This window comes from Citrobacter sp. Awk 2 (genome assembly GCF_028069815.1).
Lineage (GTDB): Bacteria > Pseudomonadota > Gammaproteobacteria > Enterobacterales > Enterobacteriaceae > Citrobacter.
In genome coordinates this window covers 1-47,011 of the sequence record NZ_JANEWL010000029.1, presented here as the reverse complement: position 1 = coordinate 47,011, position 47,011 = coordinate 1, and the positions used below count along the sequence as shown (strand labels likewise).

Sequence of the window (47,011 nt, the reverse complement as noted above, 5' to 3'; positions counted from 1 at the left end):
TGTAATTATGTATGGATTAATTTATAAACAGAATATGGATTAAAATAACTTAAAACCAAAAAAAACCCTGCCATTGGCAGGGTTTGTTGATGCTGGACGATAAATTAACGCGCCAGCCAGCCACCGTCGACCGCAACGGTATAACCGTTAATGTAGTCAGATGCGCTGGAGGCCAGGAACACAACAGGCCCCATCAGATCGCTTGGCAGACCCCAACGACCCGCTGGGATACGATCGAGAATTTCGGCGCTACGCTGCTCATCAGCACGCAGCTGCTGCGTGTTATTGGTCGCCATGTAACCCGGTGCGATCGCATTCACGTTGATGTTATGTTTTGCCCACTCGTTGGCCATCAGACGCGTTACGCCCATTACGCCGCTTTTTGACGCGGTATAAGACGGAACACGAATGCCGCCCTGGAAGGAGAGCATGGAGGCGATATTAATAATTTTACCGCCGTTACCCTGGGCAATGAAGTGCTTCGCCGCCGCCTGAGACATAAAGAACACGCTCTTAATGTTCAGGTTCATCACGTCGTCCCAGTCTTTTTCACTGAAGTCGATAGCATCTTCACGACGGATAAGACCGGCGTTGTTCACCAGAATGTCGATATGACCGAATTCTGCAACCGCACGCTCCAGCAGTGCCGGAATACCATCAATCTGACGCAGATCGGCGGTCAGGCTTAAAAAACGGCGGCCCAGTGCAGTAACACGTTCGATGGTTTCAGTCGGCTCAACAATGTTGATACCCACGATATCACAACCCGCTTCCGCCAGACCCAGTGCCATCCCCTGACCCAAACCGGTGTCACAACCCGTCACAACGGCGACTTTACCTTCAAGAGAGAATGCATTCAAAATCATTGTAAATCCTTATTTTTTATAATGCCCGTCACAGACAGGCTGAGTAGCCGCCCGCGACTAGCGCAGATCTTTGACTGCAACGTGGTCCATATCATCAAAGACCTGATTTTCGCCAACCATACCCCAGATGAAGGTATAGGCTTTCGTACCAACGCCAGAATGGATAGACCAGCTAGGGGAAATTACCGCCTGCTCATTGTGCATGACGATATGACGCGTTTCCTGAGGCTGCCCCATCATGTGGAAGACACAGGTGTCTTCTTCCATATTGAAGTAGAAATAGACTTCCATACGGCGTTCATGGGTATGGCACGGCATGGTGTTCCACAGGTTGCCTGGCGCCAGTTCGGTCAGGCCCATGCTCAGTTGGCAGGTTTCCAGTACGTCCGGCACAAAATACTTGTTGATGGTACGGCGGTTACTCGTGAGATCATCACCCAACGTCACTGGCGCAACGTCGGCTGGGGTCACTTTTTTGGTTGGATAAGTCATGTGTGCCGGCGCGCAGTTATAATAGAACTTGGCGGGTTTTGCAGGGTCAATGCTTGCAAAAACAACTTCTTTTGCCCCTTTACCGACATACAGCGCATCGCGATGACCAATTTCATAGCACTGGCCGTCAACAGTAATCGTGCCCGGCCCACCGATGTTGATCACGCCTAACTCACGACGCTCCAGGAAGTAGGTTACGCCCAGTTGCTTACCCACTTCGCCACCCACGGATACGGTTTTTCCCACTGGCATAATGCCGCCAACAATAATGCGGTCAATGTGGCTGTAGACCATGGTGTATTCGTCAGCAACAAACACTTCTTCTACCAAAAACTCATTACGCAGCGCCTGGGTATCCAGGGTTTTAGCATGCGCACTATGGATGCTTTGTCTTACGTCCACATTTACCTCCAGTGATAAATTGACCGTGAATTCTTGAGCGATAGCAAAACGCCGTTCCGTTTTACCTAATGCGTTCATGATATCCCTCCCGGAACGGGTTTTCAATTATAACTAAAACGATGTTTCACTTTTTCCGCATCTTATTATCAAAAGTGTAATTGCGATCACGCTAGCCTGGGTAATCTACGAAAGCAGCATCAAAGAAAACAGATAAAACACAAATAAAACAGCAAGTTATAAATAACCAGCAAAAAGTGGATAATAAGAGGTAAAAGAAGCGCTGTGAAAAAACAGCCCTGCTGAAGAGGAATTCACACACCTTTTCTTACAAAGTGCGTTGTGAATCACACGAAATGAAACGACGTTTTGATAAGTTAACGTTGTTTTAGAGTGGATGTTTCTGTAACTGGCCTTGCCCTCCTTGTGGAGGGCTTTTTTACATGAACCGGAACTGCGCGGTGGTGGTGTATCTGACAGGGGATTTTAAAGACTTAATCACGTTCGATGGCAAGGGCGACACCCTGGCCACCACCAATACATAACGTTGCCAGCCCTTTATGCGCACGGCGTTTAACCATCTCGTGGACCAACGACACCAGAATACGGCAACCAGAGGCACCAATTGGGTGGCCGAGCGCAATGGCCCCACCGTTCACATTCACCCGCCGCTCGTCCCATTCCAGCATTTTCCCAACGGATAATGCCTGCGCGGCGAATGCTTCATTGGCTTCAATCAAATCGACATCCGCCAGTTGCCAGCCGACGCGCTCAAGGCAGCGACGCGTCGCGTACACTGGCGCAATCCCCATGAGTGCGGGGTCAACGCCGACGCTGGCAAACGCGCGAATACGGGCCAGTACCGGTAAATTCAACGCCTGCGCTTTGGACTCGCTCATCATCATCACGGCGGCAGCACCATCGTTTATCGATGACGCATTACCCGCCGTTACCGACCCAAGCCTGTCAAAAGTAGGGTCCAGACGCGCCAGCCCTTCGGCGCTGGCATCGGTGCGCGGTTGCTCATCGGTATCCACCACAAAGGATTGCCCGTTTCGCTGGGTCACCACGGGCACGATTTCATCTTTAAAGCGTCCAGCGTCGATTGCCATCCGCGCTTTGTGCTGAGAACTCAGCGCGTAGGCGTCCTGTAATTCGCGGCTGATACCGTATTCCCGCGCCAGGTTTTCCGCGGTAACGCCCATATGGTAGTCGTTGAAAGCATCCCACAGACCGTCGTGCACCAGGCTGTCAACCAGTTGACTGTTACCCAGTTGCGCGCCAGTGCGGCTGTCGGTGAGGACGTGCGGTGCGCGACTCATGTTTTCTTGCCCGCCGGCTATCACGATATCAGCTTCACCACACTGGATAGCCTGAGTCGCCAGGTGCAGCGCTTTCAAACCTGAACCACACACATCATTAATGGTAATAGCGGAAACGGTATTGGGTAATCCACCATTGATAGCAGACTGGCGCGCCGGGTTCTGTCCGGCCCCTGCAGTGAGGACCTGACCAAGGATCACCTCATCAACGGCGTGAACATCCACGCCAGTGCGTTCCAGTAATGCCCTGACCACCATGCTGCCGAGCTCAACGGCAGAGTGGCGCGCCAGCGTTCCCTGGAAGCAGCCAATCGGTGTCCTTAACGCCCCCACTATCACAACCTCTTTCATCACCACCTCAGCGCAAAATAACATCGCAATAGTAGATGATTGTTAAAGATAGTTATCGTAGTTGTTTAAAAATGGTGATTTTTATCACAAAGGAAATAGGTATCATTTATTCGTCATCGCGACGCCACTTTGCTGCAAATGGTCACGTAACCAGCTTCCCGCTACCCCCGGAGGGGATTTCTTATTCCATAACAGATCGATTGAGATAGCTTTTGGCCAACCCGGTATCTTCAACTGAACCAGTGGTTTTTCTGCCGCAAACTCTTCCACCAGCGCGCAAGGTAGTGCGCACCAGCCAAATCCCTGTACCGCCATACTCAGCAACAACAGATAGTTGGGAGCAGACCAGACAGGGCCACGTGCGACGTTGGTCCCACTTTCCAGATAAGTATTCAGACGCAGTTCGCGCCAGGTGTGGAGCTGCTCCCATTGCAGATTTTTTTGCGTCGCCAGTGGATGCGGGGCCGCAACGTACAGTCCCATCCAGGTTTGCATCGGCAAACGCGTGACGCCCATATCTGTCGGATAATTTTCTCGCGCTTCGATCAGCCCAACCTGCGCACGTCCTTTTTGCAGCAAATCAATCACATCTTCATCTTCACCAATCAGACATTCAAATTCTGTGTGGGGGAACTTGCGGTCAAACTGCACCATTAATTCTTCCAGCACATCCGGATGCAGCGTGTCCGAAAGCACAAAGGTCAGACGCGCTTCGGTATCCCCCGACAGCGAAATCGCCGCTTCATCCAGACGCTCGCTGGCTGACAAAATCGCCTGTACGTAGCCAAGCACCCGCTTGCCTTGTTCGGTAAGCGTTGGCTGACGTGACGAACGGTCAAACAACGCAAAGCCAAGATCGGCCTCCAGATGTGCAATCGCCGTGCTGATGGTGGACTGGCTTTTACGTAGCCGCCGGGCCGCCGCAGAAAATGAACCGCAGGACACCGTCTCAACAAATGCCGTTAATGCTTCAGGGGAGTAACGCATGAACTATCTACTTTATCGATGGATACTATCTTTTAGATATCACATAAAACGATAAAATTGCCACCATTCCGTTATCCGGGCATCAAAGAAGGTTTTTAGGTTATGCAACACGATACTGTCCAACGCCGCTCGTTAGTGGAGCGCATTTTTCATGCTGTCTGTTTTGAGGGCATTGCTACCGCGATTCTTGCACCAACCACCGCATGGTTGATGCAGCGCTCGGTACTGGAAATGGGCGGGCTGACCATTCTGCTGGCAACGACAGCAATGATCTGGAATATCATTTATAACGCCCTGTTTGACCGCTTTTGGCCATCACACCTGGTAAAACGTACGGCGAAAGTCCGCGCATTTCACGCCTTAGGCTTCGAGAGTGGTTTTATCGTCATCGGGGTCAGCATCGTGGCGTATGTACTGAACGTTAGCCTGCTTCAGGCATTCACGCTGGAAATAGGTTTCTTCCTGTTCTTCCTGCCATACACCATGTTCTATAACTGGGCTTATGACACATTACGCGAGCGCGTAATGAAGCGTCGTCAGCTGCGCGTTACTGCCTGATAATTCAAAGAATAGTCGGAATTTTCTCAATTCCGGCTATTCATCCATTCACCAGCCCACTTGTTCACACCTCCCCCAGCCCCTCTCATTTGTGGTAAATTGCGCTTCTTTTTGTTTATTTTATAGTTGATACGTTCAAATAATGTCGAAATTTTGGTCAAAAGAAGAGACTCTCTGGAGCTTCGCACTATATGGGACTGCCGTCGGCGCAGGAACCCTCTTCCTCCCCATACAGCTGGGTTCTGCAGGCGCAGTGGTACTTTTTATCACCGCACTCGTCGCCTGGCCTTTAACCTACTGGCCACACAAGGCGCTGTGCCAGTTTATCCTGTCATCAAAAACCTCTGCAGGTGAAGGGATCACCGGTGCAGTCACCCACTACTATGGCAAGAAGATAGGCAGCCTGATCACGACGCTTTATTTTATCGCCTTCTTTGTGGTGGTGCTGATCTACGCTGTCGCGATCACCAATTCACTCACCGAACAGTTGGCAAAACATATCACGATTGATCTACGCGTTCGTATGCTGGTAAGTCTCGGCGTGGTGCTGGTCCTGAATTTAATTTTCCTGATGGGTCGCCAGGCCACCATCCGGGTGATGGGCTTTCTGGTATTCCCACTGATCGCGTACTTTCTGTTTCTCTCGCTGTACCTGACCGGAAGCTGGCAGCCGACGCTACTCACCGGCCAGATGTCTTTCGATCAGCACACGCTGCATCAGGTATGGATCTCGATCCCCGTGATGGTTTTCGCTTTTAGCCATACGCCCATTATCTCCACGTTTGCCATCGACAGACGAGAGAAATACGGCGAGCAGGCCATGGGTAAATGCAAAAAAATCATGAAGGTCGCCTACGTCATCATCTGCCTGAGCGTACTGTTTTTTGTCTTTAGCTGTCTGCTTTCTATTCCGGCAAACTACATTGAAGATGCCAAACATGAGGGTGTAACCATCCTTTCGGCGCTGTCGATGATGCCCAACGCACCGGCATGGTTGTCGATTTCCGGGATTATCGTTGCCGTGGTGGCGATGTCAAAATCGTTCCTTGGCACCTACTTTGGCGTGATTGAAGGGGCGACAGAAGTCGTAAAAACGTCACTGCATCAGGTAGGCGTGAAGAAAAGCCGGGCCTTTAACCGCGCCCTGTCCATTATGTTGGTTTCGGCCATCACGTTTATCATCTGCTGCATTAACCCTAATGCCATTTCAATGATTTACGCGATCAGTGGCCCGCTCATCGCCATGATTTTGTTTATCATGCCGACTTTATCGACCTATCTGATCCCGGCGCTGAAGCCGCATCGTTCAGTGGGTAACCTGATCACCCTGATTGTCGGTCTGTTGTGCGTATCGGTGATGTTTTTTGGCTAAATGACGTTATCAACGGCTCATTCTCCTGAACGGGGGGCAATGTCGTTCAGCTAACGACCCAGTTTCAGAAAGTATCAACCTGTGTTGGCGGAAGTAATGAACATGCTATCTCAGAGAAAAGGTTCCGTTCACTCATGTTCATCGCGTCTCTGAAGCACCGATTCATGTGAACGTGCAAGGGAGGCTCACCGCCGCCTCCCTTGCATCTCTGGCTCCCGGCACGGAAAATCGTCGCTGCGCGATTATTCGCCCCATCCCTGGGGCTCACCCCTTCGGGGCCATCGCAAGCGCTGTTCAAAATTGCTCCGGCAATTTTGTCATTCGTCTTATGCCGTCTGCCTGTCGGGTCGGGGCCGAGCCTGCGTCCCTGCAGGCCGTCCCCTCTGCCCGCATCCCTGCGGGCAGCCCCGGTCAGCCGTCAACGCCTTATCGATTTTCAGCCGGATATGGGCCATCGCTTCAACTCTCTGATTTTCAGTTAAATCTGTTTTGCTGTTCAGATATATTCAAATAAAAATACAGATGGTCAGGCGTGGCTGGTCCGGCTGAAAATTGCCGACGTGTTTCCGTAAGGCCGGGAGAGCCAGCATGGATGCTGGCTCAGGGCGCGCTTTGCAGGGACGCTACCTCGCGCCCGGCCCGATAGCCTGGAGGAATAAGCGGAGGGTATTGCGCAGCAACAATTTTCCCGCCGGGAGCCGGGATTGTAAAGGGCGTGGCGGAAAACGCCCTTTACACGTTCACGGGTATCGGTGCTTCAGATAAATGACACTGCTGAGGTGAACGGAACCCTGAACAAGAATCACATGTTCACCCGACATGCTTAGCTGGACGGTATTGAACGTGGATGAGCCGTTAAACTGACTTATTTGATGTAAGAATCCAATACCTTCAGGACCACATCCAAATCCTCTTCACGCTTTATTTCATCGCCCTGATGCACAATATGCTCGGTCAGATGACCTTTAATCACCTCACGCATTAATCCGTTTACCGCACCGCGGATCGCCGCAATTTGCTGTAACACAGCCGCGCATTCATGCGGTTCATCGAGCATGGTTTTCAACGCCACTACCTGGCCCTGAATCTTACTGGCACGGGCTTTGAGCTTCTGTTTGTCGCGGATCGTATGTGACATAGCATTACCTTAATTAACGTAAATCCGTAGCGACAATACCATCGACATTCTACTGGGGGGTAGTATTTGATACTGGGGGGGAGTAGAATCAAGCGAAATTAGACAACTAAGAATCATTCTCATGGGTGAATTTTCTACGCTTCTTCAGCAAGGCAACGCCTGGTTCTTCATTCCCAGCGCAATTTTATTGGGGGTGTTACACGGCCTGGAACCGGGACATTCAAAGACAATGATGGCGGCGTTTATTATCGCCATAAAGGGGACTATCAAGCAGGCAGTGATGCTGGGGCTGGCGGCTACCCTGTCGCATACGGCCATAGTATGGTTGATTGCACTCGGCGGAATGTATATCAGCAAAGCGTTCACGGCCCAGGCCGTCGAACCCTGGCTACAATTTGTCTCTGCGATCATTATTTTGGGCACTGCATTCTGGATGTTCTGGCGGACCTGGCAAGGCGAGCAGAACTGGCTGACTCAAACACATCACGACCATCATCATGATCACGACCATGACCATGACCACGCTCATCACCATCATCACGAACATGACCACGATCACGATCACCACCATCATCACGAACATGACCACGATCACGATCACCACCATCATCACGAACATGACCACGATCATAACCATGCCGCGTTGGCAGGGCTGAGCGAGGGTTCGAAAGAGTATCAGGACGCGCACGAACGCGCACATGCCAACGATATCCAGCGCCGTTTTCAGGGTAAAGAGGTGACCAACGGGCAAATTTTACTGTTTGGTCTGACCGGTGGCCTGATCCCGTGTCCTGCGGCTATTACCGTCTTACTGATTTGTATCCAGCTCAAAGCCTTTACGCTGGGGGCAACGATGGTGCTGTGCTTTAGCCTCGGACTGGCGATAACGCTGGTAACGGTAGGGGTTGGCGCGGCTATCAGCGTACAACAGGCGGCGAAGCGCTGGAGCGGATTTAACACACTGGCGCGTAAAGCGCCCTATTTTTCCAGCGCACTCATCGGCATGGTCGGACTCTACATGGGGATTCACGGCTATCTGGGGATCGTCGGTTAACAGCCAACAGAGGGAAACGCGCAGCAACCTGTGCCGCTGCGCGTTTAGCAGGACTAGCTTGCGACGCTTCCCCACACTAGCTGCCCTTTGTGGAAGGTCGCGGTACGAGGGGAAATCCTCGCGACCGCTTCCGCAGAGCAGGACGCATCGACCAGCACAAAACTTGCGTCATCCTGTGCTTTCGGCCACACACGTTCGCCTTTATCGTTCAGCGGCAGTACATCACCTGTGGCGAGGAATAGCGCGCGCGACAGGTTGAGTTCGTTCGGGCGAATATACAGCTGAGCATACAGATTGGCTTTCTCCAGCATATCCCCCAGCCCATACGGCGACCAGTGGTCAATCACGCTGTCGGTGCCGGTAATCACCTCCACGCCTTTATCACGCAGCTGTTTCAGCGGCATGTGCAAGGTGCCGATAGGTACCGTCGAGGCAATGGTAATCTGCTGCGCCGCCATACGGGTTGCCAACGCATCAACCTGCTGTTCGTTCAGCGTTGCCAATGCGAAAGCATGGCTGATGGTCAGTTTGCCCTTCAGCTGTGGCGTTTTCTCCACCGTCTCCACCATGTAATTTACCGCCGCCACACCTGCCGGGCTGGTTTCATGCAAATGGATATCCACACCTTTATTGTAATCGAGCGCAATCTGGAACATGGTGTCGAGGGATTTTTCCATGGCCCCATCGACGCTGGTCGGGTCCAGACCGCCCACGTACTGTGCCCCCGCCTGCATTGCTTCACGCATCAGCGGTTCAGACTTCGATAACAGCAGACCATGCTGGGGAAACGCCACGATTTCACAAGCGAAACCGGGCTGACGACGCGCCAGTACCGCCTGCAAGTTCTCCAGATTTTTCAACCCGGAAACTGGCTCAATATTACAGTGGCTGCGGGCAATCGATGTCCCTTTTGATTGCAGTAGATCGATAAGCTTTTCCGCCCGCTCCTGAGTATAAGGCTGCAGTTCAGGCAGCAGCTTTTGTTCCAGGCGGATCATATCCTGAATGGTGGTGCCCGCCGGACGGTTCAATGAGCGCCACGGGCCACCGTAAAAGGTTTTATCCAGATGAATGTGCATATCGCGCATCGCGGGTAGCATGAGCTTTCCGCCCGCATCGTAATGCGGCAGCGCCGCATCCGGATGCTGCTTATTCTCGCGTAGCGCAACAATCTTCCCGTCCTGAATTTCAATGGTTTGCAGTGCAGTACGGGTATGTACCACCACGGCATTTTCGTAATCAAATCCCGCTTCCAGCAGAACGTTATCAAGGTAGTAGTGTTTATCGTTAATCGTCATGGTGTTCTTCGCCCCGCAGGCTGTCCCGACAGGATTAGCAGCATACGCGACTGGTGCTACTGCGCCAAACAGCGCAGCAGCAGTGACCATTTTTCCGCTCTGACTTAAAAATTCGCGGCGGCTGTTACTTTCCTTCATTCGCATCTCCTCTCAGGAATGGACAATGTGGGTACCCGTTTCACCGCGCAGTGCGGCAGGCAGGCATTCCGGCGTGGTGATGATCACCCGCTTACCGCCACGAGCCAGGAACGTCAGGCTGGCGATAATTTTGGGTAGCATGCTGCCTGGCGGGAAGTGACCTTCCTGCATGTAACGGGTCATTGCCGCGATATCCACTGTATTCAGCGCCTGCTGGTTGGGCTTGCCGAAGTGAATACACACTTTCTCTACGCCAGTGGTGATCACCAGAATGTCGGCGCGGATCTCCTGCGCCAGCAGCGCAGTAGAGAGATCTTTATCAATCACTGCGTCCACGCTGTGATAATCCCCGTGCTCGCTACGGACTACCGGAATCCCGCCGCCGCCTGCGCCAATCACCACAAAACCTTGCTGAGTCAGCGTTTTGATAGCCTCTGCTTCAACAATACGTTTGGGTTCAGGGGAAGCCACAACCCGCCGGTAACCGCGCCCGGAATCCTCCACAAACCGCCAGCCCGGATTAACCCGCAGCAGCTCGTCACGCTGAGCTTCACTGAAGAATGCGCCGATAGGCTTGGTTGGATTCGCAAACCCTGGATCGTTCTTGTCGACTTCTACCTGCGTAACCACCGTCACCGCTTTCTGCTCACCGCGTCGCGCCAGACGGTTATTCAGCGCCTGTTGGATCAGGTAGCCAATACCGCCCTGAGTATCAGCGACGCAGTTTGCCAGCGGAGTGAGCGGCAAGCCTTCGCGTTCGTGCGCGATTTCAGCACGCCGTAGATCCAGCCCCACCTGCGGCCCGTTACCGTGTGTCAGCACAATGTTGTAGTCCGATGCCAACATCTCCAGCACCGTGTCCGCCACCGCTTTCACCGCTTCAGCCTGGTGCTCAATAGACTGGCTGGCGTTATCTTTGATAATGCTGTTGCCGCCAATGGCAACGACCACAAGTTCTTTCATCGTATTTTCTTCCGCTTGCAGGCGATTCAGGTTGTTTTCGTCGGTTCCTGCTCAGGCGCAGTAGCCGCTTCACGACTGTCGAGAATATGTTTGACGACGAACATGCCGCTCATCATCAGGTAGGCCACAACAAACATCATCGAGCTGCCTTCGGCAAAACCCACTGCCGGGGAGTGAATCACACCAAACAGCGACAGCAGTGCACCGAAGGCGGCGGCAATCGCCCCACGTAACGGCTTGTTCATAATGGCGAAGATAGCGACACAGCCCCACAGCATACTGGCCAGCGGCGCACCGCTTCCCAGATGCACCAGCCCGTCGTAGTACACGCCTTTACTGTGCAGCAGGTCACTGCCCAGTTTCCCCGCAGAGGTTCCGGCGGCCCCCATCACGCTGTTAACGATGGTCAACGCCCAGTTGGCAATCCACGGGAACAGACAGATGAAGATGACGGGAACCTCGACTTTGGGGGTTTCTCGTACCACCTGGTTGGCGGTTACCACGCCGATAAACACCAGAATCGGCACTATCGCGGTCATCGGAATAATGGCGAGCATAAACGCGCCCAGCCCAAACAGCGGTACCAGGAACATGGTGATACCAGATGCCAGGGTATAACCGATGCTGGCACCCATTGCTTTCCAGCCCGCGTGCCCAACATACACCGTCACCGGGAACGGGTTACCCAACATGCAGCCAAGCATGGAGGCAAAACCGTTCGCCATCATAACTTTACGGGTGTTGTACTCATCGCCCGCGGCGTGCGCACTTTCAATATTCTCGAGGTCAAAAATATAGTTCGCCAGACCCAGCGGAACTGCAGAAGCCAGATACGGCAGCGCATGCGGTAATCCTTGCAGGAAGCTGTCGACATGGATTTCTGGCGGGTTAAAGCCAAAAGACGACATCGAGGCTTTAATCGCTTCCGGGCTTTGCAGACCGGAGATCCATGCCAGGGCCGTACCGGCAATCAGCAGCAGCAAACCGGTCGGAATGCGGGCAAAAATCGGTTTCTTACCGAACCAGTTGATGAAAATCAGCAACAGGACGATGAAAGAAACGGTTGGCGCTTCAAACGCCTGCAGCATGGGGTTCATCGCCAGCAGCAGCAACCCCAGGCCGGACAGACAAGACAGCAGTACCGTACGCGGGATCATCTTGCGGATGGTCTCACCCAGGAAGGAGCCACCCACCAGGATCAACGCTTCCACAAAACACCACACCAGCGCGATTTGGATAGCGAAGTTGGCATCTTTGGTTTGCTGATAAACCGGCATCAGCACCAGGAACGTCACGGTAAAGATTGACGGTGCGCTGGGACCGGACGGCAACGCCGTTACATCATTACGGCCGGTGTGTTTTGCCATCTGCAAACCAAACCAGGCGTAACAGATACTGGCCACCAGCACCGCCAGACCAAAGGCAGGCGCAATGCGGCCGTAAACTATTTCAGTCGGGATGCCGACAACAAAAATGAGCAGCCCCATCATTGTCAGCAGGTTCGTCAGGTTGTTGGTCATCAGCCCGAAGTAAGCCGCCCAGTCACCACGTTTCCATTCTAGTTTTATGCTGTTCATGGAATATCCTTTACAGGTTAAGCATCGTTTGCGATCACGGAGATCGCCCAGCCCTGCAGGTAAGCAACGTTTTTCGCTTCGCTACCGTGGGGCTAACGGTGTTAGCCCCGGTTATTGTTATGAGCAGTAGCGGTCACGCCAGTTGAGGATCGCCTTTTCAAAACAGGCGAACGGCGGGTGTACAATTCCGGCACCGATCATGCCGATCCCGGCATCTTTATGCGCAATCGCGGTATTGATCACCGGCAGAATACCGGTACTACCTACGCGCGTAATGTCGATAGCGGTCGGTACGCCCATAAAACCAAGCAGTGGAATGGTGACGTTGGGGTTTTCGCCGAGAGTGATTTCTCGCATCTGGCGAGAGAAATCAACGGCTTCTTCAACCGTACCGCCCACCAGCGCCACGATGGCCGGTGCCGTCGCCATCGCGAAACCACCAATCCCGTAGGTTTCGGTAATCGCGCTATCGCCGATATCGCGCCCGGAATCTTCCGGCTTATAGCCCGCAAACATCGGACCAATCACCTGCTGCGCCGGACCGGTAAACCATTGACCCGGTAAACCACTGATGCGCAAACCGAACTCAACACCGTTACGCGCCATCGTCGTCACCACGGTGCTGTATTCGATACCGTGTGCAGCGTCCATCGCCGCTTTACACATCGCCATCCAGGTCGGGCCGGAGAAGTAATCGCTGCTGAGGACAAACTCGAACACTTCCCGCTGTTGCTCAACCGGATAGCCGGTCTGAATGATCCACGGCGTCAGCGCCTGAATCAGCAGTGCGGTACCGGCATTGTTGCGGTTATGGCATTCATCCCCCATGTGCAGCGCCTGCGCCAACATCAGACGCAGATCGATTTCACCTGCCAACTTCATCGCGTCACGCAGCATTGGGCCCATCACATCGCGCATCCAGTTCAGACGATCGATAACGCTCTGATCGTTCGCCCCCATACGCAGGATCTTCGCCATCTGCTCGCTCATATTGGTATATGCGCGGTTGCCGTAGGTTTTGTTCTCAACGATGTGCATGAACATTGAGGCAGAGGTGACGCCCGCCATCGATCCCACACAGTCATGTTCGTGGCATGGGGAGAAGATGATTTCACCAGAAGCTGCCAGTTCTGCGGCTTCATCGAGATCTTTTGCCAGTCCTTCAAAAACCAGCGCCCCGGTGACTGCCCCTTTCATCGCACCGCACATTTTTTCCCAACGGATCGGCGGCCCGGCGTGCAAAATGGTGTTACGGGTCATGCCCGGCACCACGTTAATGGCCTGGTCATACCCCACCAGCACCGGATGTGACTGGATAATGCGTTCCAGCGCCAGCTGATTAGCGGCAGCAATTTTGTCTGCCAGCGGAGAATCGGCAATCTGATCCAGCGCCGCGACCACCTGCATGTTACCCTGCCCTGGCGGAGTCCAGTCGAGTTGGGTCACAGGTACGTTCTGCTTTTTCAGGTCATCGCTGAACATCGCGATGCCAACGTTAATCACATTCAGCGGCTGGTTAAACAGTGTCTGGCTCATCAGGCTTCCTCCCCTTTACAGATAAATTCACGCGCCAGCAATCCGGTGTTGGTGCTACTGCTCGCCCAGATAACCCCGGCATCGGTCAGCATCTGGCACTGTTTTTCCAGTGACGGTGTATCCTGATCGGTTCCCAGCACATAGCCGAGAATTTCAAGCGGACGCCCCTCTGCCGCGGCGATCGCTTTGGCTTCAACGATCGCCTCGAGCATCACGCCAACCGGATCTTCGTGCGATCCAAAGCCGAGGACGAAATCCATCACGATCACGCCAACTTCAGGATCGCGCGCTTCCTGCAACAGGCGACTAATGCGGTTGGTGGGATCGATCATCGGATGCGGTTTACCGTTGGTGAAATCATCATCACCGAAATCGAGGAAGGTATGTGCGATACTGCGGTTGAGATCCTGTAGACGGAATGCCGGGTCCGGATGAATGTTGCTGTATACTTCGGCGTGTTTTTCCATGGCGGCAAACATCGCTTCATCGCACAGCGTGCCGCCACAGAACAGCCCACGAATGTACTTTTGCTGTGGCGTCAGACGGGCGCGGACCTCTTCAATCAGCGGCCAGTTCAGCGGATGCAGGTCCAGAGTCTCTTTTTTCACACCCGTCAGCAGTACCGCTTTCAGCGCAGCTTCTTTTGTGCCACGTGCGAACTGCAGCCCCGCTTCATCCGCAGGAGCGGCATCACGTCCGAGGAAACAGACCACGACCGGTTTGCGGCAGGCACGTGCGCGTTCCAGTACCTTGCGGGCCACCGCAGGCGCAGGCGGTTTGGAGATCAGTGCAATGATTTCGGTTTGCGGATCGGCTTCCAACATGCCCATCGCGTCAAGCATCATCAGACCACCAATTTTCTCGCTTAGATCGCGTCCACCCGTACCGATCAGTTGGGAAATACCGCCGCCAAACTCATGAATACGCACGCTCAGTTCCTGGCTACCGGTACCGGATGCCCCTACAATGCCAATGTTGCCGCGACGTACCGCATTACCAAAACACAGCGCCGCGCCGTTAATAATGGCGGTCCCGCAGTCTGGCCCCATCATCAACAGCCCTTTTTCGTGTGCCAGCTGCTTAAGTGCCAGTTCGTCCTCAAGAGAAACGTTGTCTGAGAACAGCATCACATTGAGGTTATTTTGCAGTGCCTGACGTGCCTCACGTGCGGCAAACAGACCGTTAACCGAGATAACCGCCAGGTTGCTGTCAGGTACGTGTTTTTTAGCACTGGCGAGCGTGGCGTAGCGCGCTTCATGCTGACCGCCCTGCTCTTTATGCGTGAACAGATCCTCAATCGCCACCAGCGTCTGCTCGTTCGCCGCTTCACTCGCGCCTTTAATGACAATCATCAGATCGCCACTCTTCGCGTCTTCCAGCTCAGGCGTGAGCAAGCCAAGATTCTTCAGCACGCCCTTGTTCATTTCTGTCGCCATTGCTACGAACGCCTGCTCCACACCATCGAGCTTATTTGCGCGTGTTGAAATAGACATCAGTGAGACAGAATCAAAATACGTATTCTTTTTAACAACTATCCTGATCGACATAATTCCCTCCGGACCTGTGGCTCAGGGCGCAGGCATCCGCCATGCCGTATAGCATGTCGCAGCCAGAACTTGAGCCGATATTTTTAATATCAGTTATATATTGCGTAGAAACGTGTTGTTGCTCATTAATAATATGGTTCAGCAGTCGTGCGACACTTTCCCGATAGCGCTGATGAAAAGCCTCCTCCAGCGTAATTTTACTGAGTAATGTCGTATTATTTCCGTCACGCTGCAAGGCGGCTAAAAACTCTCTCCGATATTTTTCCAGCGGGTGTCCTGGAATAAATAAGATAGTACTTAGACCTACTAAATAATCATCGGATGATGGCGTCAGCCCAATACCCAGACCAATTAAACGGCTGACGGCAGCAGAGATATTTTCTCCTGTGTTCAGCGCCGTCATTAATGTCTGGCGACGCTGTAGTAATTCGCGGGTGATCTCCTGATAAAACGGGTTGTCACCCTGGTACAGAAATAATGTGTCATCGTTTTTAAGCTGTTGGCGGATATCCTCTTCCCAGCGCTGCCACCGAATAGCTGAGAACGCGGTTGCATCTGGCGTCCACTGTGGCATTCGCCACGGCAGGCACCCGGAAATCTCTATCCACTTATCCTTACCAACGACAATCCCTGATTCGGTAAAACTGACCGGCTCACCGGGATGAAACAGGTCTTCACAATGCGTCAGCGCCAGCCGACAGCTATTGGGCGCGTTATCACAGCCTTCACTCAGTAACGTCAATAATCGCTGCTGCTCGGGTATGAACAGATTCACCGCGCGGGAAAATACCTGTTCTACTCGCCCGGTTCCCCGGAATGAAAGAAACGCGCCGTCTGCGGTTAGCGCCCGAATGCATCGCCGTGATGACGTGGCGATAGCGGCGCTCCTCTGTCAGGCTCCGGCGGCAATCAGCAGCTCGGCAATTTCGTGATACCCCTTTTCCCTCGCCAGCTCTAGCGGGGTTTTACCGTATTTATCCGTCATGTGCGGGTTCGCGCCATGGTCGAGCAGCAGCTTGACGATTTCCTGCTGCTTCGCACCACCGTCATTGAGTACGATAGCTTCCAGCAGCGGCGTCCAGCCAACGAAATTAGTGTGGTTGACGTTAATATCGGTATGCAGCAGCAGCTCACGGACGATCTCAACATGACCTTTCTCACTGGCAGGCGTAATGCCGACACCGCCAAAACGGCTCAGGCGCTCAAGATCCGGGTTAGCCGGTAATACCGTGCGCAGCAGTGTTAAATCATTTGTCAGGCAGCTAATCAGAAATGGATTAAAACAGGTTTGATCTTGTTTATTAATATCAGCACCGGCAGCAATCAATAAAGAAACGCAGTCATAATGTTTATTCAGGCTGGCAATAATAATGGCAGTACGGCCCTGGCGGTTGGTGGCATTAATATCCACATTTTTTTCCAGACAGGATTTTAATCCTTCGGCGTTACCCTGTTCTGCCGCCAGCAGAAATTCAGTAATAAGTTCTTTCTCTGACATAATCACTCTCCTGCAGTTTTTTAGACTCTTCGTATTTCCGATAACCTGAGAATAGCAACAGAGTTTAGAGAATAACATCCGCTTAAATTTCATTCATCGTAAGCGTGTCGATTGTTGAATCAAATTTAATAATGAGAGTAAAACGTGCTGTAGTGCAATCTTTCCCTTATGGCTGAAGCCATTTTAGCGGTGAATCAGAGCCTGGGGAAATCAGGCGGCATGCAGCACAAATAGCGGGTCGCAACTAAAATACAGAAGTGTGATTGCCTTCAAATCAAATGTAACTCTAGTGTTAAATTCTGTTCAAAACTGATTGCTCTCGATAAGGATTACAAATACATTCAACAATCATCGTATCGTGGACATCGCAGCATGGCCTGAGGGGAGAACGGATGAATTCAATTTTTACCGAGGAAAACCTGCTGGCCTTTACGATGGCAGCGCGCTATAGCAGCTTCAGCAAGGCCGCTGAGGAGCTTGGCTTAACAACGTCGGCCATCAGCTACACCATCAAACGCATGGAGATGGGACTCGATGTGGTGCTGTTTACCCGCAGTACCCGCAGCATTGAGCTCACCGAGTCCGGTCGCTACTTCTTTCGCAAAGCAACCGACCTGCTGAATGACTTCCACGCCATCAAGCGCAGCATCGATACCATCGCCCAGGGTATTGAAGCCAGGGTACGCATTTGCATTAACCAGCTGTTGTATACCCCACAGCACACTGCCCGGCTGTTACAGGTGCTCAAAAAGCAGTTTCCGACCTGCCAGATAACCGTGACCACCGAGGTCTATAACGGCGTCTGGGACTCGATCATCAATAACCAGGCCAATATCGCTATTGGCGCGCCCGATACCCTGCTGGACGGCGGCGGGATTGATTACACCGAAATCGGTGCGATTCGCTGGTCGTTCGCTATCGCACCGGATCACCCACTGGCGTTTATGCCTGAGCCAATTTCAGAAAGTCAGTTGCGTCTGTACCCAAACATTATGGTGGAGGACACCGCGCACACCATCAACAAGAAGGTCGGCTGGTTGCTGCACGGGCAGGAATCGATTCTGGTTCCTGATTTTAATACCAAGTGTCAGTGCCAGATTCTGGGTGAAGGCATCGGTTTTTTACCGGACTATATGGTACGCGAAGCGATGGAAAAGTCGCTGCTGGTCACGCGACAGATCCATAACCCTCGTCAGGATTCACGCATGCTGTTGGCAACCCAGCACGCGGCAACCGGTCGCGTAACACAGTGGATTAAAAAAGAGTTTGGCCCACAAGGAGTACTGACGGGGATATATCAGGATCTGCTGCATCGGCAGTGATGTGCCGGATAAGACTATCCGGCGGAAATCAGTCTTCAGGCGCGAATATCGTCGTACTCGCGCGTTTTATCAAACTCATGTTTGGCAAACGGACACAGCGGGATCACTTTGCGGTTTTCGGCGCGCATTTTCTCCACCACCTTCGCCACCAGCAGTTTACCCACGCCCTGACCTTTCAGACTGGGGTCAACATCGGTATGCTCAATGATGCTCAGATGCTCACCTGTCGGCACAAAAACAATCTCGGCGACCTGCTTGCCTTCAGCATCGTTAACATAAAACTTGTTATGGCCTGCAAGAATTTCCATGGTTCCCTCACTTATTTCTGGCGATATTTCAGCGCACCACTCGGACAGGTATCAATAACCCTGATAACCGTCGCAACATCGACTTCATCCGGGATGATCCACGGTTTACGCTTCAGGTTGAAAAGTTTTGCGCTTCCCCGAACGCAATTGCCCGAATGTTGGCACATCCCCGTGTTGAAATAGACATCGATCTTCTCGCCGGTATAGGCCCGGTAACCTGCATCCAGTAGTTCCTTATCCACGACATTGCCTCGCATTTTTTTATTGTCTGGGTCTAATCATAGACCCATGCGAGGCTGAAGGAAGCGGCTGAAAGCAGAAATATCACTCGGCCCTTGTGTGCAACGACGGCTGCGGCTCCATCGGCAAATACTCCAGCATCGCCGGTGTTGGCGGCGGCAGGCGATTATCGGCAATATCTCTGTCCACATCGATATGGCTGATCTCGCCATTCTCATGATGGTGAACCGTCAGCACCCTCGCTTTGTTCAGTTCTGTAACCAGCTCGCGGGTAATGCGTAAACTTTCGGCCAGCTCATGGTCTTCCAGACCCGGCCTGCGGCTGCGTCGCTCCACCCGGAAACGAAACTGGTTGTACTTCGCCCAACCAATAAGCACCAGACCATTGACCAGGGCGATAAGGATATAAAACGTGACCGTATCCAGCGTGGTGAAAAAGGGTCGCACACCCATATACGGTGAATGCGCCAGGGCTGTGATCAGCCCTTTATAGATCAAATAGATAAATCCAACCCATGCGATGGCCGTCAACAACACATCGATGATGCGCGGCAGCAGACGCCGTTCGGTAAAAATCAGCGGTTGGTTCATGATTCAATCCTCCCGATACCGCGGTCAGGACTCACCCAGCGCGCCCTGCCGCGTTTGCGTTTAAGCATCACTTTGGGGAAAGCCACCAGCGTAGTGAACAGACTCAGCATCCAGTACACCACCGGGAACCAGATGATCCAGAACAACGAGGCGCCAATGCCTTTTTCATAGCGTCGTTCAATCATCAGACTCACCGCGAACTGCAACAGGCAGACCACGCCGAGGATAAGTCCAGTGAAGGCTGGCGGGAACAGATGCTGAACATACAGCGTGTCTGGCATTGGGAATAGCAGCCCTAACAGGAACAGCACGATACTAACCGCATAAGCAAATGCCCAGGCGGTAGAGAAACAGAACTCAAGGAACAGTGGCCACATACGGCGGAATTCCCACGACCACAAGCGGCGCATGTTAACGATAAACACCTCCGCACCACCTTGTGCCCAGCGCAGGCGCTGCTTCCACAGTCCTTTCAATGTTTCAGGCATCAGGATCCAGCACAGTGCGCGTGGCTCAAAGAATACCGACCAGTGGCGCAATTGCAGCTTCCAACTGATGTCGATATCTTCGGTGATCATGTCCGGGCTCCAGTAACCAACTTCAGCCAACGCCCGGCGACGAAACGCGGCAACGACACCTGAAACAGTAAATATCTGCCCGTAGACTCGCTGGGTACGCTTGATTAAGCCGATAATCGACGAGAACTCACCGACCTGTACACGGCCAATTAACGTCGAACGGGTGCGAATACGCGGGTTACCAGTCACCGCACCAACGCGCGGGAACTGGATAAGCGGAGCCACGATATAGGCGACCGCATCACGATCCAGTAACGCATCCCCATCGATGCAGACCAGGTAATCACTGCGCGCTGCTGCTGCACCGGTCTTAAGCGCCAGGGCTTTCCCCTGGTTTTCCGCTAAGTGAATCACTCGCAGGCTGGGGTACTCTGTTGCCAGCTGTTCCAGTACATCGTGCGTGTCATCTGTCGAACCATCATTGATGGCAATAACTTCAATATTCTTATATCGCTGAGCCAGTGCAGCCTCGATCGTCTCACGCGCATTGATCCCTTCGTTAAAACACGGGATCAAAATCGAGACCAGCGGATTTCCCTCCAAAGTAGGCGGTGGCGTTTCATCTCCCCATTTCCAGTGACGCTCACGGTAAAACCAGAAATAGACCCCGCCGCTTATCCACAATGCAGACATGAACAAGGGCCAGAAGAAGACAAAGTTCAACATCACTTCACCCGTGAAGACGACAGCCACGCCAAACGGCAGGCTGAACATCAGGCAAAGTATCAGGAAAGCAATTATGCGATCGGTCATTTTTGCGGGTACCAGTATGAGGAGAACGTCGAACGAATCTCTGACATCTCAGGTTTATCGCTGATGAAATCATCCGGGTAATAGCCGTAGTTGCCTGCGCCGCTTAACTTAAGCTGACGCATCCATTCGGCGAGTTGTTTACCACTGATTTCGGCCTGTTCCCCGGATTTACGCCAGTCGCGTGCCTGCAGTTCAAACACGGTTTTATCCAGCGCGCCGGGCGTCTGTGCAACAGCATTCACCAGTCGGTCGAGCCAGGCGTTAGCATCATTAGCCGGAATTTTTTCCATGAATGGCATCGCCATGGGGGCTGTCCAGTCATAGGTATTCAGGAAGTCATTCAGGTTTTGTGCAAACCAGGCTTCACTTTCAGGTTCCAGTACCGGCATAGCATAGATATTACGGGCGGTTTGCACCTGCGGACCGCGAATATTGCGTACCGATTGCGTCAACTGCTTAGTGAAGTCGATCAGCATCTTACTTTTCAGGCGAGTCCAGCGCTCAAACGCCTGAGGGTTATTACGGATTTGCTCGATGCTTCCCGGAAGTCCTGCGGCACGGTAGGCGGCTAACGCCTCCGGCGACGCATCTTCAAAATCCGTCAGGAAGGCATCATCATGGAACAAGATGCCTTTGAAGCTGGCGTGCTTCGCCAGGTCTTCATAGATCTCGGTAATGCGTTTACGCGCTTCGCTATCCCACGGAGAAAGACGCACATACTGTTCACGATCGATAGCCGTACGTCCGGTTTTTGGATCCCATGCCGTTACACGCGGAATTGAGGCATCCAGATCGAAAGCCAGTACCGGCATCCAGGCGTACACGGTAACCCCAGCACGGGTTTGTAACTGCCAGGAGATATAGTTAAACAGATCGGCGCGCATCGGCAGCCAGCGGTTAGGGAAATAGACCTCGCGAATATTCCCGTCGCCCTGCGGATCGGCATATGCCTGCAGGAAGACATGAGAGATACGCATGTCATAAACACGCTGAATCAGCTTATCGATGTTTCTCTTCTGCTGGGCGGGATCTTTGTCATAGACGTAATCCAGGTCGACATGCATCACGCGCATCGTCTGCGGTTCACGCACCTGAGCAACCTGGCTGGCAAAACGCTTGAGCGATGGGTTATCAGAAATCAGTACGCGCGGGATATCATCAAGGAATGCCGCATTCGCCAGCCCTTCATTGAGCGTAAACGCCATCTTATAACCTTGCTCTTTGGCCAGGTTTAAAGTCGTCCCGCTGGCGGCACCGTAGGGCCAGACCCAGGCACGTGGCGATTTCCCCGTTACCGCTTTAATTTTATTGGTAATCAAAGAGATATCGGTATTAATACGGCGATAGTATTGCTCGTCCGTTTCGTAAGTGCCGGTTTTCTTATCGTAAAGACGGTTTGCCACAGCAGGTTCTTTACTTCCCTGCGGGTTCGCCTCAGCACCGAAATGCGAGTTCCAGGTATGCGCGCCGATTTCCACCAACGGCGATTTGCCCATTTCCTCGACCATCTTCCAGGTGGCGAATTTGTCGCGCGCCGTCATCAGGCCACCAAAATCGACTTTTTTGTCCGCAGGGGCATCCACCCAGCTTCCAACCGGTGCCCAAAGGGCTGGCCAGTTGTAGGCTTTCAGCAGCGGCCAGACGCGGGTATAGAAACTGCTATACCCGTCATCAAAGGTGAGCAGAACGGCTTTTTCCGGCAGCACGATTTTACCGTCATGAGCATCCAGAATTTGCTGGACGCTGATCGGGTTATAACCATTATCACGCAGCCAGGCTATTTGATCGCTCAGCGCGCTGGTACGCACAGAGAGGTAACGCTGATCGGCTGCATCATCCTCTACATCGTGATAGCCGAGAACCAAAAAACTATTTTTCGGCCACGGGTGATCGGCCGTCAGCGGCGTTCTCTCATCAGGAGGAACATAGCGAGGCGTCGTATTGTGCGCACTGCTGCACGCGGTAATCATCAACCAGCCAGCGATGAGTGCGCTAAGCCATAGGCATCTTTTCAGCATGAACAATCCTTAAAACCTGACATTCAAATCGAAAGCGAGGGAGATATTCCGCTCACGTTTACCGTCGTAGGGGCGTTTATCCCACACCAGCATCACCCCGCCATCTACGACGTTGTTCCATTTAAGCCGTTGACCGTAACCCAACTGGACGATAGCCCCCGCGTCTTCACCTTGTTGCCAGTAGCCGCCCACGCCAGCCACTCCCTGCTGTGTCCACACGGTGTCATAGTGTCGGTAAAGCACCTGCTCCGCGGTCAAGCCGGGTACCACAGAGAAATCACTTTTGGGGTTGTAATACGGCACATTCTCTTTGGTGTTGGTGCTACCGCCGATACCCGGAGTAAAATCCAGCGTGAAACGCGGTGTTGTCCACATACGCTCCTTTCCGCTAAGCCCGTATTCGATACGATCGTTACCATCCGAGAAATGTGAAGCAGCAAACGACAATTGATACTCTCGCCGCTCGTTTTGGTACCAGCGGACAAACATATCGCCGCCGTTGGCATATACGCCGCTACGCAGCGCACGCAGTGGCGTATTGCGGGAAAGACGCTCAGCTGACCCACCCACACGCCAGTTATCATTGAAGTCATGCCAGGCTGAAAGACGGCCCCCCAGTTTCTGCCCGTCGCCATAATTACGGCCAGACAGTTCCATTTCGGCCCAGTAATCACGTGAAGTCCATTCAGCACCCGCCGCCAGATCGCGGCTGATGCCTTTTCCTTCTTCAAACTCGCCGGTGGCAAAGTTGAAACCGGTAAACAGTCGCCAATTGTCATTAATCGGCGGGCTGTAAATCGCAGTATTAATGTTGAAGTCATTCTTACCGCTCACCGGGCTATCGGAGGAGATCCCCTGCGTACCGCTGATACGCACTTCCGACATTTTATGCACATCACGGATCCGTGCCAGGCGCAGCGTCGCTTCGTCATCCGGGCTACGGGCGATGACATCATCGGTCAGCTCGTCGGCCTGTTTCCACTCCTGAAGATCCAGCGCCACATAGGCCTGCTGACGCTCCAGCTCCAGGTTGCTGGGCTCGATCACTTCCGCAAGCTTTAGCTCTTTTTCCGCCGCATGTGGCAATCCACGGGCTTCCAAAACGGAGGCATAGGTTATGCGCAGCCCCTGGTTACCAGAACCCGTTCGTGCCAGATGTTCTGAGAGTTTTTCTGCCTCTGGCAGTTCATTGGCAGCAAGATGATATTGCGTCAGCAGCGTCTGCCCGAGCAGCCAGTTATCGTTAGGCTGTGGCGTTGGCGAGCCATAGATACGACGCAGATACGGGCTCTCTTTGATCAAGTCATCGACTTGTTTTTTAGCGGCAGCAAAGTTTTCATTATCAATATGCGCATAGAACAGATCCTGTTGATCTTCAGGACTGAGCGGCGTCACAGGGATAGGTCCGTTCGGATAATAGATGCTCGCCAGCATTGCTTCGGTCTTTTCCGGCTGACGTTCGCTGAGCCACGCCGAAGCCACCCAACGTTTGGCATAGTTGGGCACTTCACCGTCCGCGGAGAGAGATTCGTATTCCTGAATCACGTCGGCAGTACGCTTACGCACCAGCAGGGCGCCCATGCGATCAATTCTCGCCCGGCGCACATCGCCCTGGGCTGCGGGATCATCTTTCCAGGCTGCCAGCAACTGGTCATAGCGGGCAAGCGCTTTATCCGCCACGAGAAAACGCTCATCTTCATTTCGTGCAGAGGTATAAGAAGCGCGCACCTTTTCGGCTGCAGCATCAAGCGCCAGACGCCGCTTAACGGGGTCAGATGTCGGAACCTCTTCCGTCAGTTCCAACGCAGGTTCAGCGACACGGTTGGCTGACAGCGCTGACAATAGCGTGGATTTCGCATTTTTGTTACCCGGATCGACTTCATCCGCCTGGCTGGCGACTAACAGCGCATCCCAGTTTTTCCCCTGTGAATGATACACATAGGCAAGCAGTGCATCAGAGTCAGCCCCCGGATGCGCGCGTGCCCATTTATTTGCTTCAGTCAGGGCCTGCTGATTGTAACGTGCATCCGCCAGCGTCATGATCCAGCCGGTACGTACATCGGCGTTCTCAGGCTCTTCCTGTACAACGCTCTCCCAGAGCGCTAATGATTCATTCCAGCTCTTCTGATTGCGATACGCACGCGCAGCGGCCACTTTACCGCGTGCAGGCACATCCATCTGCCCACGATACCGCTGCCAGATATCAATGGTTGCTTTATCGTTGTTATCAACCCAACCAGATACTTGCAGCCAGTCAGCCACCTGATTTGGCGTTAACGCACTTTTCTTTCCCTGCTCCTCAAGGTAGCGCAATAACGGTGTGCTATTACCACCTCGCGCTTCAATAATCAACGCATCATAATCTGATACTGCTGCAGAGGCTTGCATTGGGAAAAGAACGCTTGCCGTAAATAAACAGGTTACTGACTTGAAGCGTTTAATAAAGTTGGCATGTCGACGCATACTGAACATATCTGCCCTTATATCTTACATCATAGTAAAAATAAGCGTTTTCAATAAGTTATAGTCATTCCTTGACGGTTGCCGACCATGTAAAGTGCACTGCCGCTTATTTCGTAATATGGCTAAAAATCATTTAATTCTTTCGTCTTATTGACTCCCTATGACTCTTCCACTCGTCGTTGAGAGGCTGGCGAAAGCTCAGGAATTTTATCACTCAGTGTGGGGTCTTGCTATGTTATAAGAAAACTCTTAGGCAAAAAAAGTATTTTAAACCAAATTATCCTAATACTCTTGGGATCGAATACTGGATTTAGATTAAGTTTCCGTGACGAAACCACGTAACGATGATAACTATTATCAGCAAATATAGAAACACCAGGTAACTGTTTGCCTGATAAGCATTTTGAGAATTGACAGGAAAAACCTGATAATTAACAGTAACTGATAACACTATAAATAACATCAGTTAATTTTAAACGGCTAAGTTTCAGGGTGAAACGAGCAACACAAAACCAGGTAAAAAGAATTAGATAAAGATATAACAAAATGAAATTAAAGGGTTTTATTAACAGTAAGTTTATCCCCTACCAAAAATGGCATTGTGGAATCCCCCAATGAACCACCGCAGGTAATTGTTAATTTCACTATGCCCAAGTGTATTTATCATTCCACAAAACTGTACTTATCTATTTGTTAAATTATTGGCGATATCAACGACAATCAATTTTTACCCTTACAAAATACAAGACTAATGCTATTGAATGATGTCCATTGAGCCATAAGCGTTTGCGCTTACCCTTTGCGCATTCTTTCAGGTAATCTGGCAAAAGACGCCAACGGGAGCTGGTCAATGAAAATCGTTAACGCAGAAGAAAAGCACATCCCCGCTATCCATACTATCTACGCACATCATGTTCTTCACGGAACTGCCAGCTTTGAGACTGATCCGCCAGATACCCGCGAAATGCTTGTTCGCCTGACTAAGATCCGCGAACTGGGGTTGCCGTGGGTTGTGGCCCTGCAGGACGAAAAAGTCATCGGTTACTGTTATCTCACCCGCTACCGTGAACGCTATGCCTACCGTTATACGCTCGAAGATTCGATTTATATTGATCCGGCAGCACAACGTCAGGGTGCGGGCAAAGCGCTACTACACCATGTCATTACATGGGCAGAAACACACGGCTACCGACAGATGATTGCCATCGTCGGCGACAGCAATAATCAGGGATCGCTGAAAGTCCACCAACAGGTCGGATTTACCGAGGTCGGCACGCTAAAGAATATTGGCTTCAAGCATGGTCGCTGGCTCGATACCGTATTGCTACAACGTAATCTGGGTGAAGGTAACAGCACACTGCCGCCCGATGCTGGCGTGATACTCTGAGGGAAAACGGAGGGGGGGAAGACCCCCTTAATACTAATTAAGGCCGTTTGCCTGCTTTACCGACCAGCTACTCGCCATCTTCCTTTGCGAAAGCACCTTTTGCGCATCCGGGAGGATTTCCTGCACCTCATCAGGCTCACCGCATCTGCGGGGCGTTTTGGAACATAGAGAATATCTCATGCAAGGATAACCTGTTATCGCAGGAAAATTTATTTTCTAAGCGTTATCAGAGATTGAGCGGGTAATATTAAATCCAGTATACCCTTATAATTCAAAAGTGATACAGGGGGATTATTCAACAGCGAATAATCTCCCTACATCTCCCTATCGTTCTATAAATGGGACACTGCTTCCCACTTTTCAATCTGGACGGGTTATAACACATGAATTATAAATGCATCTGTTTTCTATCTCTGAGGTTACACCATGAACAAGAACATATTGATCGCAGTATGCGCATTAGGCTTTGTGAATATTGCACATGCCGAAATATATAAATTAGATAGTACGCATACGAATGCGATATTTAATATCGACCATTTTCAGACATCAACCAACCATGGTGGCTTTTACTCCATCAGCGGAGAAGTGAAATATCTTCCAGAGAAACAGCAAGGTGAAATGCAGGTAACCATTCCTGTTAAATCTCTCAATACCGGTCTGGAAGCATTTGATAAACATATCCGTAGCAGCGATATACTTGATGCAGAAAAATATCCGGATATTGTATTCAAATCAACAAAATGGAACTTCTCTGAGGGCAAGCCCGCCTCCATTGAAGGGATGTTGACGATGAAAGGTATTACTAAACCTGTCACGTTAACGACGACCAAATTCGGCTGCTATATGAGTCCGGTTTTCAACGCTCAGGTCTGCGGTGGTGATTTCTCTGCAAAAATTGATCGTACCCAATGGGGGGTTGATTATCTCGTCAACATAGGAATGAGCAAAACAGTTGATATTAACATTCAGGCTGAAGCAATACGCCAATAACAAGGAAGTAAGAATGAAAGTGAATAAAACAGTTCTGGCCATAGCCTCTGTGGCTATGATGATGTCATCGGGTCTGGCGCAGGCCGAAGCATATAAAGCCAGCACCGAAGAGCACCCCATTAAAATGGTCAACATTGACTCTCTTGAAAATCAAGTAAAAGCCAGAATGGAAAAGGGAGCATTTGGTTATATTCGTGGAGGCGCGGAAGATGAAAATAATCTGCGCAGCAATACCGAGAGCTTTGATAAGAAATTTATCGTTCCACGAGTATTGCAAGGTATTGAATTAAAAAATATCAATCTTTCAACCAGCTTGCTGGGCATTCCGCTAAAAACACCAATTATCCAGGCGCCAATGGCAGCCCAGGGGCTGGCGCACGAAACCGGTGAACTCGCCACAGCCAGAGGGATGGCCCAGGTTGGTTCAATTTTCTCTTTAAGCACCTACGGAAATAAAACCATTGAGGACGTTTCCAGAGCATCAGGGGGAAATCCGTTCTTCTTCCAGCTCTATATGAGTAAAAATAATAAATTTAACGAATTTATATTAAATGAAGCGGTTAAACATGGTGCAAAAGCGATCATTCTGACAGTCGATTCACCTGTTGGTGGATATCGCGAAGACGATATAAAGAATAATTTCCAGTTCCCTCTCGGCTTCGCAAATCTTGAGATGTTTGCGAAGCAGAGTGATGACGGTTCAAAAACAGGCAAAGGTTCTGGTATCAGCGAAATTTACGCACAAGCCAAACAAGCCTTCACTCCGGAAGATATTAAATACGTTCACCAAATCTCCGGTCTGCCAGTCATTGTGAAAGGAATTCAGTCGCCGGAAGATGCAGAGGTTGCTATTAAGGCCGGAGCTGCAGCTATCTGGGTTTCTAACCACGGGGGAAGACAACTCGATAGTGGGCCATCCTCATTTGATGTACTGCCCTCTATCGCAAAAGTTGTAAATAAACGCGTGCCAATTATTTTTGATAGTGGTGTACGTCGTGGTTCACATGTATTTAAAGCTATCGCTAGCGGCGCTGATATCGTGGCTATTGGACGTCCTGTCCTGTACGGTCTAAACCTCGGCGGAGCTCAAGGTGTTGCTTCTGTTGTCGAGCAACTCAACAAAGAATTAGTCATCAATATGATGCTCGGTGGAACCAAAGATATCGAACAGGTGAAAAAAACCAAATTGTTGACCTTACGTGATCTGGAAGAATAAGAGCATACTTTGGGTTAACGGCATGAAATATTAGCCCCCTCTATTCCACTCACCAGAGCCATTATTAAAGAATAGATAATAATGCTGAATACCGGCCACTATGGCCGGTATTTTATTTATTCGCCAGATAACTATGACAGTGCTAAATCGCAGCAACATCACCGACACCAGACGCTATCTGGATTTAGACGAGCAAGCCGTTAGCCAGGAGGTCAATGAGATGGCCTTTTAAGAAGGTACACATTCTGCATCTACAACAACGCCAATTACACCAAAACCGTCACGATCAGACCGTCCGAACAGTGCAACATTTGAAGAGGAGTTGCCCCCTTTACTGGCTGATACGAAATGTAGTTTTACTTAAGTCTAATACTTGTTGCTCATGCGGTTATTGTTTGTAAAATAGCCAATTAAATTATTTCCATAGCAAGTAGAGGGACCTATGAAGCAATACACCAATGAACTTACCGCCGAAATGCTGGCAGCATTTGACCAGTCACCATTCACAGCAGAACAGCTCGCCGGAATGAATGATGAAGCCCGCTCCCTCATCGAAAAGCAAAACGCCTATAACCTCGCTCACCCAGTTACAGCCGCTTATCTGATTGCTACAGAGGGTAGCTTAACCCGCAACGGGGGAACGGTTATCAGTGAATACAACGGGCAGCAGATCGAAATTGAAGACGGAACACGCCTAAATGTATCTCTTGTGGGTGATGAAGTTCGTTATCCAGATGGAACCACCGCGAAAATCAGCACTGGAGTAGGCAATACCTCTGGTGACTCCGCCGCTCTTGTCGGTAGCTTACTCGACAACGGCGACGAAATTATCAGTAGCCCACAGAATGCCGGAAGAAGAGTAGTCCGAGCAGGGGAATCGTTGCCAGAAAACTTTCTGAAATAAGGCGGTCACTATGGCATCGGTTAACAGAGGCTGCACAGTTCACGGTAAGAACGTTGGTCTACACGGAGATAAAACATCTACAGGCGCACAATGTATTGCCGCCCGCCCCGGTATGTCTGTCATGGGCAAGTGGAAACTCTATATCGGCGATAAGACCACCCCTTGCCCTAAATGCGGGAAAGTGGGGGTGATAGTGAGCGGTGATCCTCGCTGCTCAAATAGCGCCGCAGTCGCCGTGGATGGTGCTGAAATCCTCTGCGGTTGTCCACAGGGTACTAATTTTCTTATCGCGCCGGGCACCGTTGAGGTGAATACCCCTTCTTGGGCGACAGCACCTGTAGAGCCAGTGCAACATGCACAGGCAGCGAAGAAACAAAACAGCTTTGCTGACACCTGCAAGCCAGAAGATAACCAGCTATTGAACGGCGTTTACATCTGGACAGAAATCACCGATGCAGGACACGCTTTCGTTTCGGTGCATGAAAATAACTCGATCTACGTTTACACCTACGGGCGCTTTGGTCGAAGAGGACCAGCTAACTTTACAGGCGATGGAATACTTAACTTCTTTACCGGTGACGATGCTCGTAGCTACTACCGTGAAGAACTTTACAAAGTTAATGCTCGGGTATTCAAAATTGATGATGCATCCATAGTGGAGACACGTTCATTGTTTGAAAACCTTTGGAACTCAGGAGCAAAGCCAATCCCTACTGAGAAAATGGGTGAAAGAACCAAACGCAGGGGAAGAGTAATTGACGTCTATGATCTTACTGGTAGCAACTGTACAACTCACACTGTTCAGGTAATTCGTAAATCTGGCTCAAACATTTTCGAAACAAGCTACACATCGACTACAACGCAATTACCGATTGAAGGCGTGGAAGATTTTGCAGTGCCTTTATCTCTGCAAAATTATCTTATGCGCAAGAGCAGCAGCCTAAACTCAATGCAAGTAACTGAAGTTACCAATGAATTTAAAGAGCAGTATCCAAACATAGATAATTACACTCTTGGTGAAGAAAATGCTATGGAGAAAAACCTTGCTGCGGGAGCCTCTACATTAGGTTCGGCTTCTGGTTATTCTGGCGGTACGGTTGGTGGATTCTTGGGTGGTTCATATGACCTTGACGAGTAGAACAAAATGTTTCATCCGATGGGGGAGCATAATCACGATCTCTTTCCTCTACATAGCATCCATTTTGGTCAATGTATTAGATTATGGGATAACGAGAAAATACACTGACATACTCAATGAAAAAACGATCACTATTGAAGCCTGTAATGCTGTGGTGGCTGATTTTGAACAGTATTACGACAGACTGATTGATGTTTCTCTCTTCGGTTACATCATTTCTACCGTGTTGATCCTGATCATCTTCAAGAAAGTGAGATGACCGTCAAAGGCTGGAGAAATCCAGCCTTTCCCCTTCTCCCTGATTTTAGACAATACAAGCCTAATGCCCGTTGGTGGTAAGACAACGCGCGGAGCCGTCAGGCGACAACATCAGGGTATGTCAGACAGTGAAGTTTATCAGGATGACCATGTACCCGAAGGAGCGAGGCCGAACCGCTGGCAGAGCTTGCATGTGGTGTGCAAGTACCGTGACCACCATAAAACCTGTTTATTCCCTGCAACGTCATCGCGACGTGTAGCATGTGGGAGCATCGGCAAAAAATGCGCTTCACTGTAAGGTTATGAGAATCAATGCCCGGATCAGGCTTTGCCTTCACGTTGTGCTATCGCGGTGTGAGGTTGGAACTGCCGCCGCCGAATAGTTATACTCTCATTTCCATAGTAACTATCCGTGACAACTAACAGTGTAATCCCCGTTGGTACTTCGTCGTTCAATGGTAGAACGATCACAGACAACTTATGTTAAGTAAGTTGTTGATAGCGAAACACATTAAGCCAGTAGCTGGCGGTGTTTTGCAACAAGGGGAGAGATCTGGAGCGGGCGAAGGGAATCGAACCCTCGTATAGAGCTTGGGAAGCTCTCGTTCTACCATTGAACTACGCCCGCGAAGAGGTGCGTGGGCCATTATAGACCTTACGCACCCTCTGACAAGCCCAAACTATGCTAACTGCTGATAAAATAGCCTGTTAGCACTTAGGTTTACTCCCCTGCGGCGGTAAATAACGCAGTGGATCAATCGCCGTTGCGCGATAGCGAATCTGGAAATGCAGGCGTACAGATGCCGCATCAGTGCTACCCATGGTGGCAATTTTCTGCCCGGCCTTCACGCTCTGCCCGTTGTTCACCAGTAGCGTATCATTATGCGCATAAGCGGTAATGTAATCCTCACTGTGTTTAATCATGATGAGGTTGCCATAGCCCCGCAGCTGGTTGCCGACATAAACTACCTTCCCTGCCCCCGCCGCATAAACCGGTGTGCCGCGCGCAGCTGAGATATCAATACCCTTGTTGCCGCCATCCGCCGTTGAATAAGGCAGGATCACTTTTCCGCTGGCAGGCCACAGCCAGCAGCGTTGTCCCACAGGCGGCCAGGATGACTGCGGTACGGAGGACGACGGTCTGACTGCCGCTGTTTTTGTAGAAGATTTTGTGGTGCTCTTGCCGGTAGTCGGGCTGGTTTTCGTGCTACCGCTAAGCTTCAGCCTTTGCCCTACTTCGATGGTATAGGGAGGAGATATGTTGTTGAGACGGGCGAGATCCCTGACGCTGGTACCGGTAGAGCGCGAAATCGCGTACAGCGTATCGCCACGCTTCACGGTATACGTAGAGCCGGAATCAGATGAACTGGAACATCCTGCAACGATCAGGCTGCCTACCAACATTATCAAGATATAAAAGCGTTTACTCATCAGACATTCTGCACTAAACACGAACGTTCACCTCCAAACCCGAGGTAATTATCATACCAGCCAGCCGGACGATCCCCAATCGCTTCGGCTCAACCTGATGTATTAAACGGATATCCCTGTGCAATAATATCCATCAGCGCGGGCAAGTAAGGCATGGACGGTAATTTCACCAGCGCCGGATAAAATATTTGTGGCGAGGGGAATACATCCACCACGTAGCACTGGCTGAGTTTATCCGCGTCGACTTCTGAAGAGGGTAGCAATGTCGCGGCTTCAAGGCCGGACTCCAGCCAGTCGAGGATCACTCCCGGCTGTGTGATATGCATGATCACCCTGGCGTTCACACCAGATTTACGAAACAAATCCATGAGCATTTCGTAAGTCCCTGAATCCTTCGCCCTGTGCAACAACACCAACGGCAGTGCCGCCAGTGATGTGTAGTTATAGGGATTCGATGGTGGACCCGACAGACATTTTTTATTGATAACCGCCACCAGCTTAATCGGGTCAAAAGAAACATAATCAAAACCTTCACTACGATAGGGCCGTTGTATTAGCGCCAGGTCAATTCCACCTTCCGTTAATAACGTTTCAAGATGGCTAGAGTCAGTAACTGAAATATTTATCGTGGTTTCTGGATTACGTCGATGAACCTCCATCAATAACGCTTTAAAATAATTCTGATAGAGATGCGTTAATCCAATTCTTAATTCAGTTCGGTTTTTCTGCGCAATGTCTGCCGTTTCGCGAGCCGTGTCCTCAACCTGACGTAATATTTCACAGCCTTTTCGATAGAGGAAAAATCCGGCTTCCGTGGGTTCAATACGGTTTCCGCGGCGCATAAAAAGCGATACCTGAAGTTCTTCCTCCAGTTCCTGAATTCGTTTACTGAGTGGCGGTTGCGCCATGTTCAGCGATTTCGCCGCCTGGCTGACGGAACCTTGCTCTACCACCCGACAAAAATACCGTAAGCGCTTCAAATCCATCATGATCACCTGTAGTTTCATTTATCTCCAGTATCACACTTACCTGGGAAAATAAAAAGCCAGCCCATTACACATCATATTGGTTAATCACTATTTAACACGTCATTAAAATAAACTTTTTTGATCTACTGACCATCCGGTAAACGGTATTTGTTTAAAAGCGCCATGGGAAATATTGTGCCGGCAGCGAAACTTCTTTTCCAAAGGAACATCCCATGGCAAATGCTGATTACAAAACACCCTCAACGGTGCATGATTTACGCTCCGCACTCGAACTTCTTAAAACACTGCCCGGCGAATACGTTGAGACCAATACCGAAGTTGACCCACACGCTGAACTCTCCGGTGTTTATCGCTATGTTGGCGCAGGCGGCACCTGCCAGCGTCCAACACGCAAGAACGGTCCAGTAATGGTCTTCAATAAAATCAAAGGATTTGCAGATATCAGCGTAGCAATTGGCCTGAACGGCTCACGTCAACGCGTCAGTCATTTTCTTCAGTGTGAACCTGAAAAACTGGGGCATCTGCTGAAGGATTCTGTGGAAAACGCAATCGCACCGGTAATAGCCCAGGGGAATGCCGTATGCCAGGACGTCGTGCATCTGGCGAGCGATGCCGATTTTGACCTGCGTAAATTACTGCCTGCACCAACCAATACCGAAGAGGACGCTGGTCCCTATATCACTATGGGCCTGTGCTATGCCTCGGACCCGGAAACCCACGAATCCGACATCACCATTCACCGTCTGTGCGTACAGAGCCGTGACGAGCTCTCGATGTGGCTGACACCGGGCCGCCATATTGATGCGTTTCGTATGAAAGCAGAGGCTGCCGGACGGCCACTACCGATCTCTATCAGCATCGGGGTGGACCCCGCGATTGAAATTGCCGCCTGTTTTGAACCCCCCACTACCCCACTGGGCTTTAACGAACTGAGCATCGCAGGCGCACTGCGCGGGAAGGCGGTTGAGATGGTTCAGTGTAAAACCATCAACGAAAAAGCCATCGCGCATGCCGAGATCGTGATTGAAGGCGAGCTGCTGCCAAACGCACGTGTACGGGAAGACCAGAACACCAATACCGGTCGTGCTATGCCCGAGTTTCCCGGCTATACCGGCGAAGCCAAAGAGTCTATCCCAGTCATCAAAGTGAAAGCCGTGACACACCGCATCAACCCTATCTGGCGCACCACCGTAGGTCCAGGCGAAGAACACGTCAATATGGCCGGGATCCCTACCGAAGCCAGCATTCTGGATATGGTTGAACGTGCCATGCCGGGAAAACTGCTCAACGTTTTCGCCCACTCTGCAGGCGGCGGTAAGCTGCTGGCAGTTCTGCAGTTTAAAAAATCATCCTCGGCGGATGAAGGCCGTCAACGTCAGGCGGCTTTGCTGGCTTTCTCTGCGTTCCCGGAACTGAAACATGTCATCCTGGTAGATGAAGATGTTGATATTTTCGACAGCGACGACGTGCTATGGGCTATGCAGACCCGCTATCAGGGCGATGTCGATACGATTACGATCCCCGGTGTCCGCTGCCACCCTCTCGATCCGTCACAAGTACCAGAATACAGCCCGAGCATTCTGCAACAAGGGATGTCCTGTAAAACGATTTTCGACTGTACGGTGCCATTCCACCTAAAGCACAACTTCCAGCGTTCTGCATTTAAAGATGTGGATGTGAAGCGCTTCCTGCCGGATTTCGAATAAAGGAACGCACCATGACAGCACGCATCATCATAGGTATCAGCGGAGCATCCGGATTTCAGTACGGTGTAAAAGCGCTGGAGCTGCTTCGCCCGCTTCCCGTTGAGGTCCATCTGGTTGTCTCGAAAGGCGCAGAAAAAACCTGCGAACTGGAGACGGATTACCGCTTGGATGAAGTTATGGCACTGGCTGACGTGGTGCATCCCATCGCTAATCTTGGGGCAGCTATCTCCAGCGGTTCATTTAAAACGCTGGGTATGCTGATTGCGCCTTGTTCAATGCGCTCACTGGGCGCAATTGCCCACAGCCTGACGGACAACTTGCTCACCCGGGCAGCGGACGTGGTACTGAAAGAGCGACGTCGTCTGGTGCTGCTAGCCAGAGAAACGCCGCTGAACCTCGGTCATATTCGCAATATGGCCGCCGTCACCGAGATGGGTGGAATTATCTTTCCGCCAGTGCCGGCGCTTTACCAGCGTCCGCAAACGGCAGACGACATCATTACTCATAGCGTTAATCGCGCGCTCGATTTGTTTGACCTTGAGATCAACAACATCCCTCGCTGGGGTGAAGGCGAACTACGTTTTAATTAACAGGATATTCTGCAATGCTAATCGGCCCATATGTAAATGGCTCCGCCGTCATAATTGGTGGACTAGTTGGCGCAATGGCGGGCGGTAAGCTCCCCGAACGCGTCAAAACAGCGCTGCCAATGACCTTCGGTCTGTGCTCCGTTGGTTTAGGCATCACCCTGGTGCTAAAAGTAAAATATATGCCCGCCGTGGTCCTCGCCATGGTGATTGGTGCAATTCTTGGTGAGCTACTGCATCTGGAAAAGGGCATTGGCAAAGCCGCTGGCTCCACGCGTGGTTTGATCAATAAAGTTCTGCCGCCGGTCAACGGGCTTGGCCATGATGAATTCACCGAGAAATTCGTCGCGATTCTGGTGCTCTTTTGCGCCAGTGGCACCGGCATTTTCGGTGCGATGACCGAAGGTATGAGTGGCGATCCGTCGATTCTGTACATCAAAACGATTCTGGATCTATTTACCGCTGGGATCTTCGCGACGCTGTTAGGTTACGCGGTGATGACCATTGCTATCCCACAAATCATTATCCAGGTCGCGCTGGCGATGCTGGCAGTGGTTATTCTGCCGATGATCACCCCGGACATGATGGCGGATTTTTCCTGTGCTGGCGGATTGCTAATGGTCGCGACCGGATTGCGCATCTGCAACATTAAACTATTTCCGGTCGCCAACATGCTTCCAGGGCTTGTTTTGGTAATGCCTTTGTCCCATTTATGGGCTACCCTAGTGGCCTGAGTACATGACCCGGCGGGTTTGTGCCGGGTTATTTTTTCTTTTCAGGAGTTGTCATGGCCGGGGAACATGTCGTTTTGCTGGATGAGCAAGATATACCTTCAGGTATACTCGAGAAGTATGCCGCCCACACCCACAATACCCCTCTACATCTCGCGTTTTCCTGTTGGATTTTTAACGACCAGGGACAACTGTTGGTTACCCGTCGTTCACTGCACAAAAAAGCCTGGCCGGGTGTCTGGACAAATTCGGTGTGCGGTCATCCACAATCAGGGGAAACAACTGAAGACGCCATTATCCGTCGCGCCCGCTTCGAGTTGGGAGCTGACATTCGCGCACTCACGCCCGTATACACTGATTTTCGCTATTGTGCCGCAGATCCCAGTGGAATTGTGGAAAATGAAGTTTGCCCGGTATATGCCGCACAGCTAATCAGCACGCTACAGCCTAATGCAGAGGAAGTGATGGATTCTCGGTGGAGCAATCTTGAGGATGTGTTATGCGGGATTGACGCTACACCGTGGGCCTTCAGCCCGTGGATGGTAATGCAGGTTTCAGACGATAAAGCGCGAAAATTATTGCGCGCATTTTCCAACGGTCATTAATTGCCGGATGACAACGCAAAAGCGTTTTATCCGGCCTACGAATCGTCTCGCGTAGGCCGGATAAGGCATCAGCCACCATCCGGCAGTTCACATCTTACTTAACCGGACGCATTGCCGGGAACAGGATCACGTCGCGGATGGTGTGACTGTTAGTGAACAGCATAACCATACGGTCGATACCAATACCCAGACCAGCAGTCGGCGGCAGACCATGTTCCAGAGCGGTGACGTAGTCTTCGTCGTAGAACATCGCTTCGTCATCGCCTGCATCTTTAGCGTTAACCTGATCCTGGAAACGCTGTGCCTGATCTTCAGCATCGTTCAGCTCGCTGAAACCGTTACCGATTTCGCGACCGCCAATGAAGAATTCAAAGCGATCGGTGATTTCCGGGTTTTCATCATTACGACGCGCCAACGGAGAAACCTCTGCCGGATATTCGGTGATGAAGGTCGGCTGAATCAGGTGCGCTTCCGCCACTTCTTCAAAGATCTCCGTCACGATACGGCCCAGACCCCAGCTCTTCTCAACTTTGATGCCGATAGATTCAGCAATCGCTTTCGCTGAGTCGAAGTTGTCCAGATCCGCCATATTGGTTTCCGGACGGTATTTCTGAATCGCTTCGCGCATGGTCAGTTTTTCGAACGGTTTGCCAAAGTCGAAGACTTCTTCACCGTAGGGCACTTCGGTCGTTCCAAGAACGTTCTGTGCCAGAGTACGGAACAACGATTCGGTCAGTTCGATCAGATCTTTGTAGTCCGCATAAGCCATGTAGAGTTCCATCATGGTGAACTCAGGGTTATGGCGAACAGAGATGCCTTCATTACGGAAGTTACGGTTAATTTCGAATACGCGTTCGAAACCACCAACCACCAGACGCTTGAGGTACAGTTCCGGCGCAATACGCAGGTACATGTCCAGATCCAGCGCGTTATGGTGGGTGATGAACGGACGTGCTGCCGCACCGCCGGGGATCACCTGCATCATTGGGGTTTCAACTTCCATAAAGCCGCGGCCCACCATGAACTGACGAATACCCGCCATGATCTGTGAACGCACTTTAAAGGTGTTGCGGGATTCATCGTTAGAGATGAGATCCAGGTAACGCTGGCGGTAACGCGCTTCCTGATCCTGCAGACCATGGAATTTATCCGGCAGTGGACGCAGGGCTTTGGTCAGCAGACGCAGCTCGGTGCAATGGATGGACAGTTCGCCGGTTTTGGTCTTAAACAACTTACCTTTCGCGCCGAGGATATCGCCCAGATCCCATTTTTTGAACTGCTCGTTGTAGACGCCTTCCGGCAGATCGTCGCGCGCAACGTACAGCTGAATACGGCCGCCAACATCCTGCAGCGTAACGAATGATGCTTTACCCATAATACGACGGGTCATCATGCGGCCAGCAACGGATACCTCAATGTTCAGCGCTTCCAGCTCTTCGTTTTCTTTCGCGTCGAAGTCAGCGTGCAGTTGGTCTGAGGTATGATCGCGACGGAAATCGTTCGGGAACGGGATCCCCTGCTCACGCAGGCTAGCCAGCTTCTCACGACGCGTTTTCAGTTCATTGTTAAGGTCGGCTACCGCGTCAGCGCCCTGTGCGTGTTGTTCAGACATGTTGGTTCCTCATAACCCTGCTTTCAAACTTGCTTCGATAAATTGATCCAGGCTGCCATCCAGCACTGCCTGCGTGTTGCGGGTTTCAACCCCGGTACGCAGATCTTTAATGCGGGAGTCATCAAGGACATAAGAACGAATCTGGCTACCCCAGCCGATGTCGGACTTGGTGTCTTCCATCGCCTGTTTCTCGGCATTCTTCTTCTGCATTTCCAGTTCATAAAGCTTCGCTTTCATCTGCTTCATGGCCTGGTCTTTGTTCTTGTGCTGGGAACGGTCGTTCTGGCACTGCGTTACAATCCCGGTCGGGATGTGAGTGATACGCACCGCAGATTCCGTACGGTTAACGTGCTGACCGCCCGCACCCGAGGCGCGGTAAACATCGATACGCAGGTCTGCCGGGTTGATATCGATATCAATATCATCGTCAACTTCCGGATAAACAAACGCAGAACTAAACGACGTATGGCGACGGCCACCGGAATCGAACGGGCTCTTACGTACCAGACGATGTACACCGGTTTCCGTGCGCAGCCAACCGTAAGCATATTCTCCAGCGATTCTGATGGTCACGGATTTAATACCCGCCACTTCGCCTTCAGACTCTTCAATAATTTCCGTCTTAAAGCCGCGAGCTTCAGCCCAACGCAGATACATACGCATCAGCATGCTGGCCCAATCCTGCGCTTCGGTACCGCCGGAGCCAGCCTGAATATCAAGATAGCAATCTGCGCTGTCATATTCACCGGAGAACATACGACGGAATTCCAGCTGTGCCAGTTTATCTTCCAGCGTATCGAGTTCTGCTACGGCTTCGTTAAAGGTTTCTTCGTCGTCGGCTTCTACAGCCAGTTCCAACAGGCCGGAAACATCTTCCAGGCCCTGGCTCATCTGGTCGAGCGTATCGACAATGGCCTCAAGGGAAGAACGTTCTTTACCCAGCGCCTGTGCGCGTTCGGGTTCGTTCCAGACGTCAGGCTGTTCCAGCTCGGCGTTTACTTCTTCCAGACGCTCTTTCTTAGCATCATAGTCAAAGATACCCCCTAAGAACGTCAGAGCGCTCCGTGAGGTCCTGAATGCGGTTATTTACCGGATTAATTTCAAACATGGTCTGATTTCTTTTATTGAACGAGTCAAAATGCGGTTATAAGAGCGGGATTGTAACCAATTCACGCTCTTTTTTATAGATATAGTGACGCTAAAGTGGCCAGATATTATCGATAATAATTTGCAATGAGCGGTTGCCGCGAAACTCATTAATATCCAGTTTGTAGGCAAGCTGAACTTCGCGAACACCGTTATCCGGCCAGCAACGGGTGTCGACGTTAAACGCAATACCGTCCAGCAGCGGCCCGCCGCCAACCGGTTCCACCATCACTTTCAGGTGACGCTCACCAACCAGACGTTGCTGGAGCAGGCGAAAATGTCCATCAAACAGCGGCTCCGGGAACATTTGCCCCCACGGACCGGCATCACGCAGCATTTGCGCGACTTCCATAGTCATCTCTGCCGCACTCAGCGGACCATCAGAGACTACCTCACCCTGCAATAAAGCAGGGTCTAGCCATTCTGTTACCAGCTCGCCAAAACGCTGCTGGAAATGCTCGAACTGCGCTTCTTCCAGCGACAGGCCTGCTGCCATCGCATGTCCGCCAAACTTGATGATCATGCCGGGATAAAGCGTATCCAGACGCTCCAGCACATCACGCATATGCAGTCCCTGGATCGAACGTCCGGAACCTTTTAAGGTGCCATCCCCCGCAGGAGCAAAAGCGATTACCGGACGATGGAAACGCTCTTTAATACGCGATGCCAGAATGCCGACCACCCCCTGGTGCCATTCGGGATGATACATCGCCAAGCCCCCCGGGAGAGTGTCACTACTGCGCTCCAGTTTTTCACACAGGGTCAGAGCTTCTGCCTGCATCCCCTGTTCAATCTCTTTTCGCGTCTGGTTGAGTGCATCCAGCTCATTGGCCAGCATACGCGCCTCACCAATGTTATCGCACAGCAACAGCGCAACACCGACGGACATATCATCCAGACGACCTGCCGCGTTCAGCCGAGGGCCAAGCGCAAAACCTAAATCACTGGCGGCCAGTTTAAGCGGGTCGCGATTGGAAATCTCCAGTAGCGCCTTAATGCCAGGGCGGCACTTTCCCGCACGAATTCGGCTTAAACCTTGCCACGTCAGGATACGGTTATTGGCATCCAGCGGCACCACGTCCGCTACTGTGCCCAAAGCAACCAGATCAAGCAAATCGGCCAGATTTGGCGGTGCGATACCACGTTCATCAAACCAGCCTTTGTCACGCAGGAAGGTGCGCAGCGCCAACATCAGGTAGAAGGCTACCCCCACGCCTGCCAGCGATTTCGACGGAAATTCACAGTCGTGCAGGTTAGGATTGATGATTGCTTCCGCGCCCGGCAGCGTATCACCGGGTAGGTGGTGATCGGTCACCACCACCGGAATATTCAGCGTTCTGGCATGCTCAACACCCGCATGAGAAGAGATGCCGTTATCCACAGTAACGATCAGTTGAGCGCCCCGGGCATGCGCCTGATCCACGACTTCCGGGCTTAAGCCATATCCGTCTTCAAAACGGTTGGGCACCAGGTAATCAACATTACTACAACCCAACGCACGCATCGCCAGGATGCTCAGTGCCGTGCTGGTCGCACCATCGGCATCGAAATCCCCCACCACAATGATGCGGGTTCCTTCGCGAAAGGCGTTATAGAGGATCTCAACCGCTTTTTCTACGCCACTCAAATGCTGCCACGGCAACATCCCTTTCACGCTACGTTCAAGCTCCTGCGCACTACGCACGCCACGACTGGCGTACAAACGACGCAACAAGGGAGGTAAATCCGCAGGCAGTTCGGCAGTCTCGTCGGCCTCACGCCGACGGAGTTGTATCTGTTGTTTCACGCGAATTATTTACCGCTGGTCTGTTTTTCGTGTGCGTCGAGGAATTCTTTCATCTCTTTCGGCCCCTGATAGCCCGGAACAACATAGCCGTTGCTCAGGACAATCGCCGGTGTGCCACTGACGCCAAACTGCACGCCCAGCGCGTAATGATTCGCGATATCCACATCACAGGTCGCCGCTTTCACGCCCTTACCCGCCATCGCATCGTCAAAGGCTTTGTTTTTGTCTATTGCACACCAGATTGACTTCATGTCCTGCTCGGCCTGGCTTTCCAGCCCCTGTCGAGGGAAAGCCAGATAACGGACTGTGATGCCCAGCGCGTTGTAGTCTTTCATTTCTTCATGCAACTTGTGGCAGTAGCCACAAGTGATGTCGGTGAAAACGGTGATGACGTGTTTTTCCTGCGGCGCCTTGTAGACGATCATCTCTTTTTCCAGCGCATTCAGATGCTTCATCAGCAGTTGGTTAGTGACATTCACCGGGCTTGCACCACTGACGTCATACATCGGCCCCTGAATAATATGCTTGCCGTCTTCAGTAACGTACAGCACACCGCTATTGGTCAGTACGGTTTTCATGCCCGCAACCGGAGCAGGTTGAATTTCGGTGCTCTGCACGCCCAGCTTCGCTAATGACTGGCGAATAGCCGCATCGTCTGCATGTACCATGCCTGAAAACGCAGTAGCCAGCAGGGTGAGCATCATAAAACGTTTCTTCATAACCTATCCTTTACTGTCAGCACTCACGCTCGTGGGTGATGCTGTTGATGTAGTTGACGCAAGCGCTCCGTTGCGACATGTGTATAAATCTGTGTAGTCGAGAGATCGCTATGCCCCAGCAGCATCTGCACCACGCGCAGGTCAGCGCCGTGATTGAGCAGATGCGTGGCAAAAGCATGCCGCAATACGTGCGGCGACAGTTTCTCGCTGTCGATCCCTGCTAACACAGCATAGTGTTTAATACGATGCCAGAAAGTCTGACGGGTCATCTGCTGCGCACGCTGGCTGGGAAACAGTACGTCAATCGATACGCCGTTGAGCAACCACGGACGACCGTGTTCCAGGTATGTTTCCAGCCAGTACACGGCTTCTTCGCCCAGCGGCACAAGCCGCTCTTTGTTGCCTTTACCAATCACCCGCACAACGCCCTGGCGCAGACTAACATCGCTCATTGTCAGCCCCACCAACTCTGATACGCGCAACCCCGTGGCGTACAAAACCTCCAGCATCGCTTTGTCGCGTAGCTCAAGAGGTTGGTCGATAAGCGGGGCCTGCAGCAGCCGTTCTACCTGCGCTTCGCTAAGATCTTTTGGCAAACGCTGCGGAAGTTTAGGTGAAGCAAGCGAGGCGCTTGGATCGTCTTCGCGAAATTTTTCGCCATAAAGATGCTGAAAAAAACGCCGCATGGCACTGAGCAAACGTGCTGAACTGGTGGCTTTATACCCGCCATCCATTCGCTCAGCCAGCAATGCCTGCAAATCATCGCTCTGCGCCGTCGCCAGTGAAATGCCACGATGGTGCAACCATTCAACAAGCATTGTCAGATCGCGACGATACGCACTTAACGTGTTCTCCGCCAGATTTCGCTCCAGCCACAGGGCATCAAGAAATTGCTCGATGCGTGCCAGATCTTGTTCCACTCGCGCCCCTTAATTCACTCTCATTTTTGATGCATTATGCCTCATTGTGCCGAGATTGCGGCGATTCTGTTACACTAGCCGCAACGCTACAGCAGAATTGAGATGTTTACGTCATGAACATGGGTCTTTTTTACGGTTCCAGCACGTGCTACACCGAAATGGCAGCAGAAAAAATCCGCGATATCCTTGGTCCCGAACTGGTGACACTGCACAATCTCAAGGATGATTCCCCCGCCCTAATGGAGCAGTATGACGTGCTCATTTTGGGTATTCCAACCTGGGATTTCGGTGAAATTCAGGAAGACTGGGAAGCGGTCTGGGAGCAACTGGACAACCTCAACCTGGAAGGCAAGATTGTCGCGCTTTACGGCATGGGTGATCAACTGGGGTACGGTGAGTGGTTCCTTGATGCTCTGGGTATGCTGCATGATAAACTGGTCACCAAAGGTGTTAAGTTTGTCGGTTACTGGCCAACAGAAGGTTATGAATTCACCAGCGATAAACCCGTGATTGCCGATGGGCAGCTGTTTGTCGGTTTAGCTCTGGATGAAACTAACCAATACGACCTCAGCGATGAACGTATCCAGACCTGGTGTGAGCAAATTCTCGGTGAAATGGCAGAACACTGGTCCTGAAAACCGTGTTGCCGGATGACGGCGTGAATGCCTTCTCCGGCCTACATAGCGCACTAAACCGTAGCTGCTCGCCATCGGTCATTCGCCGGCGTTAACCCTGCTTCGCCTGTTGCAGCATTAACCGCCGCAAATCCCGCCACTCAGCGTCATCCATGCTGTCCGCTGCCAGCCACAAATGCTGACGTTTTCCCGCATCTGAACGCAAACGCAGCATCATGCCCGTTTTAATCATCCAGGGAGCACAAACGATAGACCACTCCTGCCCCTGCCAGCGCAGGCGACCGTCCATTAGCAGTCTAATCTCTCCCTGACAAGCGTTAATGCGACGCTGACTGCGTACGCTATCAAATACCACCAGAGAGAGCAGAACCAACCATAATGGGGTGTAGCTCAATGGCCAGGGCATCAATAAAATGAATACCGCAACCAGCCCATGAATGAGCAGAGAGAGCCACTGTGCGCGCCATGAAACGCGTAAATCAGATTGCCACTGGACCACGTTCCCGATTCCGTGTCTGGATGAGTCGCACCATCTGCTCCAGCTGCTCATCAGCCGGTTTCCCATGATTCATCAACCAGTTAAATAAGTCTGGATCATCGCATTCCAGCAGACGGATAAAGATGCGTTTTTCTTCGTCACTTAAGTTGTCATACTCATGTTCGAAAAACGGCATGATGGAGATGTCCAGTTCACGCATACCGCGGCGGCATGCCCAATGAATACGTGCTTTGTTGTTAATATCCATGTTCTTTTCCCTGTCTCGCGAAAACGAAGTATCCGGCTATTGTAACGTGTTTTTCACGCTCTTTTACGGGAATATCAGTAAACGGAAGCGCGATCGCTAAATAAAACCACATTAAGTCAAAGGGTTCACTTTTTTTGGATGTCTCCTCGCAAAGCTTAATATAAGGCACAAACAGGATGTTTAAACCGCTTGCAATAGCCCATAGCTCTTTTACCATTAGTCATTATTACCGCGTTAAGCAAATCAGGACATTATTATGGCTTTTACATCGTTTCCTCCTCGCCAGCCGTTTGCGTCGGCACGTTTGCCTCTGACGCTAATGACGCTCGACGATTGGGCTCTCGCCACCATTACCGGTGTCGACAGTGAAAAATACATCCAGGGTCAGGTCACCGCAGATGTCAGCCAGATGACCGAACAGCAACACCTGCTGGCAGCTCACTGCGACGCCAAAGGCAAAATGTGGAGCAACCTGCGTCTCTTCCGTCAGGCTGATGGCTTTGCCTGGCTTGAACGCCGTAGCCTGCGTGATGCCCAATTAACCGAACTGAAAAAATACGCCGTCTTCTCGAAGGTCGTGATTGCCCCGGATGATGAGCGTGTCCTGCTGGGCGTGGCAGGCTTCCAGGCGCGTGCGGCGCTAGCCAATCTCTTTAGCGAACTGCCAACCAGCGATAAGCAGGTCGTTACCCACGGCGCTTCCACCCTGCTGTGGTTCGAGCATCCGTCTGAACGCTTCCTGCTGATCGTTGATGTCGCAACCGCTGAGATGATTGCAGAGAAACTGCGCGGCGAAGCAGAATTGAATAACAGCCAGCAATGGCTGGCGCTGGATATCGAAGCGGGTATCCCGGTGATCGACACCGCCAACAGCGGTCAGTTTATTCCACAGGCCACTAACCTTCAGGCTCTGGGTGGTATTAGCTTCAAAAAAGGCTGTTACACCGGCCAGGAAATGGTTGCCCGCGCAAAATTCCGCGGCGCCAATAAGCGCGCAATGTGGACCCTGGCGGGTACTGCCAGCCGGGTACCAGAAGCGGGTGAAGATCTGGAGCTAAAAATGGGTGAGAACTGGCGTCGTACCGGTACCGTTCTTGCTGCCGTGCAACTGGCCGATGGTCAGGTGTTAGTACAGGTCGTGATGAATAACGATATGGAAGCAGACAGCGTGTTCCGCGTGCGTGATGATGCGAAAACGCTGCATATTGTGCCGCTGCCGTATTCGTTAAACGAAGAGTAATTAGTAGGCCTGATAAGCGCAGCGCCATCAGGCAATTCAGGGCATGCCGCCGGATGGCGGCGTTGCCTTATCCGGCCTACAAAACATATCCAGGGCGAGGCGTTTACGCCGCCCCTGGGGTTGCACTGGATCTATGCGTGTTACCCAACATACAAATAAATCGCCAGAAAGTGACAAACACTGCCACCCAGCACAAACCCATGCCAGATAGCATGGTTGTAAGGAATACGTTTGCAGACGTAGAAAATCACGCCCAGCGAATACACAACGCCCCCCACAGCCAATAACGTCACACCGCCTGCGGCCAGTTTAATCGCCAGTTGATACACCACAATCAACGATAACCACCCCATCGTCAGATAGGTCACCAGCGACAAAACCTTAAAGCGGTGAGCAATAGTCAGTTTGAATAAAATACCAAGCAGCGCCAGACTCCAGATAACGATCATCAATCCACGCGCCAGTGGCGAATCCAGTCCCACCAACAGAAACGGCGTGTAAGTCCCGGCAATCAGCAGATAAATAGCGCAGTGGTCGAATTTTTTCAGCCAGATTTTCGCTTTCTGATGAGGGATGGCGTGATACAAGGTTGAAGCAAGGAATAGCAGGATCATGCTGCCGCCATACAGGCTATAGCTGGTAATCGCCATAGCACTGGCATTGGTATCCACTGCCTGAACCAGCAACAGCACCAGTCCGACAATCCCAAACACCAGCCCGATACCGTGACTGATGCTATTGGCTATTTCCTCAGCCAGCGAATATCCCTGCGCGATTAATGGCTTCTGAACCATACGTTACTCCGGTAAAACGAACACTTTCGTGATTGCGTCTCTAGCGTAACTGAGAATGGTTCCAGTGAACACCTGTTAGCTAAAATATTTATCAAATAA

At 51.5% G+C, this 47,011-nt stretch carries 43 protein-coding genes and 1 tRNA gene; 15 read left to right on the top strand and 29 right to left on the bottom strand.

The window, feature by feature from the left end; all coding sequences use genetic code 11:
- Positions 1–104: 104 nt before the first annotated feature.
- The 4 genes from kduD to NNO02_RS09980 all read right to left on the bottom strand — a co-directional run bounded on the left by kduD (position 105) and on the right by NNO02_RS09980 (position 4,417).
- Positions 105–866, bottom strand: coding sequence for a 2-dehydro-3-deoxy-D-gluconate 5-dehydrogenase KduD (gene kduD, locus NNO02_RS09995; protein ID WP_005123393.1), 762 nt, complete (start codon positions 864–866; stop codon positions 105–107).
- 57 nt (positions 867–923) lie between these two features.
- Positions 924–1,760 carry a 5-dehydro-4-deoxy-D-glucuronate isomerase gene (kduI, locus tag NNO02_RS09990; protein WP_005123391.1) on the bottom strand — a complete coding sequence of 279 codons (837 nt, stop codon included), beginning with the start codon at positions 1,758–1,760 and terminating at the stop codon, positions 924–926.
- 491 nt (positions 1,761–2,251) lie between these two features.
- Positions 2,252–3,430: an acetyl-CoA C-acetyltransferase gene (locus tag NNO02_RS09985; RefSeq protein ID WP_271442356.1), complete on the bottom strand. Its 1,179-nt coding sequence runs from the start codon at positions 3,428–3,430 to the stop codon at positions 2,252–2,254.
- 102 nt (positions 3,431–3,532) lie between these two features.
- On the bottom strand, positions 3,533–4,417 hold the full coding sequence (locus NNO02_RS09980; RefSeq protein ID WP_271454695.1) for a LysR family transcriptional regulator: 885 nt from the start codon (positions 4,415–4,417) through the stop codon (positions 3,533–3,535).
- A gap of 102 nt (positions 4,418–4,519) precedes the next feature.
- On the opposite strand from NNO02_RS09980, the gene NNO02_RS09975 reads away from it, so the two are divergent.
- Both NNO02_RS09975 and NNO02_RS09970 read left to right on the top strand, forming a co-directional pair.
- Positions 4,520–4,975 (top strand): multidrug/biocide efflux PACE transporter, encoded by a 456-nt coding sequence (locus NNO02_RS09975; protein ID WP_271454694.1) that lies wholly within the window; start codon positions 4,520–4,522, stop codon positions 4,973–4,975.
- Between the two features lie 142 nt (positions 4,976–5,117).
- Positions 5,118–6,347, top strand: coding sequence for an amino acid permease (locus NNO02_RS09970; protein ID WP_271454693.1), 1,230 nt, complete (start codon positions 5,118–5,120; stop codon positions 6,345–6,347).
- 865 nt (positions 6,348–7,212) lie between these two features.
- Here the strand turns inward: NNO02_RS09970 and rcnR are convergent.
- The gene (gene rcnR, locus NNO02_RS09965) at positions 7,213–7,485 is read right to left on the bottom strand and encodes a Ni(II)/Co(II)-binding transcriptional repressor RcnR (protein WP_005123385.1); all 273 of its coding nucleotides are present in this window, start codon (positions 7,483–7,485) and stop codon (positions 7,213–7,215) included.
- A 121-nt stretch (positions 7,486–7,606) separates the two neighbouring features.
- Between rcnR and NNO02_RS09960 the strand changes: the two genes are divergently transcribed.
- On the top strand, positions 7,607–8,539 hold the full coding sequence (locus tag NNO02_RS09960) for a nickel/cobalt efflux protein RcnA (protein ID WP_271454692.1): 933 nt from the start codon (positions 7,607–7,609) through the stop codon (positions 8,537–8,539).
- Positions 8,540–8,592: 53 nt separating this feature from the next.
- On the opposite strand, the gene NNO02_RS09955 is transcribed toward NNO02_RS09960, so the two are convergent.
- From NNO02_RS09955 to NNO02_RS09925, 7 genes are all read right to left on the bottom strand, one after another.
- Positions 8,593–9,975, bottom strand: coding sequence for an amidohydrolase family protein (locus NNO02_RS09955; protein WP_271454691.1), 1,383 nt, complete (start codon positions 9,973–9,975; stop codon positions 8,593–8,595).
- A gap of 12 nt (positions 9,976–9,987) precedes the next feature.
- Positions 9,988–10,938: a carbamate kinase family protein gene (locus NNO02_RS09950; RefSeq protein WP_271442351.1), complete on the bottom strand. Its 951-nt coding sequence runs from the start codon at positions 10,936–10,938 to the stop codon at positions 9,988–9,990.
- A gap of 26 nt (positions 10,939–10,964) precedes the next feature.
- Entirely contained in the window at positions 10,965–12,515 is a 1,551-nt protein-coding gene (locus NNO02_RS09945; RefSeq protein ID WP_137382677.1) for a xanthine permease, read from the bottom strand.
- A 117-nt stretch (positions 12,516–12,632) separates the two neighbouring features.
- Positions 12,633–14,051 carry a DUF1116 domain-containing protein gene (locus tag NNO02_RS09940; RefSeq protein WP_137382676.1) on the bottom strand — a complete coding sequence of 473 codons (1,419 nt, stop codon included), beginning with the start codon at positions 14,049–14,051 and terminating at the stop codon, positions 12,633–12,635.
- On the bottom strand, positions 14,051–15,598 hold the full coding sequence (gene fdrA, locus NNO02_RS09935; RefSeq protein WP_271454690.1) for an acyl-CoA synthetase FdrA: 1,548 nt from the start codon (positions 15,596–15,598) through the stop codon (positions 14,051–14,053). The genes NNO02_RS09940 and fdrA overlap by 1 nt, the downstream gene beginning before the upstream one ends.
- Positions 15,576–16,451 carry a DUF2877 domain-containing protein gene (locus NNO02_RS09930; RefSeq protein WP_271454697.1) on the bottom strand — a complete coding sequence of 292 codons (876 nt, stop codon included), beginning with the start codon at positions 16,449–16,451 and terminating at the stop codon, positions 15,576–15,578. The genes fdrA and NNO02_RS09930 overlap by 23 nt, the downstream gene beginning before the upstream one ends.
- Positions 16,452–16,490: 39 nt before the next feature.
- Positions 16,491–17,096 (bottom strand): ankyrin repeat domain-containing protein, encoded by a 606-nt coding sequence (locus NNO02_RS09925; protein ID WP_271442348.1) that lies wholly within the window; start codon positions 17,094–17,096, stop codon positions 16,491–16,493.
- A gap of 392 nt (positions 17,097–17,488) precedes the next feature.
- On the opposite strand from NNO02_RS09925, the gene NNO02_RS09920 reads away from it, so the two are divergent.
- Positions 17,489–18,418 carry a LysR substrate-binding domain-containing protein gene (locus NNO02_RS09920; protein WP_271454689.1) on the top strand — a complete coding sequence of 310 codons (930 nt, stop codon included), beginning with the start codon at positions 17,489–17,491 and terminating at the stop codon, positions 18,416–18,418.
- A 35-nt stretch (positions 18,419–18,453) separates the two neighbouring features.
- Here the strand turns inward: NNO02_RS09920 and NNO02_RS09915 are convergent, their stop codons facing one another.
- The 6 genes from NNO02_RS09915 to pgaA all read right to left on the bottom strand — a co-directional run bounded on the left by NNO02_RS09915 (position 18,454) and on the right by pgaA (position 25,378).
- A complete protein-coding gene (locus tag NNO02_RS09915) occupies positions 18,454–18,726 on the bottom strand; it encodes a GNAT family N-acetyltransferase (protein ID WP_101741591.1) in 273 nt (90 codons plus the stop codon).
- 11 nt (positions 18,727–18,737) lie between these two features.
- A complete protein-coding gene (gene yjdI, locus NNO02_RS09910) occupies positions 18,738–18,968 on the bottom strand; it encodes a 4Fe-4S mono-cluster protein YjdI (RefSeq protein ID WP_005123368.1) in 231 nt (76 codons plus the stop codon).
- Positions 18,969–19,050: 82 nt separating this feature from the next.
- Positions 19,051–19,557 (bottom strand): poly-beta-1,6-N-acetyl-D-glucosamine biosynthesis protein PgaD, encoded by a 507-nt coding sequence (gene pgaD, locus NNO02_RS09905; RefSeq protein ID WP_271454688.1) that lies wholly within the window; start codon positions 19,555–19,557, stop codon positions 19,051–19,053.
- Positions 19,554–20,888 (bottom strand): poly-beta-1,6-N-acetyl-D-glucosamine synthase, encoded by a 1,335-nt coding sequence (gene pgaC, locus NNO02_RS09900; protein ID WP_040232145.1) that lies wholly within the window; start codon positions 20,886–20,888, stop codon positions 19,554–19,556. Before pgaC ends, pgaD begins: the two co-directional genes overlap by 4 nt.
- The gene (pgaB, locus tag NNO02_RS09895) at positions 20,885–22,906 is read right to left on the bottom strand and encodes a poly-beta-1,6-N-acetyl-D-glucosamine N-deacetylase PgaB (RefSeq protein ID WP_137382670.1); all 2,022 of its coding nucleotides are present in this window, start codon (positions 22,904–22,906) and stop codon (positions 20,885–20,887) included. Before pgaB ends, pgaC begins: the two co-directional genes overlap by 4 nt.
- 9 nt (positions 22,907–22,915) lie before the next feature.
- Positions 22,916–25,378 carry a poly-beta-1,6 N-acetyl-D-glucosamine export porin PgaA gene (gene pgaA, locus NNO02_RS09890; RefSeq protein WP_333908929.1) on the bottom strand — a complete coding sequence of 821 codons (2,463 nt, stop codon included), beginning with the start codon at positions 25,376–25,378 and terminating at the stop codon, positions 22,916–22,918.
- An 841-nt stretch (positions 25,379–26,219) separates the two neighbouring features.
- Here pgaA and NNO02_RS09885 point away from each other — a divergent pair.
- The 5 genes from NNO02_RS09885 to NNO02_RS09865 all read left to right on the top strand — a co-directional run bounded on the left by NNO02_RS09885 (position 26,220) and on the right by NNO02_RS09865 (position 31,007).
- Positions 26,220–26,756, top strand: coding sequence for a GNAT family N-acetyltransferase (locus tag NNO02_RS09885; protein ID WP_271442345.1), 537 nt, complete (start codon positions 26,220–26,222; stop codon positions 26,754–26,756).
- 426 nt (positions 26,757–27,182) lie between these two features.
- Entirely contained in the window at positions 27,183–27,749 is a 567-nt protein-coding gene (locus NNO02_RS09880) for a YceI family protein (protein ID WP_271454687.1), read from the top strand.
- A 13-nt stretch (positions 27,750–27,762) separates the two neighbouring features.
- Positions 27,763–28,965 (top strand): lactate oxidase, encoded by a 1,203-nt coding sequence (locus tag NNO02_RS09875; RefSeq protein WP_271449895.1) that lies wholly within the window; start codon positions 27,763–27,765, stop codon positions 28,963–28,965.
- Positions 28,966–29,407: 442 nt separating this feature from the next.
- On the top strand, positions 29,408–29,869 hold the full coding sequence (locus tag NNO02_RS09870; RefSeq protein WP_271454686.1) for a hypothetical protein: 462 nt from the start codon (positions 29,408–29,410) through the stop codon (positions 29,867–29,869).
- Between the two features lie 10 nt (positions 29,870–29,879).
- Entirely contained in the window at positions 29,880–31,007 is a 1,128-nt protein-coding gene (locus NNO02_RS09865; protein WP_271454685.1) for a PAAR domain-containing protein, read from the top strand.
- Positions 31,008–31,819: 812 nt separating this feature from the next.
- On the opposite strand, the gene NNO02_RS09860 is transcribed toward NNO02_RS09865, so the two are convergent.
- The 3 genes from NNO02_RS09860 to NNO02_RS09850 all read right to left on the bottom strand — a co-directional run bounded on the left by NNO02_RS09860 (position 31,820) and on the right by NNO02_RS09850 (position 33,682).
- Positions 31,820–31,893, bottom strand: a tRNA-Gly gene (locus tag NNO02_RS09860).
- Between the two features lie 80 nt (positions 31,894–31,973).
- Positions 31,974–32,696 (bottom strand): amidase activator ActS, encoded by a 723-nt coding sequence (actS, locus tag NNO02_RS09855; RefSeq protein WP_271442494.1) that lies wholly within the window; start codon positions 32,694–32,696, stop codon positions 31,974–31,976.
- An 89-nt stretch (positions 32,697–32,785) separates the two neighbouring features.
- Positions 32,786–33,682 (bottom strand): LysR family transcriptional regulator, encoded by an 897-nt coding sequence (locus NNO02_RS09850; protein ID WP_271442501.1) that lies wholly within the window; start codon positions 33,680–33,682, stop codon positions 32,786–32,788.
- 215 nt (positions 33,683–33,897) lie between these two features.
- Between NNO02_RS09850 and NNO02_RS09845 the strand changes: the two genes are divergently transcribed.
- The 4 genes from NNO02_RS09845 to idi are packed head-to-tail and all read left to right on the top strand — an operon-like array spanning position 33,898 to position 37,314.
- Positions 33,898–35,391 (top strand): UbiD family decarboxylase, encoded by a 1,494-nt coding sequence (locus NNO02_RS09845; protein ID WP_271454684.1) that lies wholly within the window; start codon positions 33,898–33,900, stop codon positions 35,389–35,391.
- 11 nt (positions 35,392–35,402) lie between these two features.
- Positions 35,403–35,981: a UbiX family flavin prenyltransferase gene (locus NNO02_RS09840; RefSeq protein ID WP_271449890.1), complete on the top strand. Its 579-nt coding sequence runs from the start codon at positions 35,403–35,405 to the stop codon at positions 35,979–35,981.
- A 14-nt stretch (positions 35,982–35,995) separates the two neighbouring features.
- Complete coding sequence (locus tag NNO02_RS09835; protein WP_271442491.1) at positions 35,996–36,712, top strand: DUF554 domain-containing protein; 717 nt, start codon at positions 35,996–35,998, stop codon at positions 36,710–36,712.
- Between the two features lie 53 nt (positions 36,713–36,765).
- Positions 36,766–37,314, top strand: coding sequence for an isopentenyl-diphosphate Delta-isomerase (gene idi, locus NNO02_RS09830; protein ID WP_271442490.1), 549 nt, complete (start codon positions 36,766–36,768; stop codon positions 37,312–37,314).
- Between the two features lie 94 nt (positions 37,315–37,408).
- On the opposite strand, the gene lysS is transcribed toward idi, so the two are convergent.
- From lysS to xerD, 5 genes are all read right to left on the bottom strand, one after another.
- A complete protein-coding gene (lysS, locus tag NNO02_RS09825; protein ID WP_115642921.1) occupies positions 37,409–38,926 on the bottom strand; it encodes a lysine--tRNA ligase in 1,518 nt (505 codons plus the stop codon).
- Positions 38,927–38,935: 9 nt separating this feature from the next.
- Positions 38,936–40,034, bottom strand: a protein-coding gene (gene prfB, locus NNO02_RS09820; protein WP_096878465.1) for a peptide chain release factor 2 whose coding sequence is annotated in 2 segments (ribosomal slippage) — positions 38,936–39,958 and positions 39,960–40,034 — 1,098 coding nt in all. Because the reading frame shifts where the segments join, the coding sequence is not laid out codon by codon here.
- A gap of 90 nt (positions 40,035–40,124) precedes the next feature.
- Positions 40,125–41,858 carry a single-stranded-DNA-specific exonuclease RecJ gene (recJ, locus tag NNO02_RS09815; RefSeq protein ID WP_271454683.1) on the bottom strand — a complete coding sequence of 578 codons (1,734 nt, stop codon included), beginning with the start codon at positions 41,856–41,858 and terminating at the stop codon, positions 40,125–40,127.
- 5 nt (positions 41,859–41,863) lie between these two features.
- On the bottom strand, positions 41,864–42,577 hold the full coding sequence (dsbC, locus tag NNO02_RS09810) for a bifunctional protein-disulfide isomerase/oxidoreductase DsbC (RefSeq protein WP_271454682.1): 714 nt from the start codon (positions 42,575–42,577) through the stop codon (positions 41,864–41,866).
- 23 nt (positions 42,578–42,600) lie between these two features.
- Positions 42,601–43,497 carry a site-specific tyrosine recombinase XerD gene (xerD, locus tag NNO02_RS09805; RefSeq protein WP_271454681.1) on the bottom strand — a complete coding sequence of 299 codons (897 nt, stop codon included), beginning with the start codon at positions 43,495–43,497 and terminating at the stop codon, positions 42,601–42,603.
- 113 nt (positions 43,498–43,610) lie between these two features.
- Between xerD and fldB the strand changes: the two genes are divergently transcribed.
- The gene (gene fldB, locus NNO02_RS09800) at positions 43,611–44,132 is read left to right on the top strand and encodes a flavodoxin FldB (RefSeq protein WP_271442487.1); all 522 of its coding nucleotides are present in this window, start codon (positions 43,611–43,613) and stop codon (positions 44,130–44,132) included.
- A gap of 91 nt (positions 44,133–44,223) precedes the next feature.
- Here fldB and NNO02_RS09795 read toward each other — a convergent pair whose 3' ends face one another.
- Positions 44,224–44,631: a protein YgfX gene (locus NNO02_RS09795; RefSeq protein WP_137382657.1), complete on the bottom strand. Its 408-nt coding sequence runs from the start codon at positions 44,629–44,631 to the stop codon at positions 44,224–44,226.
- On the bottom strand, positions 44,612–44,878 hold the full coding sequence (gene sdhE / locus NNO02_RS09790; RefSeq protein ID WP_005123351.1) for an FAD assembly factor SdhE: 267 nt from the start codon (positions 44,876–44,878) through the stop codon (positions 44,612–44,614). The genes NNO02_RS09795 and sdhE overlap by 20 nt, the downstream gene beginning before the upstream one ends.
- A 256-nt stretch (positions 44,879–45,134) precedes the next feature.
- On the opposite strand from sdhE, the gene ygfZ reads away from it, so the two are divergent.
- Positions 45,135–46,118 carry a tRNA-modifying protein YgfZ gene (gene ygfZ / locus NNO02_RS09785; RefSeq protein WP_271442485.1) on the top strand — a complete coding sequence of 328 codons (984 nt, stop codon included), beginning with the start codon at positions 45,135–45,137 and terminating at the stop codon, positions 46,116–46,118.
- A gap of 140 nt (positions 46,119–46,258) precedes the next feature.
- Here ygfZ and trhA read toward each other — a convergent pair whose 3' ends face one another.
- Positions 46,259–46,912 carry a PAQR family membrane homeostasis protein TrhA gene (gene trhA, locus NNO02_RS09780; RefSeq protein ID WP_271442484.1) on the bottom strand — a complete coding sequence of 218 codons (654 nt, stop codon included), beginning with the start codon at positions 46,910–46,912 and terminating at the stop codon, positions 46,259–46,261.
- Positions 46,913–47,011 lie beyond the last annotated feature (99 nt).

Coding starts and splice junctions, on each gene's coding strand:
- NNO02_RS09975 (WP_271454694.1), top strand. CDS start 4,520: ATGCAACACGATACTGTCCAACGCCGCTCGTTAGTGGAGCGCATTTTT.
- NNO02_RS09875 (WP_271449895.1), top strand. CDS start 27,763: ATGAAAGTGAATAAAACAGTTCTGGCCATAGCCTCTGTGGCTATGATG.
- NNO02_RS09870 (WP_271454686.1), top strand. CDS start 29,408: ATGAAGCAATACACCAATGAACTTACCGCCGAAATGCTGGCAGCATTT.
- NNO02_RS09865 (WP_271454685.1), top strand. CDS start 29,880: ATGGCATCGGTTAACAGAGGCTGCACAGTTCACGGTAAGAACGTTGGT.
- pgaD (WP_271454688.1), bottom strand. CDS start 19,557: ATGAACCAACCGCTGATTTTTACCGAACGGCGTCTGCTGCCGCGCATC.
- NNO02_RS09945 (WP_137382677.1), bottom strand. CDS start 12,515: ATGAACAGCATAAAACTAGAATGGAAACGTGGTGACTGGGCGGCTTAC.
- kduD (WP_005123393.1), bottom strand. CDS start 866: ATGATTTTGAATGCATTCTCTCTTGAAGGTAAAGTCGCCGTTGTGACG.
- NNO02_RS09885 (WP_271442345.1), top strand. CDS start 26,220: ATGAAAATCGTTAACGCAGAAGAAAAGCACATCCCCGCTATCCATACT.
- pgaA (WP_333908929.1), bottom strand. CDS start 25,378: ATGTTCAGTATGCGTCGACATGCCAACTTTATTAAACGCTTCAAGTCA.
- actS (WP_271442494.1), bottom strand. CDS start 32,696: ATGAGTAAACGCTTTTATATCTTGATAATGTTGGTAGGCAGCCTGATC.
- NNO02_RS09960 (WP_271454692.1), top strand. CDS start 7,607: ATGGGTGAATTTTCTACGCTTCTTCAGCAAGGCAACGCCTGGTTCTTC.
- NNO02_RS09940 (WP_137382676.1), bottom strand. CDS start 14,051: ATGAGCCAGACACTGTTTAACCAGCCGCTGAATGTGATTAACGTTGGC.
- NNO02_RS09850 (WP_271442501.1), bottom strand. CDS start 33,682: ATGGATTTGAAGCGCTTACGGTATTTTTGTCGGGTGGTAGAGCAAGGT.
- NNO02_RS09880 (WP_271454687.1), top strand. CDS start 27,183: ATGAACAAGAACATATTGATCGCAGTATGCGCATTAGGCTTTGTGAAT.
- fldB (WP_271442487.1), top strand. CDS start 43,611: ATGAACATGGGTCTTTTTTACGGTTCCAGCACGTGCTACACCGAAATG.
- pgaC (WP_040232145.1), bottom strand. CDS start 20,888: ATGACCGATCGCATAATTGCTTTCCTGATACTTTGCCTGATGTTCAGC.
- fdrA (WP_271454690.1), bottom strand. CDS start 15,598: ATGTCGATCAGGATAGTTGTTAAAAAGAATACGTATTTTGATTCTGTC.
- NNO02_RS09915 (WP_101741591.1), bottom strand. CDS start 18,726: ATGGAAATTCTTGCAGGCCATAACAAGTTTTATGTTAACGATGCTGAA.
- rcnR (WP_005123385.1), bottom strand. CDS start 7,485: ATGTCACATACGATCCGCGACAAACAGAAGCTCAAAGCCCGTGCCAGT.
- sdhE (WP_005123351.1), bottom strand. CDS start 44,878: ATGGATATTAACAACAAAGCACGTATTCATTGGGCATGCCGCCGCGGT.
- NNO02_RS09955 (WP_271454691.1), bottom strand. CDS start 9,975: ATGAAGGAAAGTAACAGCCGCCGCGAATTTTTAAGTCAGAGCGGAAAA.
- NNO02_RS09925 (WP_271442348.1), bottom strand. CDS start 17,096: ATGTCAGAGAAAGAACTTATTACTGAATTTCTGCTGGCGGCAGAACAG.
- NNO02_RS09835 (WP_271442491.1), top strand. CDS start 35,996: ATGCTAATCGGCCCATATGTAAATGGCTCCGCCGTCATAATTGGTGGA.
- NNO02_RS09950 (WP_271442351.1), bottom strand. CDS start 10,938: ATGAAAGAACTTGTGGTCGTTGCCATTGGCGGCAACAGCATTATCAAA.
- trhA (WP_271442484.1), bottom strand. CDS start 46,912: ATGGTTCAGAAGCCATTAATCGCGCAGGGATATTCGCTGGCTGAGGAA.
- idi (WP_271442490.1), top strand. CDS start 36,766: ATGGCCGGGGAACATGTCGTTTTGCTGGATGAGCAAGATATACCTTCA.
- NNO02_RS09920 (WP_271454689.1), top strand. CDS start 17,489: ATGAATTCAATTTTTACCGAGGAAAACCTGCTGGCCTTTACGATGGCA.
- NNO02_RS09970 (WP_271454693.1), top strand. CDS start 5,118: ATGTCGAAATTTTGGTCAAAAGAAGAGACTCTCTGGAGCTTCGCACTA.
- ygfZ (WP_271442485.1), top strand. CDS start 45,135: ATGGCTTTTACATCGTTTCCTCCTCGCCAGCCGTTTGCGTCGGCACGT.
- NNO02_RS09840 (WP_271449890.1), top strand. CDS start 35,403: ATGACAGCACGCATCATCATAGGTATCAGCGGAGCATCCGGATTTCAG.
- dsbC (WP_271454682.1), bottom strand. CDS start 42,577: ATGAAGAAACGTTTTATGATGCTCACCCTGCTGGCTACTGCGTTTTCA.
- lysS (WP_115642921.1), bottom strand. CDS start 38,926: ATGTCTGAACAACACGCACAGGGCGCTGACGCGGTAGCCGACCTTAAC.
- NNO02_RS09845 (WP_271454684.1), top strand. CDS start 33,898: ATGGCAAATGCTGATTACAAAACACCCTCAACGGTGCATGATTTACGC.
- NNO02_RS09980 (WP_271454695.1), bottom strand. CDS start 4,417: ATGCGTTACTCCCCTGAAGCATTAACGGCATTTGTTGAGACGGTGTCC.
- pgaB (WP_137382670.1), bottom strand. CDS start 22,906: ATGCTGAAAAGATGCCTATGGCTTAGCGCACTCATCGCTGGCTGGTTG.
- NNO02_RS09985 (WP_271442356.1), bottom strand. CDS start 3,430: ATGAAAGAGGTTGTGATAGTGGGGGCGTTAAGGACACCGATTGGCTGC.